The sequence below is a fragment of the Microcoleus sp. Aus8_D2 genome (assembly GCF_036702665.1).
Classification (GTDB): domain Bacteria; phylum Cyanobacteriota; class Cyanobacteriia; order Cyanobacteriales; family Microcoleaceae; genus Microcoleus.
In genome coordinates, this window is sequence record NZ_JAUBUN010000025.1 from 71,146 (window position 1) to 116,756 (window position 45,611).

General features: G+C 45.3%; 25 protein-coding genes. 13 read left to right on the forward strand and 12 right to left on the reverse strand.

The genetic code is table 11. The annotated features are described in order from the left end of the window. Positions 1-157: 157 nt before the first annotated feature. Entirely contained in the window at positions 158-2,380 is a 2,223-nt protein-coding gene (locus tag QUB64_RS19855; RefSeq protein WP_333269264.1) for a hypothetical protein, read from the reverse strand. A gap of 329 nt (positions 2,381-2,709) precedes the next feature. Between QUB64_RS19855 and QUB64_RS19860 the strand changes: the two genes are divergently transcribed. Continuing rightward, positions 2,710-4,221: a hydroxysqualene dehydroxylase gene (locus QUB64_RS19860; protein ID WP_333269263.1), complete on the forward strand. Its 1,512-nt coding sequence runs from the start codon at positions 2,710-2,712 to the stop codon at positions 4,219-4,221. A gap of 418 nt (positions 4,222-4,639) precedes the next feature. Here the strand turns inward: QUB64_RS19860 and QUB64_RS19865 are convergent, their stop codons facing one another. Next, positions 4,640-4,996 carry a hypothetical protein gene (locus QUB64_RS19865; RefSeq protein WP_333269262.1) on the reverse strand — a complete coding sequence of 119 codons (357 nt, stop codon included), beginning with the start codon at positions 4,994-4,996 and terminating at the stop codon, positions 4,640-4,642. A 74-nt stretch (positions 4,997-5,070) separates the two neighbouring features. On the opposite strand from QUB64_RS19865, the gene QUB64_RS19870 reads away from it, so the two are divergent. From QUB64_RS19870 to QUB64_RS19880, 3 genes are all read left to right on the forward strand, one after another. After that, the gene (locus QUB64_RS19870) at positions 5,071-5,277 is read left to right on the forward strand and encodes a hypothetical protein (RefSeq protein WP_333269261.1); all 207 of its coding nucleotides are present in this window, start codon (positions 5,071-5,073) and stop codon (positions 5,275-5,277) included. Positions 5,278-5,609: 332 nt separating this feature from the next. Beyond that, positions 5,610-5,924 (forward strand): Mo-dependent nitrogenase C-terminal domain-containing protein, encoded by a 315-nt coding sequence (locus QUB64_RS19875; protein ID WP_333269260.1) that lies wholly within the window; start codon positions 5,610-5,612, stop codon positions 5,922-5,924. Between the two features lie 359 nt (positions 5,925-6,283). After that, positions 6,284-6,709, forward strand: coding sequence for a DUF6335 family protein (locus tag QUB64_RS19880; protein WP_333269259.1), 426 nt, complete (start codon positions 6,284-6,286; stop codon positions 6,707-6,709). A gap of 432 nt (positions 6,710-7,141) precedes the next feature. Here the strand turns inward: QUB64_RS19880 and QUB64_RS19885 are convergent, their stop codons facing one another. The 6 genes from QUB64_RS19885 to QUB64_RS19910 all read right to left on the reverse strand — a co-directional run bounded on the left by QUB64_RS19885 (position 7,142) and on the right by QUB64_RS19910 (position 20,827). Then, the gene (locus QUB64_RS19885; protein ID WP_333269258.1) at positions 7,142-8,638 is read right to left on the reverse strand and encodes a hybrid sensor histidine kinase/response regulator; all 1,497 of its coding nucleotides are present in this window, start codon (positions 8,636-8,638) and stop codon (positions 7,142-7,144) included. A 4-nt stretch (positions 8,639-8,642) separates the two neighbouring features. Further along, positions 8,643-14,837, reverse strand: a complete 6,195-nt coding sequence (locus QUB64_RS19890; RefSeq protein WP_333269257.1) for a hybrid sensor histidine kinase/response regulator — start codon at positions 14,835-14,837, stop codon at positions 8,643-8,645. Next, positions 14,834-14,971, reverse strand: coding sequence for a hypothetical protein (locus tag QUB64_RS19895; RefSeq protein ID WP_333269256.1), 138 nt, complete (start codon positions 14,969-14,971; stop codon positions 14,834-14,836). The genes QUB64_RS19890 and QUB64_RS19895 overlap by 4 nt, the downstream gene beginning before the upstream one ends. Before the next feature lie 358 nt (positions 14,972-15,329). Then, the gene (locus tag QUB64_RS19900) at positions 15,330-16,208 is read right to left on the reverse strand and encodes a carbohydrate ABC transporter permease (RefSeq protein ID WP_293126795.1); all 879 of its coding nucleotides are present in this window, start codon (positions 16,206-16,208) and stop codon (positions 15,330-15,332) included. A gap of 279 nt (positions 16,209-16,487) precedes the next feature. After that, the gene (locus QUB64_RS19905; protein ID WP_333269255.1) at positions 16,488-17,951 is read right to left on the reverse strand and encodes a CIA30 family protein; all 1,464 of its coding nucleotides are present in this window, start codon (positions 17,949-17,951) and stop codon (positions 16,488-16,490) included. A 329-nt stretch (positions 17,952-18,280) separates the two neighbouring features. Beyond that, positions 18,281-20,827: an ATP-binding protein gene (locus tag QUB64_RS19910; protein ID WP_333269254.1), complete on the reverse strand. Its 2,547-nt coding sequence runs from the start codon at positions 20,825-20,827 to the stop codon at positions 18,281-18,283. Between the two features lie 489 nt (positions 20,828-21,316). Between QUB64_RS19910 and QUB64_RS19915 the strand changes: the two genes are divergently transcribed. Further along, a complete protein-coding gene (locus tag QUB64_RS19915) occupies positions 21,317-21,727 on the forward strand; it encodes a hypothetical protein (protein ID WP_333269253.1) in 411 nt (136 codons plus the stop codon). A gap of 131 nt (positions 21,728-21,858) precedes the next feature. Here QUB64_RS19915 and QUB64_RS19920 read toward each other — a convergent pair whose 3' ends face one another. From QUB64_RS19920 to QUB64_RS19930, 3 genes are all read right to left on the reverse strand, one after another. Beyond that, the gene (locus QUB64_RS19920) at positions 21,859-22,713 is read right to left on the reverse strand and encodes an Hpt domain-containing protein (RefSeq protein ID WP_333269252.1); all 855 of its coding nucleotides are present in this window, start codon (positions 22,711-22,713) and stop codon (positions 21,859-21,861) included. A gap of 470 nt (positions 22,714-23,183) precedes the next feature. Then, the gene (locus tag QUB64_RS19925) at positions 23,184-23,729 is read right to left on the reverse strand and encodes a hypothetical protein (protein WP_333269251.1); all 546 of its coding nucleotides are present in this window, start codon (positions 23,727-23,729) and stop codon (positions 23,184-23,186) included. Positions 23,730-23,953: 224 nt separating this feature from the next. Continuing rightward, a complete protein-coding gene (locus tag QUB64_RS19930) occupies positions 23,954-24,871 on the reverse strand; it encodes a DMT family transporter (RefSeq protein WP_333269250.1) in 918 nt (305 codons plus the stop codon). A 1,093-nt stretch (positions 24,872-25,964) separates the two neighbouring features. On the opposite strand from QUB64_RS19930, the gene QUB64_RS19935 reads away from it, so the two are divergent. The 3 genes from QUB64_RS19935 to QUB64_RS19945 all read left to right on the forward strand — a co-directional run bounded on the left by QUB64_RS19935 (position 25,965) and on the right by QUB64_RS19945 (position 35,703). Continuing rightward, entirely contained in the window at positions 25,965-29,624 is a 3,660-nt protein-coding gene (locus tag QUB64_RS19935; RefSeq protein WP_333269249.1) for an FG-GAP-like repeat-containing protein, read from the forward strand. A 428-nt stretch (positions 29,625-30,052) separates the two neighbouring features. After that, the gene (locus QUB64_RS19940) at positions 30,053-34,603 is read left to right on the forward strand and encodes a DUF4347 domain-containing protein (protein ID WP_333269248.1); all 4,551 of its coding nucleotides are present in this window, start codon (positions 30,053-30,055) and stop codon (positions 34,601-34,603) included. Positions 34,604-34,902: 299 nt separating this feature from the next. Further along, positions 34,903-35,703, forward strand: a complete 801-nt coding sequence (locus tag QUB64_RS19945) for an SDR family NAD(P)-dependent oxidoreductase (RefSeq protein ID WP_333269247.1) — start codon at positions 34,903-34,905, stop codon at positions 35,701-35,703. A gap of 464 nt (positions 35,704-36,167) precedes the next feature. Here the strand turns inward: QUB64_RS19945 and QUB64_RS19950 are convergent, their stop codons facing one another. Then, the gene (locus QUB64_RS19950; protein WP_333269246.1) at positions 36,168-36,977 is read right to left on the reverse strand and encodes a calcium-binding protein; all 810 of its coding nucleotides are present in this window, start codon (positions 36,975-36,977) and stop codon (positions 36,168-36,170) included. 111 nt (positions 36,978-37,088) lie between these two features. Here QUB64_RS19950 and QUB64_RS19955 point away from each other — a divergent pair, with 111 nt between their 5' ends. The 5 genes from QUB64_RS19955 to QUB64_RS19975 all read left to right on the forward strand — a co-directional run bounded on the left by QUB64_RS19955 (position 37,089) and on the right by QUB64_RS19975 (position 45,053). Then, on the forward strand, positions 37,089-38,069 hold the full coding sequence (locus tag QUB64_RS19955; protein ID WP_333269245.1) for an ABC transporter ATP-binding protein: 981 nt from the start codon (positions 37,089-37,091) through the stop codon (positions 38,067-38,069). 246 nt (positions 38,070-38,315) lie between these two features. Next, positions 38,316-39,104 (forward strand): ABC transporter permease, encoded by a 789-nt coding sequence (locus QUB64_RS19960; RefSeq protein ID WP_333269244.1) that lies wholly within the window; start codon positions 38,316-38,318, stop codon positions 39,102-39,104. A gap of 298 nt (positions 39,105-39,402) precedes the next feature. Then, on the forward strand, positions 39,403-41,967 hold the full coding sequence (gene nirB, locus QUB64_RS19965; RefSeq protein ID WP_333269243.1) for a nitrite reductase large subunit NirB: 2,565 nt from the start codon (positions 39,403-39,405) through the stop codon (positions 41,965-41,967). Positions 41,968-42,380: 413 nt separating this feature from the next. Further along, a complete protein-coding gene (gene nirD / locus QUB64_RS19970; RefSeq protein WP_333269242.1) occupies positions 42,381-42,740 on the forward strand; it encodes a nitrite reductase small subunit NirD in 360 nt (119 codons plus the stop codon). Positions 42,741-42,956: 216 nt separating this feature from the next. Further along, entirely contained in the window at positions 42,957-45,053 is a 2,097-nt protein-coding gene (locus tag QUB64_RS19975) for a HEAT repeat domain-containing protein (protein WP_333269241.1), read from the forward strand. Positions 45,054-45,611 lie beyond the last annotated feature (558 nt).

Below are 45,611 nucleotides of genomic sequence, written 5' to 3' on the forward strand. Positions count from 1 at the left end.
ACAAACCTTAATCTTGGGTTCGATCGTTCGGACTTCAGTCCTTCTTGTTGCGGACTAAAGTCCTCACTACAAACCTTAATCTTGGGTTCGATCGTTCGGACTTCAGTCCTTCTTGTTGCGGACTAAAGTCCTCACTACAAACCTTGCTGTTAACAGCTTATTTCTTTGTCCCCAAATTATCAGCCGCCGCCACCAAATAATGAGCAACCTGCATCAAACCGTCGGAACTTTCTTGCAATCCAGTACATACTTTCGCCATCGAAGAATCAGCTTCTTCAAAAAACTTGTGCTGCGATGACGTAGTTATTTCCAAATAGCCAATTAATTGATTGTTGCCCAACTCTAAAGCGCGATCGAACTGATTTGTCATGTTTTTATAGGCACTTTCTACCCGCTGCACTTGTTCTTGTTCCGCTTGCAAAGCTGCATTTAATTGATTCACCAAATTTGTATAGGTAGTTTGCAACCTTTCTCCTTCTGTATTGAACTGATTTGCCATTTTTTCATACACGCTTTCTACCCGCAGCACTTCTTGTCCGGTGATCTTTGCTAATTCCTGCAACTGTGCCAAACGCTGGCTGGAATTTAAGCCCACAGAATTAGCAAACTGACTGACTTCTGCGGCTGTTGTCAAAATTTGGCTCATGCTTTGGTCAACTTGCTGCGACATCAATTTGCGTTTTTCTGATTCTTCTTGGAAAACTTTCTGCAAGCCGAGTACAACCTGCGCTAAACCTTTTTGCTGTTTGCCTAATGTTCCTTCGAGTAAATTGTTTTGTTGGGTAAAGAATTGCTGGAGAGACGATTGATACGTTACCCGGAAGTTGTCTAGTTCTTCCTGGACTGTGACGCGGGTGTTTTGCAGCATGGAGTCAACATTTTGCAAGCTACCAACCAGATTTTCTCTGGCTTGATCCATCAATCCAGAAGCTTCGTCGCCTACTACTTTCAGAGTGTCAGACTGAGTTTGAAAAGCGGAGTGGGTGGCATTTAAAATATTTGTCATCCGGGTTTCTACGCCTTGCAGCATTTCTCTTTCTTGTTCCGCTTGAGTGTGGAGAGATGCTTGCAAATTATCTTGAATTCCTCTAAAGGTGTTGGCGGCTTCTTGGGCGCTTTCTTGAAAGGCTGTTCTTTGCGCTTTCATCCCTTCAATGCTTTCTCCAACTCCCGATCGTATTTCGGTAGCCATTTCCTGCAAAACGCCGTGGGTGTCGGTCTGAAACTGTCCTAAAATCTGCTGCAAGTTGTTGGCAAATTCCTGCAACTGCACTAATGTATCTTGCTGGAAAGTTTGAATTGTCAGGATAGATTGTGCTAAACTAGAAGATATTCCGCCTAATTCGTTCTTGAGTTCTCTGACAGCTTCGGATGCTTCTTGAGTTAACTGGGCGCTTTGATCCAACCGTCCCACAACAGGCTCGATTACTTCGATGCGGAGCCCGGAAAGCAGGTTGTTTAATATCTGTTCGCCTTGGTCGGATTTAATCTGTTGGAGTGCGGATAATTCTTGGCGGATGTCTTGGAAAACAGGGGTCATTGCTAAACCGATTTGCTGTCCGATCGCCTGGGAGTTCACATTGCTTTGCGCCTCGACGATTTGAGCAAATCCGGTTCTCATTGTCTCGATCGCAAGGGCGATCGCACTTTCAGTATCGCCGCCGCTGGAATTGGCGCGGGAAAACAGTTGTTCGGGGGTTTGTAATTGCGCGATTTTGTCTAATTTGTTGCGCAAATTGGATTGGTTAGCAACGCGCGCGCGATCGCCCCAAGCCAACACGATCGTAAATATGCTAGAAGATCCCAAACCCATCAGAGAAGTCGAAAACGCCGTTTTCATCCCTTCCAGCAACGTGCTAATCGAGGGTAGCAATTGTTTGGTATCTTCCAGCGAACCCAAGTTAACATCCTGCAAGCCGGTTTGAATGCCGTAAAATGTGCCTAAAACCCCCAGGGCTACTAAGACGCTGGGCACAAACCGCCACTGACTCCGAGGTGCCGATCGCCCTAAAATTGCCGGATACTGAAATAACACAAACCGCCCGGATTTTACCTGCGCCCTGTAAGCCTCGCCACCAGCGGTTATTTCGCCCGCCAAGTGTTCGCTAAACCAGTCTAGCAGCACTTTCCAAGTGTCTGCTGCTGTTTCCCGCTGCAAAAGATCGATCGCCCCTGACGTACCGCTTTCTAACTTCGAGCTCAAATAGTTGACAGCCTCAGAAGTCGATCGGCTTTTGGCGCCCACATAACGCTGGTACTGCTTCACAGAAGTGTACTCGCCCCAAACAGCCGCGCACAGCAAAATTAGCGCCGCCCAGTGAAAAATGCTATTCTGCCAAATTACCCCAACAACAGCAGTCAAATAGTTAACCAATTGCATATTGACAACCCGTTCTGTTTGTGTATTTTACTCTAATCTTAATTCGGCGAAAAAACCAACCTTAACGTTTTAATATAACAGCTATCGCCGTCAAAAAAACCTCGTCTAACCATCAGATAATTTATCGTCTATAGCCCCGCTAAAATGAGTGCAGTCAAGCACGACAATTCCCAATTCCCGATTCCCGATTCCCAATTCCCCATTCCCGATTCCCAATTCCCGATTACCAATTCCCGATTACCAGACACACCTCATCTAAATCAGCGAAGCTATATCTCGCTTTATTTTATCAATTATGTCATCATAAATAAAGAATAAAGAGGTACGCAATGTCAGCAGAATCGCCAACCAGAAAAATAATCGTAGTCGGCGCCGGATGGGCCGGCTTAGGCGCCACCTATCACTTAGCAGAACAAGGCTATGACGTAACTTTATTAGAAGCAGGGCCTCAGCCGGGAGGCTTAGTTGCGGGGTGGAAAACCGCAGGCGGGCGTTCCGTAGAAGCAGGCATTCACGGCTTCTGGTATCCCTACAAAAACATCTTTTCGTTAGTCAAACAATTAGGACTCGATCCCTTCACCCCTTGGACTCGTTCTTGTCAGTATTCCCCCGCCGGATTAGAAGTAGAATCTCCCATTTTTCAGGACGAGCCGCGACTTCCCACACCGTTAGGAACCTTCCTGTACACCCGATTTAAAAGGCTGCCATTAGTCGATCGGCTTTCAGCCTTACCATTACTCTACGCCGTCCTAGATTTCGACAATTCCGACGAAGCTTGGCAGCGGTACGATCGCGTTACAGCCCGCGAATTGTTCAAACAGTTTGGCGTATCTGCAAGGCTGTACCGCGATGCTTTCGAGCCGATGTTATTAGTAGGTTTATTTGCACCCGGAGAACAGTGTTCTGCCGCCGCAGCTTTGGGAATGCTTTATTATTTCATTCTAGCACACCAAGCAGATTTTGATGTCGTTTGGTGTCGCGGCACTGTCGGAGAAAAAATTTTTCGTCCGTGGGTCGATCGCCTAGAAAAAATCGGCGCCAAAGTATTGACAAAACGGCGAGTTACTGATGTCATAGTTGACAGCAACAACCGAGCGACTGGCGTTGTCTGCGGCGACGAAACCTTCGATGCAGATGCAGTTATTTTTGCAGTTGGCGTAACGGGAATGCAAAAAATTATCAGCAGCAGCCCAGCTTTGCAAAGCCGCCAAGAGTTTCGGGACGTGATGAATTTGGGCGCAGTTGACGTGTTAGCTGTTCGGCTGTGGTTTGACAGAAAAATTGAGATTCCGCTGCCTTCCAATGCCTGTTTTGGATTTAGTTCGACTACGGGCTGGACGTTTTTTGATTTGAATGCTTTGCACGACGAATTCCGATCCGAACCTGGAACAGTTATCGAAGCTGACTTTTATCACGCCAATCAATTAATTCCCCTGAAAGATGAGGAGATTGTTGCCCTAGTTCAGCGGGATTTAGCGACTTGCATTCCGGCTTTTCGGGAGGCTAAAGTAATCGACAGCAGCGCGATTCGTTTGTCGCGGGCGGTGACGCATTTTGCACCGGGAAGTTATCAGTATTTGTTGCCTGCGGTCACAAGTTATGATAATGTATTTATGAGCGGCGATTGGGTTGTGACCCGTCACGGTTCTTGGTCGCAGGAAAAGGCTTATGTTACTGGTTTGGAGGCGGCTAATTTGGTAGTTTCACGTTTCGGAATCGGCAAGAAAGCTGCAATTATTCCTGTGGAAGCTGATGAACCGCACATTCAAATCGGCAGACAGATTAATCAGTTTGCTCGCAGTTTGACTAAAGCTGTGATTCCCGATTTTTGGCTGCCATAATCAGAAGTAAGTTCGGAAACGAGGAATGTACGGGATTTCATTCAGTTGACAGTTGACAGTTGACAGTAACTAATCGTAGGGTGCGTCAGGGCAAAAGTTATTAAATTTATACTCCAGATATTCAACTCTGACGCACCCTACAATCACTAATTGTAGTAACTAATCGTAGGGTGCGTCAGGGCAAAAGTTATTAATTTATACTCCAGATATTCAACCCTGACGCACCCTACAATCACTATTAATGATTAATGACTAAGGACTAATGACTAAAAACTATCGCCAATAAGGCCGGCCTTTCCAAAAAACTCCCACCGTAACTCCTATTAGTGCAGTGTCCAATAAACGCATACAAATCGAACCTAACACTATAGACTTTAAGCACACACCCAAAAATACGCACAAAGCTAAAATCCAAAGATTAGTCCGGTTGAGCAAAAATTGTTGCTGTAGATACTCTATAAAGTAAACTGCTAAAGCTCCCATTCCCACTGCGACACCAAAAGGCCTGAATATCTCCAGCAAAGATCCTTTGAAAAGCACCAGGATGTTGTGGATTATTGGTGATTGCGTGAAACCCCAGGCTAAAAATAGCTCCAATCCAATCACGATGGAGTTGACGAGGGCTGCAATTAGCAGCATTTCTCGCCAGGGTAAAAGTTTTAAGCGGCGCAGAAAATTGCTCATAATCGGCAAATTTGGTAGGTTGCTTTGATTTTATAACAGTTTTGCGCTGGCGATCGACATTTGACGCCCATTTGTAAAGTAAAATGAACATAGAGGGCAGTCTCTTGACAAATTCACCCAGAGCATCTGCCTGCTAGTTGTTGGAACCGTCAAAGGAAAAAAGTTATGGTGGAGAACACTGTCGATTGTGCTGTAGCTTGCGTCAACGGCTGCGTTTTGGGCGACAAGTGCCCGAAGCGGGAATACGCAGAAGCAACTTCCAACTTTATTGAAAATACTTCTCTCGACAAAATGCTAGAAATGGCAGAGGAAGCGGTGAGAAGGAAACGGACGGAACCGCCAAAATGGGTAATCCCTGATTTTCCCGAATAGAATTACCGCTCTTTGGAAACAGCATCGCCCTTTCTAAGGGGCGATGCTTTTTTGCTCAAAAACGCGCCCCCTCTCATTATAAATCGCTTCAATTTATCGCCCCTCTCTCCTGTGAATGATTTTAAACTGCAAACTTTTGTAACTTAGATAACAAAAATCTTGTCAAAGCATTAAATTTATAAATATTTATTTCTTTAGGTAGAAGCTAAAAGGAATTGCGGTTACAGCTAAAGATTGATTGCGCTCGAAGTAAAATAGCTTAAATTAGAAACGTGAAGCATAAAAGATGAAAAAAAATCAACTTCTAATTTCAGTAACAGAGGAAGTGTCTTATGTATTCAGCCACAAATTTCGCTCCGCAGGCACCCGCTTTTGATTGCAGCCATAAATTCGCATTCCTCGACCCGCTGCGCCAGAAACTAGATGCAGTAGAAGTAAACCATCCTCAACTAGCAAATTGGCTGTGCCAAATAATTCCCGCCCAATGTCCCTTTGCCAGAAATGTCAAGATATTCGACAAAACTATTTTTCGCATCCCGCCGTTGTGCAAACTAAATCCTTTCTACGAGCAACTGATTGGTTTGCGTTTTCGCGCCTTAACTTTTCTAGCTGATACCTGCAAACAAGATATCTCTAAATACTGCTAAAGTCTGCACAGTAAGAAGAAGGAAAAAGAAAAAAGGAAGAAGGAGCAAAACCTACATGGCAAGCCTTTTCGCCATCGGTCTTTTACCTTGAACTACGTGACTTTATTTGCCAGCATTCTATTCCTAAGGAAAGGGCGCGAAAATTTTAAGCTCTTACTTGGGATAGAAGCTGAGATGGAAGATAGCAATTATCATGCGTAGGACTTAGGCTAAAAAACCTGTTTTTTACGATAAGATCGCGTTGGCAAACGAGGTATTTGTGAAGAAATCTGGTTTTTCACCTGCGCCACGTCGGTGGCGATGCCGGATGATACAGGGAATGGAAAGTTGTGTGAATAAAAAAATTAGGAGAAAATCTCATGGCAAAACCAAAGAAACGAGCTAAAAAAACAACCGAACAACGCGATAATTCGAGCGATTTGCCTCAGGAAATTACTGAATCTTACGGGACTGGCGTCATCACTGAACCGGGATTGAGCGAAGACGAAATCACAACCTTGAACGATACCAGTTCGGAATACGGTTCAACCAGTTCCCAAATCAGCGACGATGATGGCGATGTTGCTGCGGCGGAACAAGAAAGTGCCACTGGCGAGGAATTGGTGGGGGGAAGCGCTCCAACTCCCGACCAAGATATGGTTGATGAACTGGGAGCGGCTGCGGGCATAGAAATGCCCGACGGAGCTATTTTGCACACCGCAGAAATGCTCGATAACCGTGATGAAAGTCGCTGGGAATTAGACCCTAGTTCGGCGGAAGACGATCGGGAACGGCCTGATTTATAGGTTTGTTTGTTGTTACGGTAGTCTTGAATAGGCTGGCTGTTTGATTGATATCTAAACCGCAGATTGCAGCCAGATTTAATGCCGCTCGACTGTGATATTTTCATTGTTGGGAACGAATTGTCTTGTGTCTGAGAGGAGTTTTATAAGATTGGTTCGAGCGTTTGGACTTTATGTTTAGTAATGGATGCGGACTAAAGTCCTCACTACAAACCTTTTTTTTGATGCGGACTAAAGTCCTCACTACAAACCTTTTTTTTGATGCGGACTAAAGTCCTCACTACAAACCTTTTTTTGATGCGGACTAAAGTCCTCACTACAAACCTTTTTTGTTGTGGTCGATCGGATTTGGTATGAATGTAAGAAGTTGAGCGTGCGACTGGTTTTTTACGATCGAAAACCTGTGTTTTTTTGTGTGGCGCCCAACGGAAATGATTAGCGGCTTCCTATTTGGGAACCGGAGGCCGCCATTTCTCGCACTTTTTGTCTAATTGGAAGTTCGATCGCAAATTCGGTTCCTTGGCCCGGTGTCGAACAACACCGCAAACTGCCGCCGTGCTTTTCTGTCACAATGTGCCAGCTAATTGACAGCCCGATTCCGGTACCTTTTCCCGCAGGCTTTGTCGTAAAAAATGGGTCAAAAATGCGATCGCACAAATTCTCGCTGATTCCCGGCCCGCTGTCAGAAATTTTAATAATTGCCGTGTTCGAGTTGCTGACTTTCGTACAAATCCGAATCTGGTAGGGATTTGCTTGAATTTCCTCTAATGTTTTTTCACTGCTGGATTCTTCGATCGCATCGATCGCATTAGCTAAAATATTCATAAATACCTGATTGATCTCGCCACCGCAGCACTCTACATTTTTCAAATCGGAGTCATACTCCTTAATCACCTCAATCCCGGGACGGTTCGCCTTAAATTTCAGCCGATTTTGCAAAATCATCAGGGTGCTGTCAATACCTTCATGAATATCAACCGGCTCCATTTCCCGCCCTTCTTGCCGCGAGAAATACCGCAGAGACAGAATTATATCCCGAATGCGATCGCCGCCTACCCGCATCGAGTGTAGCATTTTTAGCAAATCATCCTTGATAAATTCTAGCTCCACCGCTTCGGCTGTTGATGCTATTTCCCGTGCGGGTTCGGGATAGTGTTGCTGGTAAAGCTCGAGCACCTTGAGAATATCTTCAGTATAATCGCTAACGTAATTGAGATTGCCGCAGATAAAATTTACCGGATTGTTAATTTCGTGAGCAATTCCCGCCACCATTTGCCCCAAAGCTGACATTTTTTCGCTTTGAATTAACAGCGATTGAGCCTGCTGAAGATCGTGCAGGGACTTCTGCAAATTTTCCTGTGTTTGTTGCTTCTCCTTAACTTCTTCCTGTAGCCGATCGTTGGCTTGAGAAAGTTCAACAGTGCGCGATTCTACCCGTTTTTCCAACGAAGCCGCCAGTTGTTCCAAGTTAATTTGAGCTTGTTTGCGATCGACAATTTCCTGCTGCATCTGGACATTTTGCTCCTGAAGTTTTTGAGTCAACTTGCGGATGCTCAAATGTGCTTTAGCGCGAGCTAACACTTCTTCATTTTGAATTGGCTTAGTAACGTAATCAACAGCGCCCAGACTAAATCCTTTTACCTTATTTTCTGTCTCATCCAGCGCCGTCATAAAAATTACCGGAATCTCCTTTGTCAAATTGCCAGCCTTCAAAAGCCGGCAAGTTTCAAAACCGTCAATTCCCGGCATCAGCACGTCCAGCAATATCAAATCCGGCAGCGAGTATTCAGCTTTTTTTAGAGCGCTCTCTCCCGTCCGCGCCACCAACACTTTAAACCCCGATTCCGTCAAAAAATCAAACAGCACTGCCAAATTATTTTGGTTATCATCGACTATCAAGATAACGCTCTCTTCCCAAGGTAGAATGCTCATATTTTCAATGCTTCCTGTATTGTTCGACGAATTCTAAAATCTTTTGTTCTTCAAAATTTTTAGCTAACTGATTCAGATGGCTGGCGAAAGAGACATATCTTGCATCAATTTTTGCTAAGTTTTCTGCTTGTTTTTGAATTCCTCCTAAGTCACCCATCATTGCTAATTCAAAAAGTACAGCAATTTCATCTGCCGGAGGAGAGATAATTTTTTCCTCCGGAATTTGAGAGTGATTCTGGGAACTTTCGGATTTAGCATTCCCATCCTGCAACTCGTCGTACATCCATTCTAACTCTAAATGAAATTGCAAGCAATTTAAAAGTTCCTCAGCCCGGATCGGCTTGGGGATAAAAGCATTGCATCCTGCTGCTAAACTTCCCTGCTTTTCCACTTCCATAATGCTAGCAGAAGTGCCGATAGCCACCACATTTTGCAATTGGGGCAACTTGCGAATTTGCCGCATCGCTTCAAATCCGTCCATCACCGGCATTACCAAATCAATCAAGATACAATCCGGTTGAAATTCTAGAGCTTTATCCAAACAATCTTGACCGTCAGCAGCCTCAATTATTTCAAAACCCAACGGTTGGAGTAGGTGAATTAAAACCGAGCGATTTTCCCACATATCGTCCGCTACCAAAATCTTTTTATTAGTACCCTTGAAACCTTTAATGAATTTGTCGGAATACTTTTTATTTGTCTCGGGGCTGTCAACTGCTAGCAACTCCAACTCAAACCAGAAAATGCTACCTCTGCCTAAGGTGCTTTCTACTTTCAATTCGCCGCCCATAATCTCGACTAATTGGCGGCTGATTGCTAATCCCAAGCCTGTTCCTTCAGTATGGCGGCGGGTATTGCCCACCTGTTCAAAAGGTGCAAATATCTTTGGCAATTCATCAGCAGCAATCCCAATTCCTGTATCTTCCACTTGAAACCGAATCCTCACGTTTGTAGTAAGGACTTCAGTCGGGGTTCCATCCCTAGCACAATCCACTGCTGAAACCTTAAAAGTAACGCCTCCCCTTTCAGTAAACTTAACAGCATTACCAATTAAATTAATCAAGATTTGGCGCAATTTCTTTTCATCAGCGGAGATGGCAATGGGAATAGACGAAAGATATTCGCAATTAAAAGCTATGTTTTTTTGACCTGCTCGAATGCTACAAATAGCATTAATACCTTGAATAAAATCTGGAAAATTAAACTCTGTCGGCACGAGTTCCATTCTTCTAGCCTCGATTTTAGAAAGGTCTAAAATATCCTCGATCAAAGCGAGCAAGTGTTCGCCACAGCGGTGAATAACGCCAATTCCATTCTGTTGTTGCGAGGTCAATTTTTTGTCGCGCTTAAAGATTTGAGTGTAACCCAAAATGCCGTTGAGGGGGGTTCGCAATTCGTGACTCATGTTAGCTAAGAATTCGCTTTTGGCGTTGCTGGCATCTCTGGCGGCGGCTTCTGCTTTTTGGCGTTCTTTAATTTCTGCGGAAAGCAGCGAGTTTTTTTCGTATAATTCTTGGGTGCGTTCTTTAACTTTTGCTTCTAGGGTAAAGTTGTATTCTGCGAGTTGTTTGTTGGCAGTTTCTAAGTTTGTGTAAAGGCGGGCATTTTCTAGGGCGATCGCAGCTTGGGAAGAAAGCAGCTTCAATACTTCCAGGCGATCGTCCGTAAAGGCGCCGGGAACCAAATTATTTTCTAGGTAAAGGATGGCGGTTAATTTGCCTTGATAGACGATCGGCGCGCACAACACCGATTTGGGCTGGCGTTCGGCGATGTAGGGGTCAGTGTTGAAAATTGCCTCGCTGCGTGCATCGTGGAGGACAATATCTTGGAGAGTGCGATCGACAAAATTGATTATCGATCGCGGATACGCACAATCCAAGCCCGTACATGAGAGCACCCGCACCTCTGTGCCCACCTCTCCCGCAGCAGCTTCAATAACAAATTCACCGTTTTTCGCCGCGATCAAACACCCAGTTTGAGCCCCCGCATTTTCCAGCAAAATCCGCATCAATTTGTCCAGCAAAGCATCGAGCAAAATTTCGTCGGAGATAGCCAGAGAGGCTTTCATGACTGTCGCAAAATCAAAAGCTTTGTGACTGCCGGTAACGGTTGAAGAAGTTACAGTTAAAGTCTGGCTGTTACTTGTTAAACGATCGCTTTCCGGCATCCGTACAATCAACTGCGGATAGCGTTCCTCCACATCAGCAACCTTAGCATTCGCACCCCACCGGATATAACCGTAGTAAGCATCAGTCATGTAAACCTTAGCCACCTTCTCGCGGCCCGCCAACAGGTAAAACTCAGCAGCTAATTCATTCGCTAAAGCCTCTTCCTGAATGTATCCCTGTTCCCGGGAATGTTGAATTGCGCGATCGTAATAATCCATCGCCCGGTCTTTTTCTCCCAACACCCGTGCTTTTTCAGCTTCGACTAACTCATATTTGTGCTGGTAATTCATCGGTGCGTGGTTCACCCATTTCTGCATTTTTTCCTGATTCGCTGCTACTTGCATTAAGTATTTTGCTTGTGTTTCGCTGTCAGCATTTGGATACACAGCAAGCAGTGCCAGGGAATAGTAAAAATTGTGCGTACCGATCATCATGAAGCCAATTGCTGCTGAGGCATATTCGGCCGCTAAAGATGCGTCAGCAACTGCTTTATCGGGCTGTTTAAACAAGTAATTTAACAGCGATTTAGCGAGATAAACATTAAAAAGTGACATATAATTGTTAGCTTGTTGCAGCCGAGGCAACATTTCTACTTCATTAAATTTTTCACCTCTTAATTGAGATTTGTTTGCGGAGACACCTCGCAAATTTAAAATGATTTGCCCCCAGATGCCCAGCAATTCCATCGAAAGCTCTTGTTTTAGATTTTGTACTAAAGTGAAGTATTGCACTTGTTTGCGCTCGACAGTTTCTAGCTGTTCTCCAATCAAAAAAGGGCAAGAACAACTGTTTAAAGCAGCATAACTACTGAATTCTAAGTCTCCAGTTTCCAGACCGCTTTGAACGCTCTCTATTAAGGGGGCAATTGTCTCTTTTGCGTGTTCTTTCCAGTGGCGCACAAAAGTGTTAAATAGGTGGTAAACTTTGCATTTAAATTGTTTAGCATTGAATTGCTCTAACAGCTTCAAAGCTAGCTGTCCAGAATGATATCCAGCTTCGATCTCTCCTAAGGCTCCAGCCAGCAGCAAGCCATACCAAATATAGGCGATCGCCCCAAGCGCTGAATGACCCCGTTTAATCGAAAAATCAACCATTGTGAAGATCACCTGCGCCAAAAGTTCTGGTTTTGCCACAAAAACCGGAGAAACAACAGCCGAAAGTATCCGCATTGCCGCCAACTGATAGCCATCAGTCATTACCGGAACTTTTTCTAGTTCCTCAAGCTGAGGTAACTGAATTGCAGTCAAGCCCTCTGGGGGAATTTCCGAGAGGGTAAATCCCAGTATTTCCAAAGCTTTTAAACCAGTATCGATGGCTTCTACTATCTGATTTTGAGATAAATAAGACTGGATTTGGAGCTCGTAAACCTTAACTTTGTCGAGCAGGCTGGTGGCTTGTTGCAAAACGACCTCAGCTAATTTTTGCGATCGCCCAAAGTTAGTATTCAGATATTCCGCCTCCGCTGCTTCTACGTGAAGATTCAGCGTCAAATCATAATCAGTGTGCCAATTTGAGTCTCCTGCGCTAACGGAGGATTGAGAGGAATTGATGAGTTCCAAACCGACACTCAAATACCTGACAGCAGCTTCGTAAGCATTGGATGCTTTAGCTTTTTTTCCAGCGATGAGATTCAGTTTTGCCAATTCATCTTTAGCGGCTTTTTCTGCGAGTAATTCAACACCAAAATTCAGTTGGTTGACAATATCAAAGACATTTTCCTCAATCTCGGAGGGGGGAGTATTGTTGAGCAGCAGTTGACCGATTTTGAGGTGCGTTGATTGCTTGGCCTCATCGGGAATCAAAGAATAAGCAGCTTGCTGCACTCTGTCGTGCAAAAACTTGTAATCAACCCGCACATCTTGCAGCCCGGACAGCCCCGTTTCTGAACCTTCAAAAACCAGCGGAATTTTGTAATCGTTGCTCAGCGGCAAAACTAGACCCGCCTGAAGAGCATCCCAGAGACTTAATGCTGTTTCTTTTTGAGATTTTTCGCTGACAATTGCCAGCACTTCTAAATTAAACTGGTTGCCAATACAAGCCGCTAATTTTAAGGCTGACTGCGCCGAGACAGGCAACTTTTTAATATTGCGAGCGATTAACTCTACGACATTGCAGTCAGTAATCCCGATGGCTTGGATGTGTCCGAGATCCCACTGCCACGCACTCGCTTGAAAATCGTAAACTAATAGATTTTCTTGATAAAGAGTTCTCAGTAACTGAGTTAGAAAGAAGGGATTACCTTGGGTTTTGTTGAAAAGTAGCTCGGCGAAAAGTTTTATTTTTTCCGAAATGCGGCTTTTTAAAGTTTCCGAGATTAATTGCTCTACATGACTCAACTCTAAAGGAGCGAGAACAATATTGCTGACTCTTTCTGGGAGTCCGGCTCCAGCTTTTTGGATATTTTCAATGGTTTGAATCAGCGGATGGGCGGCGCTGACTTCGTTATCTCGATAGGCTCCAATTAGCAACAAATATTGGCTGTCTGAATCTGTCACCAGCAGTTCAATTAATTTCAGCGAGGCCGAATCTGCCCACTGCAAATCGTCGAGAAAAACTACTAGCGGGTGTTCTTGGGCAGTAAACACGCTAATGAATTGTTTAAACACCCGATTAAATCGGTTTTGCGATTCTGTCGGCCCCAGTTGCGGGACTTCCGGCTGTTTCCCGATAATCAGTTCGACTTCGGGAATCACGTCGGTGACAACTTTCCCGCTAGTTCCCAAAGCGGCTAGCAATTTTTGTTTCCAAGTCTGGATAGATGCTTGACTTTCTGTTAGCAACTGCCGAATTAATGACTGGAATGCTTGAATCACGGAAGCGTAGGGAATGTTGCGTTTGAACTGGTCAAATTTGCCGCCAATAAAATAGCCGCGCTGCCGAACTATGGGTTTTTGAACTTCGTTTACCAAGCAGGATTTGCCGATACCGGAGTAACCGGAAACCAGGATCATTTCGACCCCCCCTGCCCCCCTTGCTAAGGGGGGTGAAGAAACCTCAATCATCTCCCCTTTAACAAGGGGCGAAGAACTTTCCATAAGCCCCCCCTTAACAAGGGGGGGTTGGGGGGGTTCTACACCGCTAACTCGGTTAAATGCTGCCAGCAAAGCGGCGACTTCGGCTTCTCTACCGTAGAGTTTTTGGGGGATGAGGAGTTGGCCGGCTCGATCGGCATTTCCGGCAGTAAAATCAGATATATTGCCACCAGCTTGCAGTTGTGCGAGACAAGTTTCGAGGTCAAACCTCAGCCCGTCGGCGCTTTGATACCTATCTTCCGCCGTCTTCGCCAACAGCTTCATCACGATGGCAGAGATTGCTTCGGGAATTTCCGGCTTCAAACTGCGGGGCGTGGGGGCGATTCTAGCGATGTGACAGTGAACTAATTCTAAAGGGTCGATCGCATTAAACGGCAATTCACCAGTCAGCATCTCGTAAAAAGTGACACCCAACGAATAAAAATCGCTGCGGTAATCAATAGCCCGATTCATTCTACCAGTTTGCTCCGGCGAAATATAAGCTAACGTGCCTTCGAGCAAATTGGGATAGCTGGGACTTGCGTTTTCTATAATCAAGCGCGACGAGATGCTGAAGTCAGTAATTTTAACCTGATAGGTTTCAGGATGAATGATGATATTGTGCGGTTTAATATCTTTGTGGATAATCTGGTTTTGATGGATTTTACCCAAACTTTCAGCTAGTTGGATCGCTATTTTGAGAATTTGGATTAAGTTGAGTTTGGTCGTGCTTAAAAATTTTGATAAAGCCAACCCGCCAAAGTCTTCTACTGTCAGCGCCACACCATTTTGATTTTTTTCTAGGCGGTAACAATTGACAATATATTCAATATTTATGAGATTTTTTCTGAGTTTATATTCGTGTCTCAAACGGGTAATTTCTTCGAGAGTTGGATACTCGCTTTTCAGGGTTTTGACAATGACGGGAAGGTTGTGCTTTTGCCATATTCCCCGATAAATCACGGTATTGACACCAGAGTAAATTTTTTCGGTGATTTGATAGCCTGTTAGCGAAATCATAGTTTAATAAATTTAAATTCAAAGGGTTTGCAGCCAATTTGCCAGAGTTGTGCTGTGGGCGGGAGTCGATCGCCTCTGTTAGACGGGTGATGGGCGCGGGCGATCGGCAAAACTGCTGAGATAGACTCAACCATAGTACAAGTCTCACATTTTTGTCATTAGCTATTTGGCTTAATCTTTAAGTGGATTTGTACTTGCATATTATTACTGAGATATACTGTGCTTAATATTACAGTCGCAGGCGGGCGGTTTTAACCGCCGTCTTAATCTTCTTCCCTCTTTCTTCTGTCAAGTCAACTGTCATATCAAATCGGGTTACATCGGAATTTTCCTAGGGGCGGGGCGGGTTTATATAATTTGTGGATACTTGCAAATATCAGGGCGAACCCGCCCCTACAACACTTGAAATTATCTCATGCAGGCTGCACCGGAATTGATATCAACTGTCAACTATCAACTATCAACTATCAACTGTCCACTGTCCACTGTCCACTAATCATTGCGAGTCAAACCCTGAAGGCTAACTTGCAAAACCGACAAACCCAAAATCAGCAAAAACAACACTAGGGCGATCGTACAAGCATAACCGATTTCCAAATCCTTAAAAGCCCGTTCGTAAAGATAATAAACAACAGTCTTAGAACTATTGCGAGGCCCGCCCTGAGTCATAATATAAACTTCTTCAAAAACCTTAGTAGCAGAAATTGCCGAAATCACCGCCACCAAAACCAAATAAGGCTTCATCAGCGGCACAGTAATATCCCAATGTTTCCGCAAACCTTCCGAACCGTCAATCGCAGCCGCCTCATAAAGTTCTGCCGGGATAGATTGCAGCCCCGCCAAATAAATTACCATGTAATAACCTAAGCCTTTCCAGACAGTAACTGCCATCACGCTAAAAATTGCCACCTTCGGATTAGCCAGCCAAGAAACCGGAGGTAAACCCAACACTTCCCCCAACTGATTTAGCAATCCAGTCTCCGCAAACAGCCACTTCCAAGCAATCCCCGCGACAACCATCGAAATCACCGCAGGCGTGTAATATGCTGCGCGGAACCAGTTCATCCCCCGCAGCTTTTGATTGCACAAAATCGCCATTCCCAACGGTAGAACAACCAATACAGGCACAACACAGATCAGATACAGCAGCGTATTGGTCAAAGTTTGCCAAAAAGTGCGATCGCCCCACAAGCGCTCAAAATTCTTCAAACCCACCCACTGCGGCATTTGAGTTAAATCGTATTCGTAATTAGTAAAACTCAAATAGAAAGCTTGCACCGCCGGCCACAACACAGTCAAAGTCAAAACAAACAAAGCCGGAAATAGAAACAAATAAGGCGTAGAATAGCGTCGGAAGAATTTCAAATACATAATAATTCGTAATTAGTAATTACTCTAGGTTCGATCGTTCGGACTTCAGTCCTTCTTGATGCGGACTAAAGTCCTCATTACAAACCTTTTTCAACAACCCGTATTTATAGGTTCGATCGTTCGGACTTCAGTCCTTCTTGATGCGGACTAAAGTCCTCACTACAAACCTTTTTCAACAATCCGTATTTATAAGTTCGTAATGAGGACTTCAGTCCTTTTTTTTGCGGACTAAAGTCCTCACTACGAACCTAGATCAAAAACTCGCCCTACAAACAATACTTATTTCACCCTAGAAAACAAACGTTCCCAATCTTCCGGAGAACTAGAATTTTCCCCCTCTTTTACCTCAAAAGTAACCTTACAAGCCTGCGGTTCTGACAAAGCTTGCACGCACAATTCTGCGATATCTTCCCGACTAACTTTACCCCGAATATTGTCTCCTTGCTCGAAGATCAAAGCTTTGCCGCCCGGTTCCTCAGTCAAAGCGCAAGGTCTGACAACAGTATAAGGTATGCCGCTCGATCGCACGCAATCCTCCCCTTTCAACTTCCAAGTCAGAATTCCGCCCAACATATCATTCATTCTGACAGCCGGCGGTTCATCTTCCAAAATAAGTCCTGGGCGGCCCGGGCGCGTAACTCCAGCCGAACTCACCATCACAAATCGCGGCAAAGTCTGCCCGCCATCAGCTTTAATAGATTCTAATTCCAGTTGAAAAACACCCGGTGTAAATTTCGGATTCAGCGCGCCGTCGTATTCAAACTTGCTCAGCATTAACTGAAAGGAATAAATACTGCTGGGATCGAATTTCGCGCCGTCTTTAATCGTTTTGGCGCGGAATACTGGAATTAACTTATCGAAGGGAACTGCGATCGTAATCCAGGTATTGTACACAGTATCGAACGAATAGCAATAACCAATGCCATCCCATTTAGCCTCGCTACGCACGATTAACTTGTAGCGCTTACCATCCCCTTTGACCCTCAGCAGGAGGCCGCTAAATCCTGCGAGATTGAGCGGAGAATCGAAGTTACGGGTGCGGACGGAAGCAAAGCCACCGGAGTTGGCGGTGGAAACATTGCCGGTGAAGATGGCTGTACTGTCTGTAAGGACGATCGAACTTTCGCTAGTCCCGCCCATCACAACATCGTCGAGAGCGCCCCAAGTTTCTTTTAAATCTTGGCTCGGTTTTGTGAAGTCAAAAATGACTTTTTCGCCTGCTTTAATTAGCTGGCTGCGAACAGCTTGCACTAAATTATTCAGGCCTTTGTATTCCACAATTTCGGGAACATCCACAACTTCCGGCATATAAAACTTGATGCCTTGATAGTATTTTTCCCTGGTTGGGGTGTCTCCTTCTACAGGTTGAACTTTGGTGCCCGTGCAGCAGATAACTGCATCTACGCCCTCAGTTACGCGCTGTGTTAGCGTCTCGGCGATAGTGATATCTCCCTCGACTAATTCGACATTTTTGCCAAGAATTTCGGTTGCTCTTTTGATATCTCTGACGAGACAGCGGACTTGATATCCCCGCTGTTGCAGCCGCTTGACAACTCGCTTCCCGACACCGCCGGTGGCACCGGCTACCAGTACGAGTTTGGGTTTGTCTTTTTTGCTGTTGCTGCTGCTTCCGAACAATTGTTGCAGCCAGCTAATGCTCCCGATGAAGGGAATGACGCCGAAATAAGCCAAGGTTTTGACAAATCTGCCGGCATCCCATTGGGCGGTATTTTTTTCAGTCACAGTCGCTTCCTCAGAGTTGGCTCAAATCTACTTAGCTGCTTTTGTATTTTAATGGAATTTTCGATTTGTGCCTTTGCGGGCGATCGCACTTTTTTTCACTCGGGACTTACGCATTAAGGCCAAAGAAACCGGGTTTTTTACCTAATCTTTGGACTACAACAAAGGATTTTCGTCCATCAACCCGGTTTCTGACCACCTGTGCGTCCAGGACTATTGACAAAAGAATACAACTGTAGGTGATATCCCAACCCTGATTCAGTAACTCATTCCCAATCCCCAATCCCCAATCCAAAATCCCCAATCCAAAATCCAAAATCTCAAATCTAAAATCATCTGACATTTAGTTTTGGATGAGTTTGGCTCAACGGAATCTCAATAATCAACTCGGTTCCCTCTCCGGGGGCTGAAATGCAGCTCAATTTGCCACCGTGTTGTTCCACCACAATTTCGCGACAAATCGCCAAACCTATCCCCGCACCTTTCCCTACCGGTTTTGTAGTAAAAAACGGCTCAAATATTTTCTGGCGAACTGTTTCTTCCATCCCCCAACCATTGTCCTTAATCCGAACCGCTACGGCTCTTTCTCCCGGACAAACTTCAGTCACGATCCGAATTTGTCCGCTCTTGGCTGCTTCTGCTTCGTGCCAAGAGTGCGGCGATAAATTATCGTTGACAAAGGCATCTTCTAGAGCATCAAGTGCATTTGTCAGTACATTCATAAATACTTGGTTGATTTGAACTGCGTAACACTCAACCAAGGGCAGAGAGCCATATTCTTTTACCAGATGAATAGCAGGGCGACTCCCTACGGGATAGCTTTGCTTCACGGGCTTCGGTTTGAGTCGGTTGCTCAAAATCAGCAAAGCACTGTCCAATCCGTCATGAATGTCAACTTCTTTAATCTCTGCTTCGTCAATTCTAGAGAAATTTCGCAGCGACTGAACTATCTCGCGGATGCGATTAGCTCCTACTTTCATTGAACCCAGCAACCTCGGTAAGTCTTCAACTATAAACTCTAATTCTGCTGCTTCTATTTCTGCTTGAATTTCTGGCGAAGGCGACGGATAGTGCTGCTCGTAAAGCTGCAATAATTCGATCATTTTTTGACTGTATTCGTGGGCATAGTTAAGATTTCCGTAAATGAAGTTAATCGGGTTAGTAACTTCATAGGCTACGGCCGCCACCAACTGTCCCAAACTTGACATTCTTTCGCTTTGCACTAATTGAGTTTGCGTCCGCTGAAGCTCGTACATCGCTGTTTTTAAATGCTCGCTTTTTTCGCGTTCTCTGGCAATTGATGCTTCTAGTGCTCTATTTAATTTTCCGAGTTTTTCGGTTTGGCGCAGCACTATATTAATCATTGCTTTTTTCAGTTCCAATGCAGCGTCTATTTCGCATTGCTTCCAAGGCAAAGATTTGCACCTCACATTTTCTTTCCACAAATCGAATGATTTCCGAGGAGACAGTCGGTGGCTGCCATCTTCATCTATTATAACTGCTTTGTTGGGGTTTCCGGCCCAATTTACGGTCTTAATTACTTCCGGGCGAAACCACAAAACGTATATTTTCTGAGTCGGCGATATTGCTATAGCCAAACACCCGCTAGCCGTGTCTTTAAATTCCTCAGCTTCTGGATAGCATTTGGTCAGCGAGTCTGTATAAAAAATTTCTTTTTTTAGGCTGTTTTGCACCCACTGAGTTAAGTATTTAAGCGCTTCTCCTTCAGGTGTTTGCCCGACTCGATAGCAATTTCCCCCAAATACTATTGCTGCTCCATCGGCGTTGACTGCTTCCAGCAAATTATGCTGACATTTAACTAACACTTCTGACAAGTTTTCGGAGGTGGATATGTCTTCAAAAATCTGGGATTGAATAGATTTTAAGTGTAGTTTGTAGTCGTAGTCTTCGTTGGCTTCTTTTGATTGCAGTTCTAAGGACATTACTTGCCCGATAAACTCGCAAGCGGCTCGCACTTCATGGTTGATGTATTTTGGTGTATAGTTATGGCCAACAATCAATCCCCACAGTTTTTGATCTTTGATTAACGAGATTGATATAGTAGCGGCAACGCCCATATTTTGCAGGTATTCTATGTGAATGGGAGAAACGCTTCTCAACACGCTGAGACTGAGGTCTAGGGACTGCTTGGTAACAGGATTTTTGGGGGGAATGATGGGGACTGGTTGATAATTCATATCTGGTATCAACCTCAACCAATTTAACAAATACAGTTTTCGGGCTTGTTTGGGAATATCTGATTTGGGGTAATTTAAGCCCAGGAATGGACTCAGGCTTTCTACTTTGTCTTCAGCGATTACAGCACCGTTGCCTTCGGCGTCAAATTGATAGGTCATAACTCTATCAAATCCCGAAATTTTCCGGATTTCTTCCACAGTCTGCTGACATAATTCTTTGAGATTTTTGGCGCTTTGAATTTGGCTGACAGTGGATCTGACTGAATGATAAAAGCTAAAAACGGAAAGATTTTCTGTGGTGGTTGCTAATTCTAGCTCTATTATCAAAATTCCTTGTCCTCGGTGGAGGATGCTGTCAAATTCTAAAGACTTGCCTGCTTTTTTGACAGACAGTTTAATGGGATTGACGGTTTTTAAGTTTTCGTTTTGCAAACAGGCCTTGAGTTTTTCTAGCTGAACTCTATCGAAGAATAAGCTCAAATCTTGACCGATCGCACTTTTGGCATCGACTCCCAATAAATCTTGCGTATTTTCACTGACTTGCAGTATTTCTAGCTGAGGTTCTCGTACAACAAGGAGAACCCCGTGGGGCTGAATGTGCCCGGATAGGTGAATGGGTTCTGTGTCGCAGTTTGTCAAGTCAACTTCTTCGAGTGCTGGGATTGTGCTTGGTCTGTCCATTGTCTCTGTTTTCCGCTGTAAAATTTCGAGAGGGTTATATCGATTTTAGATGCGAGTTCAAATTAGATTTTTAATAATAATCTTATCTTGTTCTATCCCATAACGGCTCGATTGCTTGACCGACGCTGACCATGTATCCTCCGAGCATCCGCGTGTCGAAAATCATGGAGTCGAAAATTAGCCTGCCGTTGTGTTGCTGCTAGACTGGCGCGAGCATTCTGGATGTTTTTACGGACTGAGCTCTTCTATTCGAGCGATCCCCGATATTAATTATCGCAGCAATTGTTGCCATTCTTCAAGTCGTTTTAATATTTTTCCATAATTTAAATATTTGTGGTAATATTTTCTAATTATAAAAATGGGGAGAGGAATGTGTCTTCAGACCGGCAGACTGACGAAAATATTAAGTTAAGGTAAGGGTGACAAGATCTGAAAGTCAAGTCACGTTAAGCTTTTGAAGTATATCCAACAGGCCCGACAATTAGACTGATGCTCGACTTCAATACAGTTACTGAGTTTTCGCATAGCTACTGCGTAGCTATCTGTGCGTTTTTAGTTCCGGCAAACTTGCTGACTACTTTGCAGACAGGGATTTTGACAGGACTAAACCGACCTCGAATGCAAGTTTGGGCGTCTGCGGTTGTGGCCGGTCTTTGGGCTACAGCAATGATATTTCACGTTTTTACCTGGTTCGCGATCGGGGTAGTAATGCCTCCGACATACATCTTGTTAGCTATGGCGATCGCTTGTCTGACGATCAATGTCTGGGCAGTGGGACATCCTGCGAGCATGATGCAATTAATTCGAGTTGCGGTATCAGCTTTTAGGGGAGTTTTAGAAGCAGGAAGTTCGGCAACGAGCCATGTACGGGATGTAACGGATGTAACGAATAAAATTTGAGCGCTCTAGGAAAGAAGGAAGCAGAAAGAAATTGGCATCGGGCAGTCTGAAAGATGTCAGGGAGAATATTAGTTTTTACTAATGTGTTCCCTGGTTCCACCTATTAGTTCGGAGTCCTGATTTTACAATCTTTATTCTGGTTCGCGATCGCGACAGTCTTCATGTTCCGGGCCGCGAGGATGGATCGTGCAGTTGAGCAGGTGGCCGCCGTCGCTTCTGCCGTAATAGTAGCGGCATCCCGTGCAAATTGCGGGACGCTCGATCGCACTTTGGTAAACCGGATAATCCGCAGCCAGCAGCGAAAAGTCGCGCTGCGTCTGAACAGTCCCAATAATAGCGCCTGAGAGTTCGACAGCTTGGCGGATGTTTTCGATCCGGGTGTAAGGCGGCAGGTAAATGTCAACATAAAGGCGTATGCCCTCGCCTTCGCGCTCGTGGCGGGTAATAGTGCCTCCGAGCAAACCAACGCGCGACGCCATGGCGGAGGAAAATTCCCCCAGGGAAGTACAGTAACCGGAGAAAAGGTGAATGTGTTCGTCGGTTACTGCTCTCACAGTCACGCGAGTAGGAATCAGCACTCTCAGGTAAGCGTCGAGTTCGTCAAAAACCGGTTCGGCGAGGGATAGCATTTGGTTTGCGTCTTCGTGGTTGAGCCCAAAACCTTTAGAAACTTTATACACGAGGGCTGCTAAAATGTCAAAAACTTCGGTTAACAGCGATTGCAGCCTCTTATCAATGGCGATCGGACATTCTCTGAGCAGTTTTAAATAATCCTCCAAACGATGGGCAATTCGCTGAATGCTGCTAAATCCGAGCATGGCTGCTCCGCCTTTAATCGAGTGCGAGGCTCGGATGAGCTGGTGTATCCTTTGGGGAGCTTGCACGGTGTTTTGCAAGCCCTGCAAGCCTTGTTCGATGATTTGGATGTGTTCTGTGGCTTCTTCGAGAAAGTAGCCGATAATGCGCTGTAGTTGTTCTGGGAGCATAATTTTATTCTCCGAAAGTCACCCTAATTGCAGAAAGCAGAAAGCAGAAAGTAAAAATGCTGATATTTTTTAATTTTGAGTCAATATTTAACTGACGGGTCATATCAAACCGGCGTTGCATAGGTCAGGATACCGCAGTGTGAGCCAAAAGCGCTGGACTCGGAAAGTTATGATGCCGATGCAAGTGGAAAGCATATTATTTGTGCTTGATATCTATCCTGCCTCAGGATAACGGCAGTGGCAAATATCTAACCAAAGAGGCTTGTGAAACTATAGAGCCTGCCAAATATAGTGCCAAAAAGGGCGATCGCTTGTTCAAACTCGCAACAGATTGTCATTAAAATTATCCAAAACAAAATCTAGGGTAGGCAAGATGCCTACCCTAGAAGACTTATAGCGCGCGAGGGAGCGAATTAGTATTGCCAGAGGGCGAGCGATATGGCAACAACGGCTATATCGCTCGCATTTTCCTATTTAGCGACTGTTGCACCGACTTTGGCGGCGATCGCGGCTAAAGCCTTGCCGTTGCCTTGCAGCAGCGTGTTATTTTTCTGCACCATGCTGCCACTTAATTCTGGGGGAGCGGGCAGTTTAACGCCTAATTTTTCAGCGATCGCACGGACAATTTGTCTGTTTCCCAACAATAATTTGTGGTTTTCAGCAGCTAAGTCACCAGCACCTGGGCCTGCTACGCTGGGTACAGTTGCGCCTACTTTTGTAGCGATACTGGTAAAAGTAGCTCTGTTTTGTAAGATTAGCTTTTGGTTAACTTGCAAGGGATTGCTACCAGATGGCGCTGCCTCGTTGCTAACTGCTGCGCCTAATTTAGTAGCAATATTCTTAGCTGTTTGACCATTTTTTAATAGCAAATCCCGATTTTGCTGTATGAGTGTTTGTTCGTTAGCTTCGGCAACGATTGCATTGTTAGCAGCAGGTGGTTGAACGACTTCACCAAAGCCACCCAATAATCCAGATGCCAATAAACTAGCACTTAAACCAACAATTAATTTAGACATTTTTTCCGGTCTCGATATGTTTTTGCGTCATCTACCAAAAGAAAGATATCAAGACTTTTTTGGGCAGTTTGTTGCGAATGTTACATTTCTTCACATTCGATGCAAAAAGCGCAAGTTCCAATTGCAATTTTTACAATTAGAGACAGAAATTAGGTTTTTATAGCAGTTGACAGTGGATAGTGGATAGTGGACAAGCGAAGATATTTTCTATCTTTTTCTGCTTTTCACTGAGATTTTTGGGATCCGAAAGTGGCGGCGGCTACCCCAAACAGGAGCACTCCGGCACCTCCAAGTACCGCTGGTGCGGGCACTTCCCCAAACAGCAAATAACCCAAACAACTCGCCCCCACGGGTTCAAACAAAATGGCAAGAGTTACCAGAGTTGGGGAAATCTGCACTACAGCCCAGTTTAAAATGGTGTGGCCGACTAATTGAGGCAAGGCGGCGGTTAACAAAATATACAAATATACAATGTTTGGATAACCTGTATAACTGGTGCCGAAGATGAGGGGTAAAGGCAGGAGGACGATCGCAGCAACAGTATAGGCGATCGCGATATAACCGCCAATTCCCAATCCCCGCCGCTGAGCTTCCCGGCCCAGCAACAGATACAAGCTGACAGCCCAGGAACCAGCCAGAGCAAGGAAATCGCCCAACAGTTGACTGCTGCCGGCACCTTCTGCGCCCGCACTCCCCAGGGCGATCGCCATTCCCCCAGCAAGCGCTATAGTAATGCCAGCGATCGACATTTTGCTGAGTTTTTCACCAAACCAGAAGCGGGATAACAGCGCTACCCAAACCGGATTTGTGGTGACGAGGGCTGTGGAAGCTGCGATCGAAGTATAAGACAGTGAGGTAATCCAGAGAGCAAAGTGCAGGGCGAGACACAAACCCGCCGCCGCAGCATAGCGCCGAGATCCGGGTTGTAGGGCTTTCCACTGAATTTTCCGCCAAGCCGGAAGCAGAATTAAAGCAGATAAAGTCAAGCGAGAGGCGGCGAGCACGAGACTGAAACCGAGGCCGCCCGCGCCTGCTTTCAGGTTGGCCAGCCGAATTAAGATTGATGCGGTTGAGACGGCTAACACGCCGATAATTAAGACAAGGGCGATCGACCAATTCGGCGGTTTTTTCGCAATATTCATTTAAATTTCCATTAGAGTATTTTTTTTGAGAGCGCCCCAAGTAGTCTATGGTATGCTTGCGGGCGATCGTACTTTTGACAAAAATGATTTTTATCAACTCAAAATCCTAAATTTCATCAACTAGACTTAAAAAATAAATCCAACAATATTAGTAGGGTGTGTCGCCCTCGCTCCTTCCCAAAAAAAACAGAAAATTTACATAGCGACGCACCAACAACAATATTTAACCAAACCAACTCAACCTCAAATTTTATAGCATTTTTTTGAAATTATAGCCTTTCTCAAAAAGATTCGCGGACGTAGTTGGGATTGGGCCCTCTTAATTTTATGAGTTATATAACCTGTCAGTCATACCTCATCTATCTGAGAAGGGCTATATACCAATTTGAAAAAATATTGCAAAATCAGAAATTAGAAAATTTCACCTGTAGGGAAACGGCACTGCCGTGTCCTGCCGAGAATTATGCTGCCGGACAGATAATTTCTATACAGTTAATAACCGTAGCAGCAATTTTTCACGCTTGGTATTAGTATCATATTTAACAAAAACAGTATTGTATGAATTGAAAATATTCATCAAAATCATGGCAAGCCATTGCCAACAATACATTTCTGTGTATAGAACCCATTTGAGATCTATTCTGCGTAAATCTCAGAAACCGGGTTTCTCGCGATATTTCTCGTCACCCAACCAAAAACTCGTAGAAACCCGGTTTCTCGCCCCTTGCGTAAATCTCAGAAACCGGTTTCTCTCTATATTTCTCGTCACCCAACCAAAAAACTAAAAGATATCAAATGGGTTCTATACAACTCCGCTTTTTATGCTGCACTCCAATTACCTACAATTTCCTATCACAGTGCGAACAAACTATTTTAACTTTTAGATTTTTAATTTGCTAGATTGTCGATATTGTCTAGCTTTCGTAACATAATTTAACAAATATGACTTTTATGAACATAAAGTCATGATTTTTATGAATTGACTTTCAAAAATGCTTGTTGTAGCATCTTAAGTACGAAAAATGAAACTGGCGAGCATTTCTAATTCATTTTTAAAATTGGTAAAACCAAACAATAATCAGGAGAATCAACTATGGCTACTCTATTCAAAATAACAGAATTCAACGAATCCACCACATATCAAAGAACTACATTTCAGGTCATCACAGGAGACTTTAACGGCGACACCATAACAGATTTAGCAACTGTAGCTTACAGCGGTAATGAAATTGGTATTTTACTAGGGGACGGTACAGGTAAATTCGGTAACGGTACAGGTAAAATCGGTATTGGTAACTACTTTTCGTTAGGACAAAAACCTTACGATTTGAAAGCCGGAGATTTCAACGGAGACGGCAAAACTGATTTATTAGGTATTAATAATAATAAAACAATTTCGATTTTTTGGGGAGACGGCAAAGGCAGCGTTACTTCTTACACCAACTTCGATGTAGGAGGAATACCATTCACATCCATTTATCCAATCGACTTCAACGGTGACGGCAAACTCGATTTAGCTCCCGTAGACGTAACCTATAATAATAAAAATATTTCCGTCCTCTTAGGAGACGGTACGGGTAAGTTTAGCAAACCCGAGGCTATTGATATCCAACAAAACATCTCTGACCTAGCTTGGGCAGACGTAAACGGAGACGGCAAAATAGACCTAATCACTGCCGATGAATTCTCTACAAATATTTCCGTCCTATTGGGAGATGGCACAGGCAAATTTGGTAAAGCTACCAACTTTAATCTAGGAGAAACACCTGATGCCATTGCGGTCGGAGATCTAAACGGAGACGGCAAAACCGACATTGCCTCAACCAACAGCGTATACAGCTTATTGGGTGGCATTTCCGTCATCTTAGGAGACGGCAAGGGCAATTTTGGAACAGCAACTAGCTTTTACGGAGGAATCAGCCTTTCCTCGATTAAAATAGCAGACTTTAATGCTGATGGCAAAAATGATTTAGTCGTCGGAAACTCGATCCCAAAATTCATTTTGTGGGGAGACAACAGTGGCAAATTCAACACTTATACCGAAACTTTATTAACAGGTAGCTATTCTGTATCTGCTGACTTTAATGGAGATAAAAAAACTGATTTTTTGGAAAATTATTATGGGAAAATGACAGTTGCGATTAATGACATAAGTTCCCTTGACAATATATCAAAGCCAATACCTAGGTCTGCTGGATTTACGGTCAGTTCAACATCGGGATTAAGAACTACAGAAGCAGGGGCAACGGCTGCATTTACAGTCAAACTAGATAGACAGCCGACTGCTGATGTAGCGATCGGTTTAATTAGTTCCGATAAAAGAGAAGGAACAGTTTCTCCAGCTTCTCTTAAGTTCACTCCTAATAATTGGGATACTCCGCAAACTGTAACGGTAACAGGAGTTGATGACAAGGTAGAAGACGACGACCAAGTTTACACAATTATCACCCAACCTGCTGTCAGTGCCGATCAAAAATACGACAAACTAAATCCGTCTGATATCACCCTCACTAATATCGCCAGCATTACTCCAACTCCAACTCCAACTCCAACTCCAACTCCAACTACAACTCCAACTCCAACTACAACTCCAACTCCAACTCCGGCTCCCACTCCGACAACGACTCCGACTCCGACTCCCACTCCGACAACAACTCCGACTCCAACTCCAACTCCAACTCCGACTCCAACTCCAACTCCAACTCCAACTCCGACTCCGACGACAACTCCAACTCCGACGACAACTCCAACTCCAACTCCAACTCTTATCGCTGGTATTACTCTCAGTCCAACAACAGGATTAACGACAACAGAAAACGGTGGTACAGACAAATTTACTGTTAAGCTAAACAGCCAACCTGCCGATAATGTCACTATTAATTTAAGCAGTTCCAATACAGCCGAGGGAACTATTTCTCCAGTTTCCTTAAGTTTCACTCCTAATAGTTGGAATATCGCCAAAACTGTCACCGTAACAGGAGTTGACGATCAAGAACTAGAGGGCGATAAAGGTTACAAAATCATCACAGCCCCTGCTATCAGTACCGATCCAAATTATAACGGCCTGGATGCAGCCGATGTCAGCGTAACTAACCAAGACAACGACACTAACACTGAATCAATCAGCGACGATCTTTGGTCTGAGATTCTATATCAGAACGCGATCGCGGGTTTGGGACGTTTTTATGGTGTAGCGCTGGACGGTTACATTGCAGATGCGACTGTCTTCTTAGATGCCAACAAAAACGGGGTTATTGATGTTGGTGAACCCTCAGCCAAGACTGACAGTAATGGTAAATACAATCTGGAAGTACCCTTCGAGACTTTCGACAAAAATAAAAATGGCGAAATCGATCCAGAAGAAGGTAATATTGTGGTTTTTGGTGGCACGGATACTGCTACTGGTTTGCCATTAGAAACGCCTGTTTCTGCACCTGTTGATGCGACTGTTGTGACGCTGTTAACGAGTTTGGTGACAAATTTAATTGACCAAGGTGTGCCACCGTCGGAAGCTGAAGCAAAAGTCAAAGCAGCACTTTCTCTTCCGGCTAATGTTGACTTGACTGACTTAGATCCGATCGCAGCTACTCAAAATAATCAACCGGGCGGTGTTGAAACTTTAGTGGCGATGACGAAGGTGCAAAATGTCATTACTCAAACTGCGAGTTTGATTGACGGTGCATCAACTGCTTCTGCTGCTGAGATTACTAAAGCTGTTGTCAGCGCAGTCAACAGTCAAATTCAAGCGGGCGGTACTCTCGATTTGACCAATCCCGCACAGTTGACAAGCATTATTAACAAAGCAGCCGATCGCACAAAAGAAATCGATCCAAGTCTCGACACCCAGAAAATTGCTCAACAGGCACCGGATGCTGCTAAGGTGATGGTTGAGGCAAATCAAAGCACTGACAAAGTTGTCGTTAATTTTATTCCGAGTGCAATTCCATTCCAAATTGCTAACGTCCAAAAAGTCACCCTCGGAGAAACTAGCAAAGATTTAAAGGAAGCAGGTGCAGGCACTAAATCCATTCAAAGTGTAGTGACTGAAAACACGGGCGATCGTTTAGATGCTCAAATTCGACAAATCCCGCCATCTTCGGGGCCTGGCGGTGCTGTTACTGGTGGTGAAGTTGAGCTAAGTAACCCTTCTCCCAGTGAATTTTTTCCCACTGATGGTGATGATTCTATCACAGGTGGCATTGATAGCGATACGATTACTGGGAAGGCAGGAAATGATACTATTTCCGGTTTGGGAGGCGGCGATTGGATTCATGGAAATCAAGGAAATGATTCCCTCGATGGCGGCAGTGGCAATGATACTCTGTATGGCGGTAAAGGCACTGATACTTTACTCGGAGTTAACGGTGAAGATTTCTTGTTTGGCAACAATGATGCTGACAGTTTAGATGGAGGCGAAGGGAATGACACTCTTTATGGTGGAAAGGGAAATGATACTCTGATCGGTGGTTTGCAAGATGATTTTCTCAGCGGCGATTTAGGCGACGATTTTCTAATCGGAGGACAAGGAAGCGATCGCTTTTTGTTAAATCTAGATAGTGGTATCGATACGATCGCCAATTTTGACACCGATAGCGATAAAATCATTCTCGGCAATGGCTTGAGTTTCGGACAGTTAGAGATTACCCAGACTGTCGGCGGAAATACGATAAAAATTGCTGCGACAGGCTCAGTGTTAGCAAATGTCAGTGGAGTCAGCGGGCTGTTGCGATCGACTGATTTTCTGGTGATTTAAAAGAGTCACGAATTATCTAATCAGCCGAGGGTAGGGGCTCTGACAGATGTATGTTTTTTACAACTAGGAGGAATTATAGGCATAAAATTCATCTACAAGGGTGTCAGGGAAGGAACTCCAACGCTCAAGATGAATCCTTCGATTCTTGAGTAAATTGTAACTAATCAATAACCGCTGGTGATTTTAGAGAATCTGAACGAGAGCCAACGAGCTTAGGTGATTCTAGCCTGACTGTTCACTAATTTACCAGCGGTTTTTGTGTTTTTTCAGCGGTTTTTGAGCAGTTACAATGTTATGACTTTTATGAATTGACATAATGAATAGTTGCGATTGTTAGATCAATTACAAGTTTTAACTAGAGAATACATTGCCGAATTAGCCGCAAATTTGACTGTATCCAATTTAAGCAAAATATTTAGAGGTGTATCATGGCAAACTCAATCACTCAGACAATTACCAAATCCATCGCATTTATCGACAGCGCCGTACCAGAAGCCCAAGTCTTAGCCAACGGTATTAGCCCAGAAACCGAAGTCATTCAACTAGATGCCAGTCGCAGCGGCGTCGAACAAATTGCCGAAGCCTTGCAAAATCGCAGTGTCTCAGCGATTCACATAATTTCCCACGGCTCGCCGGGCTGCTTGCAATTGGGCAACAGCAAATTGAATGCAGATAGCATTGAGCGCGATCGTATTTCTTTACAGCAGTGGTTTGCGACACCAATCAGTCCAAAAAATTCGCAATCCTCAAGCCCTAGCGCAGAAAAAATTCAACCAGAAATTCTGCTTTATGGATGCGAAGTAGCAGCAGGCGACAGAGGTATGGCCTTTGTCAAAAGGCTAAGCGAAGTAACCGGGGCTAGCGTTGCCGCCTCCCAGAATCTGACAGGAAGTACAGCCAAGGGCGGCGATTGGGAACTCGAAATCAAAACCGGAAAAATCAAAACACCTTTAGCCTTGAAACCAGAGGTATTGGCCACTTACAGCCACGTTCTCTCAATGTTTGAAGTTAAGGAATACAAGCCAGGCATCTACGTCAACAATGTCACAACCGGAGACTTTAACGGTGACGGCAAGCCTGATGTAGCCACCATGGATAGTTCATCAAACAACGTTAGCATTTACAAAGAAATTAATTCATCAAACAACATTAGCATTTTCTTTGGAGATGGCAAAGGCAGCTTTAGTCCAGGCCCCAAGATTAATTTAGGAGTATCACCAGACTATTTTTTACCAGGAGATTTTAATAGTGATGGCAAGGCTGATTTAGGAATTTCTAACTTTTACTCTACTTCTCAAAACTTTTATATCTTATTAGGAGACGGGAAAGGCAACTTGAATCCGGCAACAAAGTCTGGTTTGGGTTATGGTTTAACTTTCACATCCCCTCTTGGTAAAGACTTAAACGGCGATAAAAATCTTGACCTAGTTCGTTTTAATTCCAGCTCTAATAGCATATCCGTATTCCTGGCAGATAGCAATGGCAAGTCTGGTAAACCTACTGATTTTAGTGTCGGAACATATCCCAAATCTTTAGCTATCGAAGATTTTAATGGGGATGGCAAGCTCGATGTAGCAACTGCCAACCAAGAATCTAATAATATTTCCGTACTCTTGGGAGATGGCAAAGGTAGTTTTGGTAAAGCCACGAACTTCGATTCAGGAAAATCCCCCATTTCTATGACTGTGGGAGATGTAAACAAAGATGGCAAGCTTGACTTAGTAACTGTAAATAGTGGCTCTAATAACCTTTCTATTTTATTGGGAGATGGCAATGGCAGTTTTGGTTCTACCACCAGTGTTTATGGAGGAGTTAGCCCATCTTTCGTTCGCTCAGCAGACTTTAATGCCGATAAAAAACTTGATTTACTCGTTGATAGTCTCACTTCTAGTATCATTTTGTGGGGAGATGGGACTGGCGGTTTCAATAGTAAAAGCGAAGCTTTTTACCCTGGTCGCAACACTGAAATAGTAGACATTAATGGAGATAACCAGCTCGATTTAGTTGGTAACAGTTCTGGTAATATCAGGGTTTTGCTGAACACTCCAGAATCTGATGCAGCAGTTGATTACGCGATTACTATCAATCCTACTATCGCAAATGGCTCTGAGCTCATAATTGAAGGCAGGACTGCTTATACCCCCGCCATTTTCACGGTGACTCGCAGCGGCAATACTACATCTAGTAGTAGTGTTAATTATGACATTACTGGCAATACTACTAATGGCAGCGATTACAACAATATTGGGGGTACTTCTAAGGCAACTGGTATCAAAGGCACGATCGATTTTGCTCCGGGCGAAACATCCAAAACCCTGATTATGGATATCTTGGGTGATACTGTGCCAGAAAGCACCGAAGAGATTATTGTTACTTTGTCAAATCCGATCGCATCTGGCTTTAAACCTACTATTATTAATGCTACCGCTAAGTATACGATTATAGACCCTTACTCGGTGACTATATATGATGACTTTACTCCCACTACACCAACACCAACTCCCACTCCCACTCCCACTTCCACTACACCAACACCAACTCCAACTCCAACTACACCAACGCCAACTCCAACTACACCAACGCCAACTCCAACTACACCAACACCAACACCAACACCAACACCAACTCTAACTACACCAACGCCAACTCTAACTACACCAACTCCAACTCCAACTCCAACTCCAACTACACCAACTCCAACTCCAACTCTAACTACACCAACTCCAACTCCAACTCTAACTACACCAACACCAGCTCCAACTCTAACTACACCAACACCAACACCAACTCCAACACCAACACCAACTCCAACACCAACTCTAACTACACCAACACCAACACCAACTCTAACTACACCAACGCCAACTCCAACTCTAACTACACCAACGCCAACGCCAACGCCAACAGTTATACGTGAAAGTCCAGGGATTATTATTAATCCGACATGGGGATTAGTAACTACAGAAACAGGTGGCACAGACAAATTTACCATCAAAATCAACACCGAACCGACTGCTGAGGTCAGAATTGGTTTGAGTAGCAATAATGCGGCAGAGGGAGTAACTTCATCGCAAACTGTTACCTTCAATTCTGTTAATTGGAATCTAACGCAGACAGTTACGATAACAGGTGTTGATGACCGTGTAGCTGATGGGAATAAAACTTATACTATTGTTACCGCGCCTGCTGTCAGCAACGATCCCAATTATTCTGGATTAAATGCAGCCGATGTCACAGTTGTCAATAGCGATAATGAAGTATCAACTACTACTGACTCCAAAGTTGTATTTGATTCCAATGGTGCATTTGGTGTAGACTTATCCACAGTTATGGATAATGCATCCACAGCTTTGATTAATCTCAGAGCCCAAATAGGATTCGGCAATGTATGGACACGTTTGCTTCCCCTGGTTCCCCCATTAGGACAATCTGGTAAAGTGACTGATGGTTACATTTCCGGTGCAACGATATTCTTAGACGCTAATAAAAATGGCGTCATAGATACCGACGAACCATCAACTACTACTGATGCCAAAGGTGAATATAATATCGAGATTCCCTTGGGGAGTTTCGACAAAAATAAAAATGGACAAATTGACCCAGAAGAAGGCAATTTAGTTGCTTTTGGCGGGACGGATACTGCGACAGGTTTGCCTCTAGAAAATCCTCTTTCTGCACCTGGTGATGCCACAGTTGTTACTCCATTAACCAGTTTGGTAACTGGTTTGATGGCTGGGGGAATGTCGCAAACTGAAGCGGAATCAAAGGTTAAATCTGCTTTGTCTATTCCTGCGGGAGTTGATTTATTAGACTTAGATCCGATCGCCTCTACAGCCAAAAATGAGCCTGGTGGTGCTGAAACTCTAGTCGCCATGACAAAAGTCCAAAACGTCATTATCCAAGCCAGCAGCCTGATAGACGGTGCATCTACGGCGGATAATGGTGCAATTACCAAAGCTGTTGTCGCGGCAATTAACAGTAAAATTAAATCCGGTGGTTCCCTCGATTTGAGTGATGCGGCACAGATAGAAAGCATTATCCAGCAATCTGTTGCCAACGTCAAACAAGTTGACAGCAATCTCAACACCCAAAAACTTTCCGAAATTACCCCGCAAGCTGCACAGGTAATGGCTGAGGCAAATCAAAAAACGGATCGAGTTAAATCTAACTTTTTGCCACAGTTTATTCCCTCGCAAATTGCGAAAGTGCAAAAGGTGGCTTTAGGTGAAAGTGCGATCGCCCTTGAAGAAGCGGCTGCGGGAACAAAACCCATCGCACAGGTGGTTTGGGAAAATACAGGCGAATCTTTAACTGCCAAAATTCAAGGAAATCCACTACCGACTCCAACCCCTACTCCAGCCCCTACTCCGGTTGTCGAAGGCAATATCATTGAAGTTGGCAATACTTCTCCTGAAATTCTTGGTGATGAGGGGAAAAATCTGGTCGGTACTGATGATAGCGATACTTTAATCGGCGGCAGCGGTAACGATTTTATCAGTGGTAAAAAAGCTAGTGATTCCCTTGATGGTGGCATCGGTAATGACAGTATTTACGGTGGCAGGGGACTCGATACGCTGACAGGTGGCGGTGGCGATGATATCCTATTTGGAGGCCGCGGTGCTGACAGTTTGGAAGGCGGTGCAGGCAATGACAGTTTGTACGGTGGCAAGGGTAATGATACTTTGCTTGGTGGTGCGGGAGATGATTTCCTCAGTGGCGAAAATGGTGACGATTTTCTAATCGGCGGAGAAGGTAGCGATCGCTTTTTGTTAAATCTTGAGAGTGGGATTGATACGATCGCCAATTTTGACACCGATAGCGATAAGATTATCCTCGGCAATGGCTTGAGCTTCGGACAGTTAGACATTACCCAGACTGTTGGTGGAAATGTGATAAAAATTGCTGCGACAGGCTCAGTGTTGGCAAATGTCAGTGGAGTCAGCGGGCTGTTGGGAGCGAGTGATTTTCTGGTGATTTAAAAGACAATACGCTTGACTTAAGACAGATCCCCCCGGCGCCCCCCGAACCAAGGGGAGTAGGGGGTGGGACAAGAAAGCTCTCTTTCGTCCCCCGATCGAAGGGGGATGCGAGGGGGATCTCCGGGGCATAAATAGTGTTAAGTCAACCGTATTGATTTAAAAGAGTCAGGAATTACACAATCAGCCGATGGGTAGGGGCTGGGGGCGATCGCCTCCAGCCTCACCTTTTTAATAAAAAAATGTGTAACAATCAGTTAATCTCGCAGTTAACGCTGACAAATCCCAACTTAAAACGATCTATGGCTCCTACAGTTTTGATTACAGGCGCTTCTCAAGGAAGCGGCAAAGCAACGGCACTGTTATTTGCCAGTAAAGGTTACGATGTGGTGATGGTGGCTCGGGAGCCGGAGAGATTGGCAGCAGCAGCGGCTCAGGTGCAGCGTCAAGGCACTTCGGCCGTCCCTATTGCGGGGGATGTGGGTGATATTCAACAAGTACGGGCGATCGTCCAAAAAGCCCTGGATACCTGCGGCAACATTGATGTTTTGGTAAATAATGCTGGGATTTGTCTCGCTGGGGCGATCGAGCAAACCACCTCCGAAGACTTCCACCAATTAATGAATACCAATTTTTGGGGCTGCGTTAACACAATTCAAGAAATTTTGCCACATTTTCTCGATCGCCAAACTGGTACGATCGTCAATGTTGGTTCCATTGGCGGCAAAATGCCCTTACCTCAAATGACTGCCTATTGCGCCAGCAAATATGCAGTAACGGGTTTGACAGAAACTTTGCGATTGGAATTGGCGCCCCGAGGTATTCACGTTTGCGCCGTGCATCCGGGCTTGATTAACAGCGATTTTCTCGAAAGAGCTCAATTTCGCGATCGAGACGAGCCCGCAGTCGAATTGCGCCGCCAACAAATGACCGAAATGCTGCAAACTCCCGGAGCAAGCCAGCCGGAAGATGTTGCTAAAGCAATCTGGGATGCTGTTAAAAATCAGCGTGCAGAAGTCACCGTCGGCCCTGCTTTCTTGGCGTCGGAAGCCTATCGATTATTCCCCGGTTTGATGCAGTGGGCCATGGAAAAGGGTAATTAGTCATTAGTCATTAGTCAGTAGTCATCAGTCATCAGTCATTATTGGTAGGGTGTGGATCCATCGATTGTATCAAAAAAAGACGGACAATTCACCGAGCGACGCACCAGCAACAATATTTGAGCAAACAAACTCAACCTCAAATATTGTACCAAGAATTATTTTGAAATTGGTATTATTAGTAGACTAGATTGCATTCATTCCCAATGATCTGAAAATTATCTGCGTTAATCTGTGTTGCATCTGCCTGACATCTGCGGTTTCCAGATCAAAATCAGATTTATAGCCTTTCTCAGAAAGATGAGGTACTTGACGGCCAAACCGGGCATAGGGCATAGGGCATAGGGCATAGGCCAAACCGGACATAGGGCATAGGCCAAACCGGACATACCTCACTTTTTTGAGAACCGATTTATTTAATTGATAAAATCTAGTAAGGTGCTTAGTTCGCACCCTACACCTACAAATTAAAGCAGAGAACTAGCATTAATCAAACGGCCAGTTAAATCTGCCGGAGTCACATTCAACACAGTACCCAACAAAGCATTAGTAACACCAAATCTAATATTAGTAGCTTCCACGCGCCCGTTGCCATCAGGATCGAGACTTTGCTGCGAGATGCCGCCCTTGGCTAACAAACTGGTTCCCCCCGATATAGTTGCAGGATCGATCAGCAGCAGTCTCGGATCGTTCAAGCTATAATTTACTTGTTCAAAGGAGATATTGCTGCTGGTAAATGCCACACTAATTCCGATGGAATCGCTCGACTTATCAAAGTCCACAATTACCGCGTCAGGCAGTTCAATGCCAACGGTTTTAATTCCAGCTTGATCGACTCTAAAAACAAACACATCGCTGCCCATACCTCCTTTGTAAATATCGACATCTCTGTCGCCAATTAAAGTGTCGTTACCCTCACCACCGACTAACAAATCAACACCTTGCCCCCCGCGCAGCAAATCATTTCCCGCACCGCCATCAACGAAATCACTATTTCTATCTCCCGTCAAGAAATCGTTTCCAGCTTCTCCCAAAACATCGTCATCAGCTTTGCCGCCGTAAATAGAATCATCGCCGGCACCGCCTAACAGACTGTCTTTACCATCGTTACCGAAAATCCTTTCTGCATCTGACGCGCCCCTAACAGTATCATTACCACCCAGCATCCAAAGTCCCCCAGGAAAACTGGCAAGTTGTCCCGGTGCAAGTGTAATATTTTCAGCAGTATTGTCTCCTACCAAACGAGGGATGCCTGAATTATCGGGGGTGAGTACCATAGTTGTAAATTTTGTGTAATGCTGCGATCGTGGATATCTTACAATTATTTCCATCTTGGCACAAGCCGATCGCCAAATCGCACATTAAAATAAAAGTTAAAAGTTAAGCCAATGCCAATTATCTTAGTTAAAGACTTAAGCAAAGTTTATCCCGTAGCCATTAAGGAACCGGGACTGAAAGGAACCCTACAGCACTTTTTCAGCCGCACTTACCGCAATATCAAAGCAGTTGAGGGCGTTTCTTTCAGTATTGAACCTGGGGAAGTGGTGGGGTTTCTCGGCGCTAACGGTGCGGGCAAAACTACGACACTGAAAATGCTGACCGGTTTGATTTACCCGTCTAGTGGTACTGTGAGTGTGTGCGATCGCACTCCTTTCCGCCGCGAAGCAGACTTTCTGCAAAAAATCACCTTAGTCATGGGGCAGAAACAGCAGTTAATTTGGGATTTACCCGTGCTCGACTCTTTGCGAATCAATGGTGCAGTCTACGGCATTCCCGATACAGATTATCGGCGGCGCATCGGAGAATTGACAGAAATGCTGTCACTCGAAGGCAAGTTAAATCAGGCGGTGCGTAAGCTATCTTTAGGCGAACGCATGAAAGCTGAATTGATGGCGGCGCTGCTGCACCAGCCGGAGGTATTATTTTTAGATGAACCGACTTTAGGTTTGGATATCAACGCCCAGTTTAGTGTCAGGCAATTTCTGCGAGAATATAACGAGCGCTATCAAGCAACTGTGCTTTTGACAAGTCACTATATGGCTGACATTACTGCTTTGTGCAAGCGTGTTTTGTTAATCCATGAAGGGCAATTAGTTTATGATGGCAGTTTGGACGGATTGCTCGACAGGTTTGCACCTGATCGAGAAGTTCAAGTAAAATTAGCCAAACCCCTGGCAAAAGATAGCGCTTTTGCTTACGGCGAGGTAGAATCAATTGAAGGTAATTCAGTCCGATTTTTGGTCAAAAGGGAGGAGCTGACGGCGAGCGTGTCGAAGATTTTAGCGCAGTTGGAAGTGATAGATTTGACTGTCACCGACCCCCCTATTGAAGAGGTAATCGGTCGCGTTTTTCGCACGGGTAAAGTGTAGAGTTCCCCCCTAGCTTGCCCCCTACTCGACCCCTACTCCCCGAACCAAGGGGGGAGTAAGAGCGTCAAAGTGAATCTTTTTAAGGGGGATTTAGGAGGAGCGGGATTTGGATACTCTCCCAAATATTTCAATGATTACTTATCATTACACTTCTCGTTACCAGGAAGAGCCTGGCAACGCAGATCCGGAGGCTCTGCCTCCCTCTTTTGGTGGGATTAAATATTTTTAATGTGGTAATCAATTGATATGAAAAGAATCATCAGAATTGCTAAAACTTTGCTACTGACTCACTACGCTTATATGCTCGAATACCGGGCGGAATTGTTTTTGTGGGCGCTGTCGGGAGCTTTGCCATTTATCTTGATGGGCGTGTGGATGCAGGCGGCACAAACGGGTCAATTCGGGCTGAAGCCGATCGACTTTGGCCGTTACTTTTTGGCAGCTTTCATTGTCCGACAAACTAATATCGTTTGGGTGATTTGGGAGTTTGAAAAAGAAGTCATCCAAGGCAAGTTATCTAATAAATTGTTGCAGCCTCTCGATCCAGTATGGCACCACTTCGCATCTCACGTTTCCGAAAGGTTTGCGAGGCTGCCTTTTGTATTCGGATTAGTGCTGCTGTTTTTTGCACTTTACCCGCAGTCTTTTTGGCTGCCGAGTTTCGGCAGGTTTTTGCTGTTTTCGTTGGTTGTCGTCTTGTCTTTTTGCTTGCGGTTCCTGATCCAGTATACCTTTGCGCTGTTTGCTTTTTGGATAGAGCGCGCAAGTGCGATCGAACAATTCTGGTTTTTGATTTACCTGTTTTTATCGGGACTTGTCGCGCCGCTAGAAGTGTTTCCCGCCGCAGTACGCGAAGTAGTTTTGTGGACGCCGTTTCCTTATTTGATTCATTTTCCCGCTTCAATTTTAATCGGATTACCCGTAGATATCGGCCGCGGTTTGTTGGTGATGCTGGGTTGGGGTGTGGTGTTTTTTGTGTGGAATCGCTGGCTGTGGCGCCAGGGTTTGAAGCAGTATTCGGGTATGGGAGCTTAAACAGTTGACCTGGGACAGTGGACAGTTGACCTGGGACAGGGGACAGGGGACAATTGACAGTTCACAATGGATATTTACCGAACAATCTCCGGGCCTGTGAATTGTCAACTATCAACTATTAACTGTCAACTATCAACTATCAACTGTCAACTGTCACCAGACATCATGCAAAAATGCAATCGCGAGCATTCAACAATTGCATAAAATATGATTTTTTGTATCTATTAATACAAAACTTTACAAAAAAGTCTTATATTAATAAAGCCAACGACTGATAAACAGGATAAAATAGATTCTAATGACAGCCAAACAAAACCTCATTGTAATCGGCAATGGCATGGTAGGTCACAAGTTCCTAGAGTTAATGGTCGGCTCGGATGCTGCCCAACACTGGAATTTAATTACTTTTTGCGAAGAGCCGCGGGTTGCTTACGATCGCGTAAACCTCAGCGGATTTTTCTCTGGAAAAACAGCCGGAGACTTATCTCTAGTTCCACCAGGATTTTATCAAGAAAACAGCATTCAAATTCATATAGGTGACAAAGCAGTCGCCATCAATCGCGAACAAAAAACAGTCTCTTCAGCCAACGGTTTAGAGGTTCCCTACGACAAAATTGTGCTCGCCACCGGTTCCTATCCATTTGTACCGCCGATCAAAGGCAAAGACGCGGCAGGCACTTTTGTTTACCGGACAATTGACGACTTGGAGGCGATGTCAGATTATGCTAAAAATTGTCAAGTTGGTGTAGTAATTGGCGGCGGTTTGTTAGGTTTAGAATGTGCTAACGCTCTGCAAAATATGGGTTTGAAAACTCATGTGGTTGAGTTTGCGTCGCGGCTGATGCCCGTGCAAGTTGATGAGGTTGGTGGTGCGATTCTCCGCAACAAAATTGAGGAGTTGGGGGTTTCAGTTCACACCAGCAAATCTACCACCGAAATTGTCAGCGAAGATGGCAAAGTTACTAAAATGCTGTTTGCTGATGGTTCGGAATTGGCAACGGATATGATTGTGTTTTCTGCTGGTATTCGCCCCCGCGATGAAATTGCCCGAGATTGCGGGATTGCAGTGGGAGAACGTGGCGGCATTACGATTAATGATAGCTGCCAAACTTCCGATCCTGATATTTATGCGATCGGCGAATGCGCACTTTATCACAATCGCATCTACGGCTTAGTTGCGCCTGGGTATACAATGGCGGGCGTAGCAGCAGATATTTTGAGCAGCGCAGCGGATGACAGCCAAAATGCTAGCACTAGCACTTTCACGGGTGCGGATATGTCCACAAAACTGAAACTTTTGGGTGTGGATGTGGCGAGTTTTGGTGATGCTTTTGCGCATTCTGCCGATGCTAAAGAGATTGTTGTTGCTGATACTTTCCAAGGCATTTACAAGAAATTAGTTTTAAATCAAGATGGTAGTCGGATTTTAGGCGGGATTCTCGTGGGAGATGCTTCTGCTTACGGCACTTTGGTGCAATTCATGCAAAATGAAATTGCTTTGCCGCCACATCCTGAAGATTTGTTGATGCCGCCGCGCGAAGGCGGAGCACCTGCTGGTTTTGGTGTGGACAGTTTGCCGGATTCTGCTCAAATTTGTTCTTGCAATAATGTCAGCAAGGGGCAGATTTGTGAGGCGATTCGCGATCGCAATTTAACTGATGTCGGCAGTGTCAAGAAATGCACTCAAGCTGGTACGGGCTGCGGCGGTTGCGTGCCTTTGGTGACGGATATCTTTAAGGCCGAGATGAAGAAAGCCGGGTTTGCGGTCAAAAATCACCTCTGCGAACATTTTGAGTATTCCCGTCAAGAATTGTACCATTTGGTGCGCTCTCAAGAACTGAAAAGCTTTGATGAGACGATCGCCAAACACGGCAAAGGGCGCGGCTGCGAAATTTGCAAGCCTGCTGTTGCTTCGATGCTAGCTTCTACTTGGAATGACCATATTCTAGAAAAGTCTCACGTCGGTTTGCAAGATACCAACGATTACTATTTGGCAAACATTCAGCGCGACGGTACTTATTCGGTGGTGCCGCGCGTACCGGGCGGAGAAATTACGCCGGAGAAGCTGATTGCTTTGGGAGAAGTTGCCAGGGATTTTGGGCTTTATACTAAGATTACTGGCGGGCAACGGATCGATTTGTTTGGGGCTCGGGTGGATCAGTTGCCGCATATTTGGCGCCGCTTGATTGATGCGGGATTTGAGTCTGGACACGCTTACGGTAAGGCTTTGCGGACTGTAAAATCTTGTGTGGGCAGCACTTGGTGCCGCTTTGGGGTGCAGGATTCGACGAGTTTGGCGATCGAGGTTGAGTTGCGCTATCGCGGTTTGCGAGCTCCTCACAAATTTAAGTCTGCTGTGTCGGGCTGCACTCGCGAATGCGCGGAAGCTCAAAGCAAGGATTTTGGGATAATTGCTACTGAGAAAGGTTGGAATTTGTATGTGTGCGGCAATGGCGGGATGAAGCCGCAGCACGCAGTTTTGCTGGCGTCTGATATCGATAAGGAAACTTTGATTAAGTATATCGATCGCTTTTTGATTTTATACATCCGCACGGCCGATCGCCTGGAACGCACCGCTACTTGGTTTAATAAGCTTGAGGGCGGGCTTGAATACTTGAAGCAGGTGATAATTGAGGATTCTCTGGGCATTTGTGCTGAGTTGGAGGCGCAGATGGAGCATTTGGTGAATACTTATCAATGCGAGTGGAAAACGACGATTGAAGACCCGCAAAAGGTGCAGCGGTTCCAGCATTTTGTGAATTCCGATTTGCCAGATCCGAGTATTGTTCGTGTCGAGGAACGGGGACAAACTCGCCCTGCTTACGAGCATGAAAAGGCTCTGGCTGGAGTTGCGGACAAATAAAGGCGCTCGGGTTTGATCGTTCGGACTTTAGTCCGCAGGAGTTTTAGGAGGACTGAAGTCCGAACGATCAAACCAATTTAGCGGGGAGCATCTCAGTTTGGCATTTTATAGTGCTGTCCCCGCTCGCGATATACACCTCGCGAGCGGGGACAGCACTCAAAGAAAAAATATTTTTTGCAAAAATGAGATGCTCCTATTTAGCGTGATAACGTTTGTAATGAGGACTTTAGTCCGCAGGAGTTTTAGGAGGACTGAAGTCCGAACGATCAAACCTATTTAGCGTGATAACGTTTGTAATGAGGACTTTAGTCCGCATCAGTTTTAGGAGGACTGAAGTCCGAACGATCAAACCAATTTAGCGGTTTTTAACCGGAAATTGGTCAGGAAATTGTATTAAATTAACAGGAAAAAAAATGGTTCAATCATTACAGGTTTCCGAGACTGTGACAACTTGGGTAGATGTGTGCTCCCTGGATGCGATCGCCCCGAATACAGGAGTTTGCGCTTTGGTTGCTGGGGAACAGGTGGCTGTTTTCCGAGTGGGAAACGGAGATGAACTTTATGCTTTGAGCAATTACGACCCGTTTAGCAAGGCTTTTGTGTTGTCGCGGGGACTTGTGGGCGATCGCAGCGGCACTCTGAAAGTTGCTTCTCCGATTTACAAGCAGAATTTCAGCTTGGCTACTGGCCAGTGTTTGGACGATGAAACTGTAAAAATTCCGACTTTTACGGTTCGGGTTGCAGCCGATCGCGTCCAAGTAGCTGTTAGCTAGATTTCGCAGCTTAATTGTGCGATCGTCATCCGCCAACACCCAACATTCCCGTGGGTGGTGGCGGATTTTGCATTGGGGCGCTACGCTGGCAAGTAGTTTTAGTATAAAATAGAGTCGATTGACGACCTACTCGCCCAGCTCAAAAAGCTCTAAACTAATACCAGAGATGATTTCGGATTTTCAATACAAACAAACTCTAGGGAGCAGGATATCGGTATGTTGTTAAAAAAACTTGTTTCCGAAAATAATCCCCAGACAGTGGCAGAGTTAATCGACGCACAACTCAAAACAGGTCAACTGACTGGGGGCGAACTCAAAACACAAGTTTTCGGGCAGCAGTGGCGGGACGAATCTTTACACGAAGTCCTCGGAGAAATTGCAGCCAAACTCGACAAAGAAACGGCGAACGAAATTATAGAATATCTGACCGAGCAAAACGGTCAACCAGAAAAATTTATTAATTTATTTTTGGCAGCAGAATGCCTATTTAAAGTTAAAAATGGCGTTAATAAAACAACAGAAGAAAAACTGTTAAACGCTTTAAAAAAGTTATCGCAATACGGCACGGTTTTCCTGATTCTTTATCAAAGCGCTCAAGAATTGCAGGAAACTTATCAAATTCGCGCTCGATCGATCGCCGCGATCGCCCAAACTTGGAAAAACGACCCGCAAACCCTGCCCTGGCTGAAAATACTCGCTCACTCCAGCGACAGCGGCGAAGTCCGGGCCACAGCAGTCAAAGCCATAGCCCGCGGTTGGCCCGACGAACCTGAAATTTACCTGATGCTCAAAAACCTCGCTAAATCCGATCGAAGTTGGGCAGTGCGATCGGCCGCCATCCAAGAAATGGCTTCTGGTTGGCCCGATAAGAACGATACCTTGCCGCTGCTGGCCGCTCTAGCTCAGTCCGATCGCAGTCCCGCAGTCCGCACCTGCGCGCTGGAACAGTTGGCCTCTCGTTGGCGCGATCGCACAGATACCCTGCTGCTGCTGAGAACGGCCGCCGAATCCGACGAAAATTTGGGAGTGCGAGTGGTAGCGTGGCAACAAATAGCCAGAGGTTGGCACAGCGTTTTAGGCACGCCGTCCCTGCTCCAAAACCTTGCCCAGACAGGAAGTTCTACCCTGCGAACAGTAGCGGTGCGGGAATTAGCAGCGGGCTGGCCCGCCGATGCCGAGGTTTGCTTGCTGCTGAAAACCCTAGCCACATCCGACAGCAGCGAAGAAGTGCGCACAGCAGCGATCGAAGAATTGGCCTCGCGAAAGTGGCCGGGCGAACCAGACATTTACCCGCTGTTGAAAAATCTCGCCGAGTCCGACGCGAGTTCCACCGTCCGGCAGGCAGCAGTCCAAGGAATTGCCTCTGGCTGGCCCTCTAACCCCGAAACTCTGGCTTTTTTGAAAAATATAGCTACTGGCGATCTCGACGCCGAACTGCGCGAAATAGCCCTGCAACAGATTGCCTCCGGTTGGCCCGACAGCCCAGAGACATTGCCCTTGCTGCAATCTGTTGCTAGCTCAGACGATTATTGGACTGTGCGGCAAGTAGTAGTAGCAGCCGCAGCCACACTGCCCTCAGGCAATCTCGAAGTCTTTGACTGGTTGAAAAATCTCGCCGAGTCAGACAAACACCTCAACGTCAGAGAAACTGCCGTGGAACAGATAGCAAGAGGCTGGCGGCACCGGGGCGAGACGCTGCCTTTTCTCAAACAACTGGCGGAGTCGGAGCGGGATTCTCAGTTGCTGAGCGTGCTGGTGCGAGAAATAGCGCGGGGATGGGCACAAGAGCCGGAAACCTTGCCTTGGTTGAAAATTCAGCTTGATTCTGGGGAGGAGGAGGTGCGGGAAGTGGCGGTGCAGGAACTCGCTCGCAATTGGCCGGATGCTGCTGAAACTTTGGGGATGCTGGAGGCTAAAGCTGAGGGCGATGAGAGTCCCGCCATCAGGCAAATCGCTTTGCAAAAGTTAGCCCGGGGGCGGACAAATGGGCCTCAAACTTTTGAGTGGCTGAAAATTAGGGCGGCGCAGGATGAAAATTCGCAGGTGCGGGCGATCGCCCTGGTAGAGTTAATTCGGGGATGGAAGGACGAGCCGGGAATGTTTGAGTTTTTGCGCCAGAGAGCTCTTACCGATCCCTACGACCGCATAGGTTCTTTTGCTTACAATCCCCGGTTTACAGCACTCGAAGCAATTATCGAACATTATCCCGAAAATGCCGGAACTTTGCCGCTGGTGCGATCGCTCGCAGTTTCCGACGCAGACGAGCAAGTGCGGGCTTTAGCGGGCCGCCGGCTTGGTAGCCAAGATTGGTAATTAGTTGGCTACGGGACAAATAGTGCGATCGGGATTTATGTGGATTTTTCCACGGGATTTATGTAGATTTTTCCACGGGATTTATGTGGATTTTTCCACGAAAATTATGTGGATTTTTCCACGAAAATTATGTGGATTTTTCCACGCGAGCGAGGGTTATTTTTCCACGCGAGCGATGGGTATTTTTCCACGGGAGCGATGGGTATTTTTCCACGCGAGCGGGGGGTATTTTTCCACGCGAGCGGGGGGTGATTTTCCACGCGAGCGGGGGGTGATTTTCCACGCGAGCTCGCGACAGCTCGCACTGTGGGATTTCCGACAATTTTTGTTGATTTTTGCCCGCGAGTGGGCTATTCTTTCCCGCGAGCTCGCGACAGCTCGCACAGTGGGATTTCCGGCAATTTTTGCCAATTTTTCCACGCGAGCGGAGAGTGATTTTCCACGCGAGCGGAGAGTGATTTTCCACGCGAGCGGAGAGTGATTTTCCACGCGAGCGGGGGGTATTTTTCCACGCGAGCGGGGGGTGATTTTCCACGCGAGCGGGGGGTGATTTTCCAC

Excerpts from the sequence above, each read along its gene's own strand:
- QUB64_RS19975 (WP_333269241.1), top strand. The coding sequence starts at position 42,957 with ATGTTGTTAAAAAAACTTGTTTCCGAAAATAATCCCCAGACAGTGGCA.
- QUB64_RS19910 (WP_333269254.1), bottom strand. The coding sequence starts at position 20,827 with ATGGACAGACCAAGCACAATCCCAGCACTCGAAGAAGTTGACTTGACA.
- nirB (WP_333269243.1), top strand. The coding sequence starts at position 39,403 with ATGACAGCCAAACAAAACCTCATTGTAATCGGCAATGGCATGGTAGGT.
- QUB64_RS19950 (WP_333269246.1), bottom strand. The coding sequence starts at position 36,977 with ATGGTACTCACCCCCGATAATTCAGGCATCCCTCGTTTGGTAGGAGAC.
- QUB64_RS19885 (WP_333269258.1), bottom strand. The coding sequence starts at position 8,638 with ATGAGCATTCTACCTTGGGAAGAGAGCGTTATCTTGATAGTCGATGAT.
- QUB64_RS19935 (WP_333269249.1), top strand. The coding sequence starts at position 25,965 with ATGGCTACTCTATTCAAAATAACAGAATTCAACGAATCCACCACATAT.
- QUB64_RS19895 (WP_333269256.1), bottom strand. The coding sequence starts at position 14,971 with ATGGTTGAGTCTATCTCAGCAGTTTTGCCGATCGCCCGCGCCCATCAC.
- QUB64_RS19945 (WP_333269247.1), top strand. The coding sequence starts at position 34,903 with ATGGCTCCTACAGTTTTGATTACAGGCGCTTCTCAAGGAAGCGGCAAA.
- QUB64_RS19855 (WP_333269264.1), bottom strand. The coding sequence starts at position 2,380 with ATGCAATTGGTTAACTATTTGACTGCTGTTGTTGGGGTAATTTGGCAG.
- QUB64_RS19875 (WP_333269260.1), top strand. The coding sequence starts at position 5,610 with ATGTATTCAGCCACAAATTTCGCTCCGCAGGCACCCGCTTTTGATTGC.
- QUB64_RS19860 (WP_333269263.1), top strand. The coding sequence starts at position 2,710 with ATGTCAGCAGAATCGCCAACCAGAAAAATAATCGTAGTCGGCGCCGGA.
- QUB64_RS19880 (WP_333269259.1), top strand. The coding sequence starts at position 6,284 with ATGGCAAAACCAAAGAAACGAGCTAAAAAAACAACCGAACAACGCGAT.
- nirD (WP_333269242.1), top strand. The coding sequence starts at position 42,381 with ATGGTTCAATCATTACAGGTTTCCGAGACTGTGACAACTTGGGTAGAT.
- QUB64_RS19955 (WP_333269245.1), top strand. The coding sequence starts at position 37,089 with ATGCCAATTATCTTAGTTAAAGACTTAAGCAAAGTTTATCCCGTAGCC.
- QUB64_RS19870 (WP_333269261.1), top strand. The coding sequence starts at position 5,071 with ATGGTGGAGAACACTGTCGATTGTGCTGTAGCTTGCGTCAACGGCTGC.
- QUB64_RS19930 (WP_333269250.1), bottom strand. The coding sequence starts at position 24,871 with ATGAATATTGCGAAAAAACCGCCGAATTGGTCGATCGCCCTTGTCTTA.
- QUB64_RS19960 (WP_333269244.1), top strand. The coding sequence starts at position 38,316 with ATGAAAAGAATCATCAGAATTGCTAAAACTTTGCTACTGACTCACTAC.
- QUB64_RS19890 (WP_333269257.1), bottom strand. The coding sequence starts at position 14,837 with ATGATTTCGCTAACAGGCTATCAAATCACCGAAAAAATTTACTCTGGT.
- QUB64_RS19915 (WP_333269253.1), top strand. The coding sequence starts at position 21,317 with ATGCTCGACTTCAATACAGTTACTGAGTTTTCGCATAGCTACTGCGTA.
- QUB64_RS19920 (WP_333269252.1), bottom strand. The coding sequence starts at position 22,713 with ATGCTCCCAGAACAACTACAGCGCATTATCGGCTACTTTCTCGAAGAA.
- QUB64_RS19865 (WP_333269262.1), bottom strand. The coding sequence starts at position 4,996 with ATGTTCATTTTACTTTACAAATGGGCGTCAAATGTCGATCGCCAGCGC.
- QUB64_RS19925 (WP_333269251.1), bottom strand. The coding sequence starts at position 23,729 with ATGTCTAAATTAATTGTTGGTTTAAGTGCTAGTTTATTGGCATCTGGA.
- QUB64_RS19940 (WP_333269248.1), top strand. The coding sequence starts at position 30,053 with ATGGCAAACTCAATCACTCAGACAATTACCAAATCCATCGCATTTATC.
- QUB64_RS19900 (WP_293126795.1), bottom strand. The coding sequence starts at position 16,208 with ATGTATTTGAAATTCTTCCGACGCTATTCTACGCCTTATTTGTTTCTA.